We start from the raw sequence: 56,252 nt of genomic DNA on the forward strand, positions 1-56,252 counted from the left end.
AGGGCGGCGGCCAGCTGGGAGCGGGCCGAGTTGTGGGTGCAGACGAACACCACCCGTTCGGCGCCGTCCAGGCGCGGGGCGGTCAGTATCGACAACACGCCGGGCGCCAGGTGCAGGTAGGTGCGACGGCGGTCGCCTTCGGAGCGGGTCCGGGCGATCAGACCCGCCTCCCGCAGCACCTTCACGTGATGGGCGACCAGGTTGGTCGGCATACCGAGCTCGGCGGCGATCTCGCCGGGGGAGGCGTCGCCGAGCGTGAGGGCGTCGACGATCGCCAGCCGGGCCGGGTCGCCGAGCGCGGCATGCACCCGGGCCCGCGCCTGCAACGACGAAGATTCAGCATTCATTGACTCAATAATGACTGAGCCAATTTGTCGAAGGCAAGTGAACGCCGGGTGAACGTCTGCGTGCTGATCGGGGTGGTGGCGATCAAGCTGACCCCCGTTGCCGGCCGCCGGTCTCCGGCGTTCTCGATCGGGTGCAGCAAGGGTGAATCGGTCAGCATGCGGGGACGCTGGGGGCCTCGTTGTCACCGATGAAAGTGATCGGCTGCTCGAGTGGAAGATCACGGGTAGTGGCGATGCCCAGCCAGCTGATCCTGAACCGGAGGAATTCAATGGTGAAGCTGTTGCCATCCATGGGCGGCTGGCACGTCATGGTCAGCGACCAGTGGACGGTCGCCTCCTCTTCGGGGGCGAGCGTCACCTGCTTCTGTGCGGTCGCCGACCCGTTGAAGCCGGGGATGCCCGGCTCGAAGGTGACCTGCTGATGTGAGAGCCATTCGAACGTGTCGACGTCGAGGCCGTGCAGGGTGAAGGGCAGGTGACCGTCGTTGCGGACGCTGAAGGTGGCGGTCACCGTCGCGGCGTGCCTGCCACGTACCACCATCCGGGTGTTCGTCACGCCGTCGTTGGCCCACGACATGCCCTCGCCAGGACCGATCAAGCCGCCCTCGCCCATCCGAGGGTTGCCCCACCATACGAAGGAGGTGGCGGCGGCTGCGACAACGAGCACGACAGCGGCGATCACCAACCGGCGGCGCCGCTTTGGCCGCGGGCGTGGATCGGTCACCGTGGTCGTGCTGCCTTCAGTCGTATCCATCCTGATCTTCCTGTGCCGGTGGGCTCCGCCGTAGAAGATCGTGTCACGCAGTGTCGAGCCGGTTCGGGGATCTGTCCCCGGTTCGCGAAGGGCCCTGCCTGGTATTAGAGATGCTTCCCAGGCCACCGTGACCGGCGTTGCGGCAGAGCCTGGGTCAGTCAGGCGGCCTGTTTCGTCGGAGCGTCGATCGGATGCGGCTGCGCGGGTCAGGTGAGCAGAGTTGCCAGGCGGCGGAGCATGTCCTGCCGTGGCCGGTAGTAGACCCAGCTCGCCCGGCGTTCGGCGTCGACCAGACCCGCCTCACGCAGGGTTTTCAGGTGGTGCGAGATGGTCGAGCCGGACACGTCGAAGGCCGGGGTGAGGTCGCAGACGCAGATCTCCCCGTCCGGGGCCGAGGCGATCATCGACATCAGCTGCAGCCGGACCGGATCGCCGAGAGCTTTGAAGGCCGCCGACAGGTTCACGGCGGTGGCCGAGTCGATGCGCTGCTGGGCCATCGGAGGGCAGCACGGCACCTCCGCTTCCGGGTTCGAGGAGACGGGGGCAGGAGAGGCCGGTTTCGACATGAGTCGAGTTTGACAAGCGTCGAATCCGTATGCAAGTCTTGATTTCGAGAGTCATCGAATCCAGCGGTTATCGAAACCGCTTCGGTGCCCGCGTTCCTCGAGTCAAGGAGACCCGCGATGAGTGACACCACCACCACCACCACCACCACCACCACCGGCGGCTTCACCGGTGACCCGGCCGCCGCCCTGACCGTGACCGGCGCGAGCGGCTGCTGCGGTACCACCCCCTCGGCAGCCGTCACCGAGCCGACGGCGACGAGTTCGGCCCCGTGTTGCGGCACCGCAGCCGAGGCGACCGCCGAGGGTTCCTGCTGCGGTAGTGCCGCCAAGACCGAGGCGGCCGCCGCAGGGCACGGCTGCTGCGAATGAACACGCCCACCATCGGGCCCGGCGGTCTGGACCGGTTGCTGGCCGGGATCGACGCCGACCGGATGACCGCCACGGTCGCCACGCTCGCCGGACCCGCGTTCACCGGGCGGCGTGCCGGCAGCCCCGGCGGCCTGGCCGCCCGGACCTGGCTCGACCGGCAGATGGCCGTCCTGGGCGCACAGGTGACGACCGCGCCGTTCGAGGTCCGGGCCGTCCCGCAGATCCACGCCGCGCCGGAGGCCACCTGGCACGACGGCAACGGTTCGCACTCGCTGGTGTTCGGCCGTGCCGTGATGCCGCATCCGGCCTCGGCCGACCTGCCGGTCGTCCGCCGTGGCGGGCTCGCGGTCGCAGGCTCGGGCGATCCGGTCGGGCGATGGCTGCTGGTCCCGGCCGGGATGTCGCTGTTCGACGCGTACGGCCATGCCGACGGCGCGGCCGGCCTGCTGATCGCCCGCGACACCGACCCGGACGGCTGGCACTACACGGTGCTGGCCGGCTCTGATCCCGGCCCGCTGCCGATCCTGACCCTCGACCGCGCGACCCACACCACGATGACCACGGCTGCTGGCACCGGCGTCGGGTGGCTCGCGGCGACCACCCCGATCCGCCGTGTCGACGTGACCGCCGCGAACCTGCACGCCACCTGGCCGCAGACGAGCGGTGCAGGCGTTCAGGTGCTGCTCACCGCGCACTTCGACGGCGTCGGTGACCATCCCGGCCTGCGTCAGCCCGCGGCGTCGGACAACGCCACCGGCGTTGCCGTCGTCCTGGAAGCCGCCCGGATCCTCGTTCCGGCGCTACCGGAGGGGATCGGGCTCGCTGTCGCGCTCCTGGACGCGGAGGAGGTCGGCGCCCTCGGCTCCGCCCACCACGCCGGACAGCTCCGCAGGGCCGGCGCGACCCCGCTGGTGATCAACGTCGACGGCGCCGGACATCTGGGGGCGGCGGCAGCTGTGGAGGCCGGCGGGCCCGTGCATCGGCTGCTGGCGCTGCTCGACCAGGCCGGACGGCACACCGGGTTGTCGCTGACGGCCGGGCCGGTCGCCTCCGACAACCGCCGCTACGCCGCCGCCGGCCTCGCCGCGGTCGGGATCGGCGCCGGGATGGGCGGCTACCACAGCCCCGCCGACACCCCTGAGCGCGTCGACCCGGCCACGCCGGCCGCGGTGTGCCGCCTGGTCGTGGCAACCGTGTGGCTGACCGCCACCAGCACATCTACACTTTCATCGTTGATCGGCGATTGACGATGATGTGGGTGAGGGTGAATGGCCGAGCTGTTGGCGCGCGAGACCGCGCAGATGTACGCGTCGTGGTTCCGGGCGCTCGCGGACCCGTCCCGGGTGCAACTGGTGGAGTTGCTGGCCCGGGAGAACCGGCCGATGCCGGTCGGGGAGATCGTCACCGCGATGGGGCTGGCCCAGTCCACCGTCTCCCAGCATTTGAAGATCCTCGCCGAGGCGCGGTTCGTACTGGCCGAACCGGTCGGCAACGCCCGCCACTACCGGATCAACACCCGCTGCATCGACTGCTTCCCGTCCGCCGCCGACGTCGTGATGGGCAAACCCGCCCCGGCCACCAACGGAGGCTGCGCATGACCGCGATCGTGCGGCCGATGACCGCCGCCGACGCAGCGCCGGTCCTGGCGATCTATCAGACCGGCCTCGACAGCGGTGACGCCAGCTTCGAACACACCGCCCCGACCTGGGCAGCCTTCGACAACACCCGGCTGCCCGAACACCGCCACGTCGCCATCGGAGCCGACCACACTGTCCTCGGCTGGGTCGCCGTCTGCGCGGTCTCCGCCCGCTCCGTCTACGCCGGCGTCGTCGAGCACTCCATCTACGTACACCCGCAAGCTCGCGGCCGCGGCATCGGCCGAGCCCTGCTCGACGCCCTGATCCGATCCACCGAGACGGCCGGGATCTGGACCATCCAATCCGGAATCTTCCCGGAGAACACCGCCAGCCTCGCCCTGCACCACGCCTGCGGATTCCGCACCGTCGGCGTCCGCGAACGCGTCGGCCGCCACGCCGCTCGCGGCAACCAGTGGCGCGACGTCGTCTTCATCGAACGCCGCAGCCCGCACATCAACTGACCCGCAGCACACCCTTCCCAGACAGGAGCCTTCTCGTGTCCAGCCAGCTCTCCGCCCTTCCCGTCGTGGTCATCGGCGCCGGCCCGGTCGGCCTCGCCGCCGCCGCCCACCTCACCGAACGCGACCTGCCGTTCCTCGTCCTCGAAGCCGGCGACACCCCGGCCGCCGCCGTCCGGCAATGGGGTCACGTGCGCTTGTTCTCGCCCTGGCGATACAACATCGACCAGGCCGCCGCCCGCCTGCTGAACGAGGCCGGCTGGGTACGCCCCGACGACGACAAACTGCCCACCGGCGCCCAACTCGCCGCCGACTACCTGCAACCGCTCGCCGACCTGCCCGCGCTCAAGCCACACATCCGCTACGGGGCCAGGGTCGCCGCGGTCACCCGCCTGGGCCTCGACCGGGTCCGTAGCCTCGGCCGGGAGAACACCCCCTTCCTCGTACGGCTCGCTGACGGCACCGACCTCCACGCCCAAGCGGTCATCGACGCCTCCGGCACCTGGAGCACCCCGAACGTGCTCGGCGCCTTCGGTATCCCCGCGCACGGCGAGACCAGCGCGACGGCGTACGTCGACAGCGCCCTGCCGGACGTCTTGGACCGCGACCGCGACCGATACGCGGGCAAGCGGATCCTGGTGGTCGGTGCCGGGCACTCCGCCGCCAACACCATCCTGGCCCTGGCCGCCCTTGCCGAGCAGGCACCCGGCACCGAAGTGACCTGGGCAGTGCGCTCCAGCGCCCCGACCCGCACCTACGGCGGTGAGAGCGCCGACGCCCTCCCGGCTCGGGGAGCCCTCGGCACCCGGCTGCGTGAGCTCGTCGAAACCGGCGCCATCACCCTGCTCACCCGCTTCCTGGTGCAGCGCGTCACCACCGACGGCCACACCGTGCGGGTATCCGACGGCGACCGCACCATCACCGCCGACCGGATCGTCTCAGCGACCGGCTTCCGCCCCGACCACACCATCACCGGCGAACTGCGCCTCGACCTCGACCCGATCCTCGGCTCCACCCGCACCCTCGCACCCCTGATCGACCCGAACGAACACTCCTGCGGCACCGTCCCACCGCACGGCGCCGACGAACTCACCCACCCCGAGCCGGGCTACTTCGCCATCGGCGTCAAGAGCTACGGCCGCGCCCCGACGTTCCTGCTCGCCACCGGCTACGAACAGGCCCGCTCCGTGACCGCGGCCCTGGCCGGAGACTGGGAAGCCGCCCGTGATGTGCAGCTCGACCTGCCCGAAACCGGCGTCTGCAACAGCAACCCGGTCGAGGCCGAGGACACCATCGGCGCGGGCGGCTGCTGCGGCGAATCCGCCTCGGCGGTCGAGCCCGCGGGGCGGGGGCTGGCGACCGGTATCGCCGGCGGGCTGCTCACCGTCCCGGTACAGCTGATCACCCTCGACGAAAAGCCGGCCGGGGACCAGGCCGGCACCTGCTGCTGAACCCGGTGGGCCGCACGAACCCGCCGGCCACCGGTGGCCGGCGGGTGTTTCACGGCCGGCGGATCGTCGCCACCTTCGCGATCACCCAGACCATCGGCTACGGCGCCCTCTACTACGCCTTCGCCGTGCTGCTGCATCCCGTCGCGGCCGACCTGCACACCAGACCTGCCGCGGTCACCGGAGCCTTGACCACGGCGATCCTGGTGCAGGCGGCCATGGCAGTGCCGGTCGGCAGATGGCTGGACCGCCACGGCGGCCGCGCCCTGATGACCGCCGGCAGCATCATCGGCGCGAGCATGCTCGTCGCCTGGTCGCAGGTCACCGCGGTGTGGCAGCTGTATCCGGTGTTCGCCGGCCTCGGCACCGCCATGGCCATGGCCCTCTACGAGCCGGCCACCGCAGTCCTCGTCTCCTGGTTCGACACCACCGGCCGGCCCCGCGCGATCCTCGCGATGATCGTCGTGGCCGGATTCGCCAGCACCATCTTCATGCCCCTCACCGGCTGGCTCAACGCCCAACAGGGCTGGCGCACCACGCTGCTCATCCTGGCCGCCCTGTACGCGACCGTCGCCGTACCCCTGCACTGGCTCGCGGTCCGCCGGCCCCCGGCGGACCCACATTCCTCTCACCGGGGCGAACCGGCGGATCGTCGCACTCTCATCCGCTCCGCTGTCCATGACGGGCGCTTCTGGTGTCTCGCCGTGGCGTTCGTCGCGCATGCCGCCGCGATGAGCAGCATGACCGTGCACCTGGTCGGCTTCCTGGCCGGCCGCGGCCACCCGGCGACCTTCGCCGCCACCATCGCCGGGCTGCTCGGCGTCCTGTCGGTCACCGGTCGCTTGCTGCTCACCGTCGCAGGCCATCGCCGACGGCTGTATCGGATCGTCGCCGCGATCTTCGCTCTACAAGCCACCGCCGCATTTCTTCTGCCCGCTGTGGTGGGAAGCCGCCTTGGAGCGATCACCGCGGTCGTGGCGTTCGGGCTCGGGTTCGGCATCTCCAGCCTCGCCACCCCACAGTTGCTCGCCGAGCGCTACGACACCACCGCCTACGCCAGCATCGCCGGCGCTCTCGCGGGACCGGTCACCCTCGCCAAAGCCGGTGCGCCACTGCTGGCCGCCAGCCTCCTCGCCACGACAGGCAGCTACCTGAGCGTCATGCTGGCCATCGGCACATTCAGCCTGATCGCCGCCGCCGGCATCTTGACCCGAGCCGACACCCCGCCGCCGGCCATCACCGCAACCCTGCCCGCCGATGCCGCCAGGCATACCTGAGCTCGCGCCTCACCGCGCCAACGCGACCGTGCTCACCGCCCCCGCCGCGTACCGGCCAGCATCCGTCGGAGCACGAAAGCAGCGGCCCGGTCCACCCCGCGCAGCGTGACGGAGGCGAAACTGCGCTGCCGCTCCAAGCCGACGAACCCGAGCCCCGCGATCAGGGTCGACAGCCCGCCTGGATGCCGTGGCAGACCCGGCTCGTTCGAGAGCACCTCCTGGGTGAGTGAAATCGCCAGCGTCTTTGCTCAGAACCGTTGGTCCGCGACCGATCGGTGGCCAGGAGAATGCTGACTGGCGCAGGGTGTGATGATCTGTGGTGAGCGACGCGAGCGCGGCTGTGGCTTCCGTCGCCGTGGCGGGAGATGCCTGGTTCCAGGCCCTGGTGGATTTGTGTCCCGACACCATTTTTGTGATCTGCGACGGGTATCACGTATACGCGAATGCCCGAGGGCTCAGGCTGCTGGGCGCCCGCACCATCGCCGACCTGCAGGATCGACCGGCGATCGAGTTCCTGCATCCGGATTACCGGGACCCCGGCGCCGCGCGGATGCGCTCGCTGACCGCGGACGGTGAGGCGATGCAGTACGTCGAGGAGAAGCTGATCCGTCTCGACGGACGGGTGGTCGACACCGAGGCCGCCGGTACATTGTGGGAGTTCGAAGGACGCCCGGCGGCGCTTATCGTCACCCGTGAGATCACCGAACGCAAGCAGGCGGAGGCCGAACTCGCCGCCGCCCAGCAGCGCTTCCGCGCCGCGTTCCGCAACGCGCCCGCCGGAATGGCGATCCTCGATGCAAACGGATCGGTGACAGAGGCGAACCCGGCGCTGGAGGCGCTGCTCGCCGAGCCCGCCGACAGCATCTTGGGCCGGCCCTACTGGCAATGGATCGACGAAACCGACCGGCAAGCCGCACGATCCGCCTTCCGCGCCCTAGCCGACGAAACGATCGACTCCATCCGCGGGGATCTGCGAGTCCGCCGGTCCGACGGCACGGAGGCCTGGATCCACGCTTGCGTCGCGGCGCTCGCCGACAACGGCTCGTTCGTGGCGCACCTGAGCGACGTGACCGTCGCCAGGAACCAGGCGGCCCAGCTCAAGGACCTGGCCATGACGGACGCCCTGACCGGCATGGCCAACCGGCGGCGGCTCGAGGAGGAACTGCAGACCGCTTTGAACGCCGGCCCGGCACAGGTCGCCCTGCTGGACCTCGACGACTTCAAGGGCGTCAACGATCGGCTCGGGCACGGCGTCGGCGATCAGCTCCTCTCCGTTCTCGCCGGCCGCCTGAGCTGCGCCTTGGGCCAGGAGGCGCTCGCCGCCCGGATGGGCGGCGACGAGTTCGCCGTCATGATGCCGGGAGCCTGCGACGCGGCGGCCGACCTCACCGTCTCCCGGCTGGCCGAGACCCTGCGCACACCGGTCCGGGTGGGTGAGTACGAACTCCTGGTCAACGCCAGCATCGGCGTCGCCGACAGCACCGGCACCATGGATCCGTACGAGGTGCTACGCCGCGCCGACGTGGCGATGTACGTGGCCAAGGAGTCCGGCGACCGGTATCTCCGCTACCGCGAGGAATACGACTCGGCGTCCGACGAGCAGGCCCGGCTCGGCGCGGAGCTGCGGACCGCGCTGGACGCCGGCCAGTTCCGCGTCTACTACCAGCCCGTCGTCGAGCTGCCGAACGGGCGTTTCCGGGCGGTGGAGGCCCTGGTCCGCTGGGAGCACCCGACCCGCGGGCTCGTCGCGCCGGACCAGTTCATCCCTACCGCCGAACGCAACGGCCTCATCGTCGAACTCGGCACGTGGGTGCTGCGGACCGCATGCGCCCAGGCCGCACGGTGGATCGCCGAGCTCGGCGACCTGGCGCCGGACCGGGTCAGCGTCAACGTCTCGGCACGCCAGCTCAATCAGCCCGGCTTCGCCCATGTCGTCACGGCGGCGCTCACCGAGACTGGCCTGTCCGCGGAGCGACTCATTGTCGAGGTGACCGAGACAGCGGTCTTCAACGGTCGCCGTGCCGTGCAAACCCTCGATGAGCTTCGCACGCTCGGTGTACGGATCGCGCTCGACGACTTCGGCACCGGCCACTCCTCACTCGGGTTGCTGCAGACCGTTCCCGTTGACATCCTCAAGGTCGACAAATCGTTCGTCAGCAACATCACCATGGCCGGCCGGCACGCCGTCATCGCCACCGCCCTCATCCAGGTCGCTGACGGGCTGGGGCTGACCGCGGTCGCCGAAGGCGTGGAGACGGCCGAGCAGGCCGCCGAGCTGCACCGTCTCGGCTACCGCCTCGCACAGGGCTACCACTTCGGCAGACCCGGGCCGAACCTCGCCCTCGACCTTGCCGGGCCTCATTAGATCGCCATCTGTCGATGGATCTTCTTGTGGAGGCGAGCGAATAGAAGATCCGCAAGTCGCTCGACTTCATGTGAGGGGGCGAAGTGGGCGTGGCCCGAAGCGGTCGAGCCCTACCATTCTCAGCCCTGGGAGCGGAGCCGGTACTGCGACGGGCGAACGCCGAACTCACGGAGGAAAGCCGTGGACAGGTGGGAAGGGCTGGAGAAGCCGCACCGCGCGGCGACTGCGGTGACCGTACGGCCGGCGTCAAGGAGCCGGGCGGCTTCGCGTACGCGCAATCGCGTGAGATGACGACCTGGCGTTTCCCCCGTGGCCCGCTTGAAGACACGCAGGAAGTGGTACGGACTGAGATTGGCCGCCGTGGCAAGGTCCGCGAGGGTCAGCGGGTCGCCGAGGCGTTCCCGCATCAGGGCAACCGCATCGCGTACGCGCCCATCCTCACGACCCGCCGGTGCGTCCAGCCGCCGCCCGCCGTAGTGCGTAACGAGGTGTGCGGCGAGGAACTCGGCGGCGATGTCGCCGTACATGGGGTCGGCCCGCTGCCCGGCGGCGGCCGCGAGCGAGTTCAGCAGGGGCGCGAGCAACGTGTCACCGGGCCCGTCCCGCCGGCCCGGCTTGGTCTGGGCGCTGACTCGGTCGACGATGTCGGCGGGCACGTGGACGTGCACGCTGCTCATCGCGGCGGACGTGGTGTAGCGCACCTCGGTGGGAACCCCTGGGGTGGCCCGGCCCACCAGGCCCGGGACGATCGCAGACTTCTGCCAGCCGTCGGCGGAGCGCACCTGCATCGTTCCAGCGCCCCGCGTGATCGCCCAGAAGTGGTGATCGGACGACGCGGGCAGATTGATCACATCGGTGGCGGGCCGGTGGTCGAAGCGTTGCACGAACAGAGATCGCCAGCCTGCCTCGTCCCAGCTCGACAGCCGCCGGGTGACGTGCGGCTCCATGTCGAAGCCGGTATAGCCGCCCTGGTCGAACCGCTCCCCACGATGCACTCGGCAAGCCTACGCAGCCCGGGCGAGTCCCTCCACCATCCGGCGCATCGTCCGGTTCATCAGCGGCCGCATGAACAGATGCACCCCGAACGCCACTTCGTACGTCCCGCGCCAGCGGATCGAAGTGCCGCCGGCCGCGGCCGGACTGAGCCGAATCTCCGCCCGATAGTCACGTAGGTACGGGTTTTCGGCGTCCACGTACGCGAAAAGCCGGCACGGTTCCAACTCCACGATCCGCTCGCTGGTGACGACCCGGCCGGTGCGAAACGCCCGCACAGCGCCTACTCCGTCATGTCCGTCGTCGGCGAGGTTCGCGGACCTCTCGGCCATGAGTTCGTCCACAGTGCCCCATTTCGGCCAGCTGCTCGCATCGACAAGCAACGCCCAGATCCGCTCGGGAGCAGCCGGTGATTGCGCCTCGACGTCGTAAGAACCCATCATGATCAATACGTTAGCGGCGTGCCATCGGCACACGCGACCACGTCATTGCTCTTCGCATGCACAATATTGCGCTGCTGCCGAGACGGTGCGGAGCCCGGGCCCTTGCCGGCCTCGGGAGCGCTGAGACAGCTGTTCCCGCAGCTCAGACCCACCGCTCCGCTGGCCGTTGGTGCCCGTTCGCCATCCTCGGTCGCCGGATGGAGTGGCCATCGTCCTGCTTTCCGGTGGTGTGTGGGATCCATGTCAGCGGTGACGGTGGCCGAAGATATGAGTGGCGACCTGGCTGCAACCTTCGGGCACCGTGCCTGCGCCGGAGGACCTCCAACCTTGGAGGTTGCTGCCCGCAAGGGGGCGGCTGGGACGGGGGCATATACGTGGGTCACGCGGGAGCGCAGCAGTCAGCGGCAGCGGTGCCGGCCGCTGCCGGCGGGGTGTCGGTGTATCGCGGTGCGGAGCGTTTCCGGGCGATCGCGACGTCGCTGGTGCGGACGGCCGGATTCGCCGCGGTGTACGCGGCGGCGATCATGGTGGGCCGTTTGACCGTGGTGGCTGACACCCGGCTGGCGCTGGTCTGGCCCGCGTCGGGTGTGGCGGCAGCCTGGTTGTGCAGCCGGCGTCGCTCCCGGGCGTGGTGGGTCGATGCAGCCGCGCTGACCGCGATCGCGTGGGCCGGTAACGCGGTCACGGGCGCGGGCCTGGCCCTGAGCGGGGTGCTGGCGGTAGCGAACCTGGCAATGGCTGTGATGTTCATGTGGCTCCTGGGTCGCTTGCGTCCCACGCTGTGGGGTGGTGGCGGCAGCCGGCGGCTGTCGAGCGGGTGGGAGTTGGGCAGCCTGCTGGGCGTCGCGATCGTTGCCGCGGCCGTGGGCGCGGTGATCGGTTTGACCGGCCTGTGGCTGATCACCGGCCATGGGTCGTCGATCATGCTCGCGGACTGGATGGCCCGCCACGTCACCGGCATGTTCGTGATCGGTTCGGCCGGGCTGTGGTTCGGCCGGGTCTTCGCCGGCATGGCGGCTCGGAGCACCTCACCGCGCTGGTGGTGGCGCACCCTTGATGGAGCGGTGCGTGCGATGCCGGGCCGGCGGGTCGGTGAGTACCTGGCCGTGGTCGTGGGCTCGGTGCTCGCGTACCTGGTCGGGTTCGTCTACGACGGGGGCCTGCCTCTGGCGTTCCCGCTGATCGCGGTGACCGTGTGGGCGGCGCTGCGGTTGTGCACGAACTTCGTCGTGCTCCACAATCTGGCTCTGGGTGGCGTGGCAGTGCTGTGCACGTGGTGCGGAATGGGTCCGCTCGCCGCTGTCGGTGATCCCTACGTGCGTGCGCTGGTGGCGCAGTTGTTCGTTCTTCTCATCACCACGGTTGGCCTCATTCTCGCGCTGGGGCGTGACGAGCGGGCGGAACTGCTGGCCGCGTTGACCGCGCAGAAGGAGCAGGCGGCCCGGCACGGCGCACTGATGGACGCCATCATCGACTCGATGGCGGACGGACTGTCCCTCGTCGACGCGGAGGGCCGAGTCGTGCTGCGTAACCCAGCCGGTAAGCGCCTGTTCGGGGCCGCCGCGACGGTCGGCGAGGCCGGCCGCAGGATGCGGCACCTGGACGGCAGCCCGGTCACCGCGGACGCGTTGCCTACGGCCCGGGCACTTGCCGGGGAGAAGACCGGTCCGGTCGACCTGCTGGTGATGGATCCGGACAGCCAGGACACCCGGGTCGTCCGGGTCTGCGCGACCCCGCTGCCGGACGGGGAGGGCGCTCGCCGTGCGGTCGTGCTCTACCAGGACGTCACCGCCGAACGCCGCCACCGCGACCAGCTCGCCGGCTTCGCGGGCTCGGTCGCCCACGACTTGCAGAATCCGTTGACCACCGTCGAGGGCTGGACCGAGGTCGCCACCGATGCTCTCGACACCGCCGGGGCCGGGCCCGGCCTCGACCGTGCGCGCGACAGCCTCGGCCGGGTCACCCGCGCCGCGGCCCGGATGCGCGGGCTGATCACCGACCTGCTCGTCTACACCGCCGCTCGCGACGAGGACCTGACACCGGCCCGGGTCGACCTGACCGATCTCGTCGACGACATCGCCGCCGCGCGCACGGACGCCGCGATCGCGTCCGGTGAACCGGCGCCGCGGGTCACTGTGGGCGAGCTCGACCCGGTGCACGCCGACGCCGCCGCGGTCCGGCAGCTGCTGGACAACCTGGTCGGCAACGCCATCAAATACACCGGGGCCGGGGTTACGCCGCAGGTGAGCGTCACCAGCATCGGTCTCGGCGACATGGTCCAGGTCACCGTCGCCGACAACGGCATCGGCATCCCCGCCGGGCAGCACGAGGCCATCTTCGACGACTTCCACCGTGCCCACCCGGGCACCGGATACACCGGTACCGGGCTCGGTCTGGCCATCTGCCACCGCATCGCCACCCGCCACGGCGGTGGCATCACCGCCCATGACAACCCCGGTGGCGGTTCCCGGTTCATCTTCACCCTGCCTGCCACCGACCGCCTCGGCGCACTGGCCGAGGTTGCCGCACCGCTGATCCTGCCGACCGCGCCCGCCGGTGCCTCGCGCCCTGCCCCGACCATCGCCACGCTGGCCCACGCCGCCTGACAGGCGGCAGCCTGGCGACAGCCCGCGACCACCGCGGCGCGAGGCGAACAACCGCCCCGTGGAGATCGGCACCGTCGCCGCGGCAGCGGCCTCGAGGCCGCTGCCGTCGCTGGACGGTCGGACCTTACCCAGAAGTCGCCTGCCCGGTGCCATCCGGGACACCAGGCAAGGCCCCGGCGACGGAGGTGGCGGGGCGATGCGCCGGCCGGCGCGTGGAGCGCCGCGGTGGCGGGGTTCGAGGGCGGTCAGCCCTCGTGCCGGTACGCGGGATAGGTGAGGTATCCCTGGTCACCACCCACGTACCAGGTCGCCTGGTCGTCCTCCGCGATCGGGAGATTCTGCCGCAGCCGTTCCACGAGGTCGGGGTTGGCGATGAAGGCGCGACCGAAGCTGATCAGGTCGGCGCCCAGTCCGAGCCACCGCTGGGCGGCCGTCCCGTCCGCCTTCTTCGGGCCCATCGGGAACGCCGGGTTGACGATGAGGGTGCCGGGCCAGGCACGGCGTAGCCCGACCAGCACCTCCTCGGCGGTGGTGAGCTCCAGGTGGACGTAGGCCAGTCCGAGCGGTGCCAGTTCGGCGAGCAGCGCCGCGTACATCTCGGGCACCTCGGTCTCGGTGGCGCCCCAGATACCGGCGCCCGGCGAGAGCCGGATCCCGGTTCGGTGGCCGCCCACCGCCTCGACCGTCGCGGTCACCGCTTCGACGGCGAACCGGATCCGATTGGTGACGGATCCGCCGTAGCGGTCGGTGCGCAGGTTGGCCGTGCTGGAGAGGAACTGGGAGATCAGGTAGCCGTTCGCGCCGTGCAGTTCCACGCCGTCGAAGCCGGCGTCGACCGCGTATCGGGCCGCCCTGGCGTAGGAGTGTGCGTGCTCGGGCACCTCGGCGGTGTCCAGCGCCCGCGGCACCGGCGCGGGCTTGCGGCCGGTCGGCGTGAAGAGATCGCCGACCGCCGGGACGGCGGACGGGCCTACCGGCTGCATTCCGATCGTCTCCGGATGCGACACCCGCCCGCCGTGCATGAGCTGGGCGAAGACGCGCCCGCCGTTGGTGTGCACCGCGTCGGTGACCTGCTGCCAGGACTTGGCCTGCTCATCGGTGTGCAGGCCGGGCGTCCCGGGGTTCGACTGTCCCACCACGCTGGGCTGCACGCCCTCGGTCACGATGAGCCCCGCGGTGGCCCGCTGGGCGTAGTAGGTCGCCATCGACGGAGTCGCCAGACCGCCCGCGGCGGCCCGGACCCGGGTCAGCGGGGCCATCACCACGCGGTTCGGCAGAACCATTTCGCCGAGCTGGTACCGGTCGAACAGGGTCGTCATCACGAACTGCCTTCCAGGAGCGTCGCGCCCGCCCGCCGGACGCGCCGCTACGCTAAAACCTGACACTGACGTCAGATGCAAGCTTTGCGAAGCGGATCACAGCTAGGAGGCCACGATGCGGATCGGTGATCTCGCGGCGCGGACCGGGGTGAGCGTGCGTTCCCTGCGCTACTACGAGGAGCAGGGGCTGCTCGTCAGCACCCGCAGCCCGAGCGGCCAGCGCCGGTATACCGACAAGGAGATCGACCGGGTGCGGTTCATCCAGCGGCTGTACGCCGCCGGGCTCACCAGCCGTACGATCGCCGAACTGCTGCCGTGCGTCGACTCGCCGACCGCCCAGAACGCCGACGCCGCCTGGGAGCAGTTGCACCAGGAGCGGGACCGCATCACGCAACACATCGAGGAACTCGCCCGGGCCCGCGACGCGCTCGACCAGCTGATCGCCATCAACCGGGAGCACCGGTCCCGGCTCGCCGCCGGATGAGGACCGGTGTCAAAGGTGGCGGGGACCGACAAGGCCGTTCTCGTAGGCGGCTATGACGAGTTGGGCGCGGTCTCGGGCGTGGAGTTTGGCCAGCAGGTTGCCGATGTGGGTCTTTACGGTCTTGATGGAGATGGCGAGGGCGGCGACGATCTCCTGGTTGGAGAGACCTCGGGCGATCAGGAGTAGTACCTCCGTCTCGCGGTCGGTGAGGATGCGCAGGTCAGGGTTGGGGTTTGCGGCCGGGCGGCGGACGTAGTGGTCGACCAGGCGGGTCAGGATGGCGGGGGCGAAGAGGGATTCGCCGGCGTGGGTACGGCGTACGGCGTCCAGCAATTCGCCGGGGTGGGCGTCCTTCAGGAGGAAACCGCTGGCACCGGCCCGCAGCGCGCCGTATACGTACTCGTCCAGTTCGTACATGCTCAGTACCAGGACGCGGCTGGCGGCCAGCCGGGGGTCGGCGGTGATCTCGCGGGTGGCCTCGATGCCGTCACCGCCGGGCATCCGGAGGTCCATGAGGATCACGTCGGGGCTGAACTGCCGGGCCAGGCGTACGGCCTCGGTGCCGGTGGCGGCCTGCGCCACGGTGGTGAGGGCCGGATCGCCGTCAACCAGGATGGCCAGGCTGTGGCGCAGGAGCGGCTGGTCGTCGGCGATGAGCACGCGGATCTCGGCGGTCACGGGCTCTCCCGGTCGGGTATGCGGGCGGTCACGCGGAAGTGGCCCTGCTCCGGACCGGCGTGCAGCGTCCCGCCCAGTGCGGTCACGCGTTCGCGCAGGCCGGCGAGTCCGTGGCCGGAGCCGGGTTGCGGGCGCCAGCCAGCGCTCGGCCCGGAGTCCTCGACGTCCACGACGATCGATTCAGCGTCCCGGTGGACGCTGATCCGCGAGCGGCCGGGGCCGGCGTGCCGGACGGTGTTGTTCAGGGCCTCACGGACCACGGCACAGACGGTGAGCTGAGTGCCGGGGGACACGTCGCCGACCTCGTGGAGGCGCAGGGACGTGGTCAGGCCGGCGGCGTTGGCGGCGTCCACGATCGTGGGGAGGTCCGTCAGGGTCTCGGCCGGGCGTAGCGGTGCCGCGCCCGGAGCCCGCAGAACCCCGAGCATCCGGCGCAGTTCGATGGTGGTCTCACGGCTCGCGCGTTCGATGTCCGCCAGGGCGCTCGTGCGCTCGGCATCGCCTTCCGGGCCGCGCACGCTGCGGGCGGCGGCAGCCCGGACGGTGATCAGCCCGAGCCCGTGCGAGACCAGGTCGTGCAGGTCGGCAGCGATCCGGAGCCGTTCGGTCTGCGCCGCCCGTTCCGCCGCCCAGGCCGCGAGTTCCTCCTCGTACCGATGGCGTTGCGCCCGCGTCCGTGCGAAGGCCCAGCCCAGCACCGAGACGGTGAGCGCGAGAGCAACCGCGGGCACCACCCGGCCCGCGCCCGGTCCATCGATCCCGGTCGCGACCAGGAACAGCGCGAACACGCCCAGCAACGGGAGCGCGACGGCCCACACGCGCGAGCGCCACGACGGCCGGCCGGGATCCATCGTCGGATTCTAGGTTCGGCCTCGCCCACGGGGCATCGGTCCACGGTCTGAGAGACCTGGGCCCGATGCTCAGCGGGGCGTTCACCACTGGAATGGCGGCATGATCTCGATCGACGGTCTCACCAAGAGGCACGGAGGGCGCACCGTGCTCTCAAATGTCACCTTCCGCGCCGAGCCGGGGCGGGTGACCGCCTTCCTCGGCCCGAACGCGGCGGGCAAGTCGTCCACCCTGCGCATCCTGCTCGGCCTGGACCGGCCCACCGCCGGCACCGCACTGGTCGGCGGACGCCCCTACCGGAGTTTTCGCGAACCGCTGCGTACGGTCGGGTCAATGCTGGGCGGTTCCGGCGCGCACCGGTCGCACACTGCCCGTGGGCACCTGCGCTGGGTGGCCCGCTCCAACGGCATCCCCGACCGTCGCGTGTCCGAGGTGCTCGAGCGGGTCGGGCTCGCGGACACCGGGCGTACCCGGATCGGTCGTTTCTCGCTCGGTATGCAGCAGCGGCTCGGACTGGCCACGGCGCTGCTCGGCGAACCGGCCGTCCTGGTGCTCGACGAGCCCGCGAACGGTCTGGACCCGGAGGGTGTCCGCTGGATGCGCGGCCTGGTACGCGACCACGCCGCCGCTGGTGGCACGGTCCTGCTGTCCAGTCATCTGATGAGCGAGGTCGCCGAGGTGGCCGACGATCTGGTCGTCATCGCCGCGGGCCGGGTCGTGGCCGGCGGCCCGCTGACCCGGATCACCGCCGGGTACGCGACGCTCGAGGACGCGTTCTTCGCCCTGACCGGAACCGGAGGCGTGCGATGATCCTGCCACGTGTCGTCTCGGCCGAATGGCGCAAGACCGTGACCCTGCCGGCGTCGTGGACCGGCGCCGCCGTCGCGCTGCTCGGATCGCTGCTGATCACCATGCTCAATGCGTACGCCGTGCACGCCGACCCGGGCGGCCGGGCCTTCGTCGCACCGCTCGAGATCGCGTTCACCGCGATGCCGTTGGGTACGGTCGGGGCCACGGTCATCGGGGTGAGCGTGTTCAGCAGTGAGTACACCAACGACCGGCGGATCACGACCAGTCTCGCCGCGGTGCCGGGCCGCGTGCTGACCCTGGCGGCGAAGGCGATCGTCGTCGTCCTGTTCATCGCCGTGGTCGCCGCGGTCACGATGCCCCTGACGATCGGCGCCGCCCGCCTGGTGATCGGCGAGACCGTCAGCGTCCCCGAGGCGGTGGCGCGCTGTCTCGGTGCCACCCTCTTCTGGATTCTCAGCGGCCTCATCGCGCTCGCGATCACGGTTTTCACCCGCAGCGGCGTCGTCCCGCTGGTGGTGCTGATCGTGAACAGTTCCCTGGTCTCGTTCTCCCTGCTACTGAGCAAGATCAGTTCGCTCGGCTTCTGGCTCCCGGATATGGCTGGGCGCCGGCTGTTCGGTGGTGTCCAGGCCACCGAGGGCGGTCTCGGCACCGTGCCGGGAGCTCTGGTCATGGCGGCTTGGACCGTGCTCCTGCTGGCCGCGGCCACCGCTGTCTTCAACCGCCGTGATGCCTGAGCCGCAAACTTCGCCGGTACTCGCACGGTTCAAACATTTAATAACGTTAAGTATTGGCATGATAGCAGAAAGTGATCAATGTCTTAATCGTCATGCGTCCGTTTCTTAGACCTATTGGGATAGATCAACTTGTACGGACGGCCCTGCACCGCCGGAACCTTTCGGTCCAAAGTGATGGCCGTGAATTCCACGGGTATGGCAGGTTCGTTCAACCGATCGGCCCCGTCGGCCTCAGCATCCGCCTGGTTCGGGACGTGGGGCGTCATAGCGATCGTCGGTTTTCTTCTGCTTCCCTACGCCGGGCTCGGCGGCGACGGGCAGAACCTCTACTACATGGGAATCAGCGCTGCCACCACCTGGGCGGTCATCGCCGGAGCACAGCGTGTGCGCCGTTCACGGCGGTTGCCATGGCTGCTGCTCGCCGCGGGACAATTCTTCTACACCGTCGGCGACGTCGCCTACTACGTCGCCCACGCGGTCTTCGACAGTGACGCTTTCCCGTCCGTGGCCGACCTGTTCTATCTGCTGCAGTACCCGCTCGTGGGTGCGGCGCTGGTTCTGCTGGTACGCCGGCGGACGCCGGCCTGGGACATGGCGACCCTGCTGGACGCGGCGATCCTGGCGCTCGGTCTCGGAATGCTCTGGTGGGTCTATCTGATCGGACCGCTCGCCACCGACTTCGACGCGTCCGAGTCGCTGGCGAGCGTTCTGGTCTCCATCGCCTATCCGGTCATGGACCTGATCGTGCTGGCCACCGCCATCCGGCTCGCCGTGGGTGCCGGCTCCCGCTCGACGGCGTTCCGCCTGTTGATGGCCAGCCTCCTGGCCATGCTCGCGGCCGACATGCTCTACGGGCTGCAGACCGCCAGCGACACCTACCGGGACGGTGGAGCGCCGGACGTGCTGTGGCTCAGCGAGTACGTGCTTCTCGGCGCGGCCGCTCTGCATCCGAGCATGCGGACCTTGGACCGGCGGGCCAAGGTGGCGCTGCCCAACGTCACGGCCGGCCGCGTGATCCTGCTGTCGCTCGCGGCCCTGCTCCCGATGGTGGTGCTCTACGCGCGGTACGTCACCGAACAACACGCCGGCGCACCGATCGTCCTGCTGTGCGGTGTCAGCCTTTTCGCCCTCGTGATCACCAGGATGTGGATGGTTGTCGGCATCCAGCGGCGGCTCGCGATCGTCGACGATCTGACCGGCCTTAATGCCCGGGGCGTGCTGTTGTCCCACCTCGACCTGGAGGTCGATCGGGGGCGGGAACATCGGCAGGGGGTGGGCATCATTCTGCTCGACGTCGACCAGTTCAAACTCATCGAGCAGATCCACGGACAGCCCGGTGGGCACGAGGTACTCGCCGATCTGGCGCACCGGCTGGTCCGCCTCTGCGGGACCGCCGCGATCCTGGGACGGATGGGCGACAACATGTTCGCCGCCGTTCTGCCCGGCTACAACGGCGCCTACCTCAAGAGTGCCGCGATCCGCGTCCGAGAGGTGGTCGAGAGGGAGAAGTTCGCCGTCGGCGACCAGGAGGATGTCCGGGTCACCGTGTCGATCGGACTCGCCAGTCTGCACGACGACGGCACCAGTTCCAGCGAACTGCTCGAGCACGCCGAGCTGGCGCTGCGACGGGCCAAGTCGGCCGGCCGTAACCGCGTCTTCAGCACCGCCGGAGCCGTCGAACTGCGCCGGTAACGGCGCCACGAATTCAGAACGTCGACGCACCGGGACCCCGGCCGGCGGCGGCCGCCCGACAGGCGCCCGAGCGGGCAGGCAGCTCCCGGCGGACCCTGCTCCGGACATCGGCGGCGTCCGTTGCGGCGCTGGGGCTACCTCAACGGTGCGGTCGAGGCCGGCCAACGAGCAGCACAGGAGATCTCGCCGACCTCGGCTGAACCACAGGTGAGCCGGCGCCGCCCGCGAGGCCGGCGGCTCGATGAGCCGCCGGCCACGACCATACCGGCGTCAGGAGACCGGGACGGGCCTCTGACTGACGACCGTGTCGGTGTCCGGGCAGTCCTCGGGGGCGATTGTGCTGCCGGCCGTGGGCTGCGCGCACGCCGGCTCGGATTCGCTGGACGACGGGCACCCGGCCAGTGACAGCACCGCGGTGGCCGCGATCAGGATCCGTCGCAGTGAGTGATACAGGGTCAGCTCCCGCTCATCGCGGCGACCGGGGCGCCGTGCCGGCCGCGTGCCGAGACCGGGTCCGGCAGGAGCAGTTCCACATTGCGGTCCGTGAGATCGCCGCGGCGCGCGTCTGTCCGGTCCGATACGTCGTTGGCGGCCAGTTCGCGGGAGAGCGAAGCCAGCGGCGCGGTCCCGGTCAGCCGACTGCCCGGGGAGATCGGGCCGCTGTGGTCGACGATCGTGCAGAAGATCGACAGGGTGTCGTCCAGATTGTCGACGACTTCGACGATCCTCGACTGCTGCGGCCAGTCGATGTGCGCCGCCGTGTTGATCTCCCAGAAGCCGCCGCCGACGGCCGCCCCGGACGGGCGGGCATGGGGCAGCACCTGGTTGCGGTGTGTGTGCCCGTTGACCCAGGCGATCACGTTGGGATAGCGCAGCAGCAGATCCCGCACCTGTGCGCCGCCGATCCGGTCGCTGCCGGCGGGCACGTTGGTCATCGTCTCGATGGTGTGGTGACTGAAAATGATCACGTACTGGTCGGCGCCGCCCCGGTGGCGCGTCACCTCGCCCGCCGGGGTCAGCCACTGGCGACTCGCCGCCTGCAACTGCGCCTCCAGCCAGGCGAACTGCGCCGGGTCCAGCGATCCGTCGGAGCCGCCGCCGCTGTTGACCGTGTCCAGCACGATGCCACGCACCCGGCCTCGGTGGAACGTGTAGTGGGCGGTCCCGGCAGCCAGGTTCGCAGCCGTGAAGCCGTGCCCGACCGGGCCTCCGGTGGTCCGGAAATGCTCGCTGATGGTGGTGGCGCGGTCCACGATCCGGCGCTGGGCATCGGGCGTGACGATGCGCCGGCCGCCCTCCGCCAACTGCTTCGCCACCGCGGCCGGATCCTGCCGCAGCAGCCCGACGATGAACTGCACCTGCGTGGACAGCGGCGCCTCCAGGATCGAGGGCGGCAGACTGGTCAGCTTCACCGGGCCGGTCGCGATCTGTTGCAACAGGTCGTTGCCGGGCAGGTTGCCCTGCACCAGACCGTCGTGGTTGCCGTAGACGGCGTACCACGGCAGGCCCAGACCGGCCGCCCGGAACGGCGCCCGGGCGGCATCGAGCAGGCCCGGAACCCGCGGGAATCCGTACGCCGCGGTGGGCTGGCCGTACCCGCTCTCCGGATGCCAGTAGTACGGGTCCGGTGCCACGTCGTCCTGCACGCCCTCGTACCGTCCGGGGTCACCGGAGTCGGGCCGTACCGTGCGGCCGTCGAGCAGGTCGATGTACCAGCGCAGCTCGTTGAACTGGCAGTTGTCCGTGTTGTCCCCGGTGGCCACGGCGAACCCGACCGGTGCGCCGGTCGCCGGACCGCGGCGCACCCGGCGCAACTGGGCCGCCATCGCGTCCGCCACCTGCGCGCTCAGCAACTCCTGGGAACGGTGGGCGCTGGAGAAGTCCGACAGGCCCGGAACGGCGCTGTACCGATCGAGGAATTCGAACCGGGCCGGCGACTGCACGTCCATCACGTGCACATCGGAGAGCTGAGCGAAGCAGGTCAGGACACGCCGACGGCGGCAGGCGTGGCGGGACACGCCGGCCAGGTCGCCACGGAACAGGAACGGTTCGCCGGGGGCGGCGGTCAGGCGTGCGTAACCACCGGCGCCGGCCGGGCCTCGGACGACAGTGCGCGCGAGGGTCGTCCCGGCGCCCGGGCCGGCATGGGCGGAGGCGGATCGCTGCGTGTACGGATCCAGCGCTCCGGCAACGGTCAGCCCGGCCGCGCCGAGTGTGCCATTGATGATTGTGCGCCTGGTAAGTCCCACGCCATGCCCCTTTCGAACCGCCTCGTTGCAGTCCCTCCACCATTTCGATCAGATTTCCGGGCCGCAATCAGCCGAAGGTACTGCCCCTCATCGATGGACCGAAAATCATTTACCCCATACCCCAATCATTCGGGTACGGGGTGAATAGGTCCTATTTCGAGCGACCGATACGCGGCTTTCTCGGTCGCGGGTGTGACCGAATTGGATCACTCACACCGTCTGCGATCCACCAACCGGGGCGTGACGGCGCCGTTGCTCACGTGCGATGCTACCCATCGGTAACTTCGGTGACGAAGGGTGAGTGCCATGACCGGTACGACAGATCCACGGCGCCTGGCGGAGCCGCGTTGGCAACAGGCGGCGGTGATCGATCGGGCCCTTGTGCGCCAGGCCTGGCGGGCGGCCGAGCCTGTGCACGGCATGATCTATTTCGTACCCGAGGCGGCTGAGCGGTACGCGGCGCTCGGGATCACGGGCCGGGCCGGCTACTTCGCCTCGCGGGCGGCCGCCCTGGGACCCGTCGGCGCCGAGCCGGTCACCGCGGCCTTCTTCAACTTCAACCCGCGCCTCGTCGCTGACGCGTTGCCCGCCGCGTGGGAACGAGCGACCCCGGCAGCGGTTCTGGCTGCCCGGTCGGAGGCCGCGGGCGCGGCCCTGACACGCGCCCTCGGCGACGCGGTGCGCGGCCCGGCGGTGGTCGAAGCCGCCGGCCTGGCCCGCCGCGCCGCCGAAGCCGCCGCCGCCCACCCGCAGGGCCGTCCGCTGTTCGCCGCCCACGCAGCCCTGCCGTGGCCGGAGCAGCCACATCTGGTCCTCTGGCAGGCCCAGACGGTCCTGCGGGAGTTCCGCGGGGACGGGCATGTCGCAGCCCTGCTGCTTGCCGGACTGACCGGCCTGGAGGCGCTGGTGCTGCACGCGGCGTCCGGTGAGGTGCCCGAGCGGTTCCTGCGCCGCAGCCGCGGCTGGAGCGATGAGCAGTGGGCCGGCGCTGTCGACGGCCTGCGCCGACGTGGGTTGATCGAGGGCGACGATCCGGCCCTGAGCGACGATGGGCGGGCTCAGCGCGACTGGATCGAAGCGGCCACCGACCGGCTCGCGACCCCCGCGTACGCGGTCCTCGGCGCCGAAGGTTGTAGCCGCCTTGCCGAACTCGCCCGGCCGCTGAGCCAGGCGATCGTCGCCGCGGGTTTGCTCAAAGTGGACAGCGTCGACCCGCCCAAGGCTTGACACGTCGAGCGTGAGTAGCGCCGGCACCCGGGATGGCGTCCGGCCAGCCGCAACGTTGAGAGGAACTGCGCAGTGCCTCTGGTCGGCAGTCACCTGATTGATCTACGTCCGTCGCGCAGCACGTTCACGCTGAGAGACGTCGACGCTGATGCCGGTGCCGGTGCGTCGAAGGTCATCGAGCGAGCCTGGAAGGAAGTGGCCGCCGGTACGGGCTATGAGATCTGGGTGGTTCGGGCGCAGGATCTTCTGCTGGTCGCCGTCGAAGTTCAAACCTGGGACAGCGTGCCGGACGAACCTCCACCCGGCACCGAGTGGCGCGGGCCGCTGGTTCTGCCGCTGTACTGCGCCACCGGCGATCTCATCCTGTCGGATGACGTGCGGTACCTGGACGGAATCGTCGCCCCTGCCGGACCGGGTGACTACACGGTGCAGATTTTCTACGCCGGGCGTGAGAAGGCTGTCGCGGCCTACCGGTCCATCGTCGACGTGATCATCGAACTGCCGGTCCCCGAGGCGATCGCATACCTCGACGAGCATGTCCGCGGGGTAGAACGCTACCTGCTGCGCCTTTGTCCAGGCCGCCCCGGACAAGCGCTGGGACCGTCAGCCACGCCGTCCCAGCAAGACGGCTAAAACAGCGCCGCCGCGGCTTGCGCCACGCTCGCCGCCTGGCGCCGTCCGGTTCGGGCCGAGGCCGCGCGGAACGCCGGATCCAGCACGTTGCGGCCCATCGCGGCGCGGGCCTCGGCGTCCGGGCTGAACACGGCCGAACGCACCCGCGGGCCGAGCGTCGCGAGCTGCCGCCCGATGCGCCCCGATACCCGGATCGAGGCGGTGGTCGGCGCCAGCACCAGGACCCGGGAGCACCCGCTCGCGTAGTCGACGTTGGCCGCCGATCGGACGCCACCGTCGACGTACCGCTTGCCGTCGATCGTCATCGGCGGCCAGACCAGCGGCACCGCACAGCTCGCCGCGACCGCGTCGACCAGCGGCACTCCGCTGTCCCGATCCCAGGTCACCGCCGCGCCGGTGGTGGCTTCGACGGCCGTCACCAGCAGGCGGGGGTGGGCCGGCCAGTCGTGGCTCGGCAACCGGCCCGCGATAACCGCGCGCCGATCCGCCTCCGGCACCGTCCGCGCCCGCAAGGCCTGGCGTCCCAGGCGGGCCCGGGCCTTGCGGTCGTCGCCGCCCACCGCACTCGCCGCGTACCGGGCCAGCACCCGAAGGCCGAGCTTGGCCGCGATCTCGCCGGTCACAGGTGCGAGCTGGCGCTGATAGAGCTCGTCGAGCGGGACCCCGCTGCACACCTGCGCGCCGACGACCGATCCGGCGGAGGTGCCGACGACCAGGTCGGCCCGGTCGATCGGGACGCCGGCCTCGGCCAGGCCGGCGAGCATGCCGACCTCCCAAGCCACCCCGGTGACACCTCCGCCGCCGAGTACCAGAGCCGTGGATTCTCCCGTCATGTCGGACAGCCTGATGGCGCTGTCCGCTCCTGGCAAGAGTGCGGGACCTAGTCGGTCCAACCTCTACGCGGGGTGGCGGACGGTGCCGTTCCATCCCTCGATTCCAGGTGCCTTGCCGCCTTGCTCAGCCGGTGCACGCCCTCGGACAGCTGGGCCAGGTCGGTCGTGGCCGCGAAGCCGAGGCGTAGATACGCTCCTGGCGGTTCGGCGGCGAAGTAGCCGGTGCCGGCGCTGACCGCGACGCCTTCTGCCAGGGCCGCGTCGGCGATCGTGGTAGCCGACCGGAGGGGGCCCGGTACGCGTACCCACAGATGCAGACCTCCCCGGGGCACGCCGGCGAGCGTCCATTCCGGAATCTCCGTGGCGAGCGCGGTGGCGAGGGCGGCGCAGCGCTCGCGTAGCGCGGTGGCCAGCCCGCGCAGGTGCCGATCCCACGACGGTGTGCTGAGCAGTTCGACGGCGGCTTCCTGCAGCGGCCGGGCGAGGAAGAAGTCGTCGACGAGTCTGGTCGCTCGCAGCCGGTGAGCCACGGGACCTCGGGCTATCAGCGCGCCGATGCGCAGGCTCGGTGACGCGGGCTTGGTCAGGGAGGTCAGGTAGACCACCGTGCCGTCGTCGTCGTCGGCCAGCAGAGGGCGGGGCGGCGCTTCGCCGTGGCCGAGCAGCCGCGCGAAGTCGTCTTCGAGAAGGAACGCCCCCACGGCGCGGGTGATGTCGAGGACCTGGCGGCGGCGCTCGGATGACAGAACCGCGCCGGTCGGGTTGTGGAAGGTCGGCTGGCAGTAGAGCAGCCGGGCACCGGTCGTCGCGAACGCGTCAGCGAGCAGGTCGGGGCGGATGCCGTCGGCGTCGATCGGGACGGGAACGGGGCGTAGTCCGGCGGCACGCGCAGCGGCCAGGGCACCCTGGTAGGTGGGCGACTCGACCAGGATCGGGCTGCCGGGCGCGGCGATGGATCGAAACGCCATGGACAGGGCGTCTTGCCCACCGCTGGTGATCAGTACGTCGTCGACGTCGACGTCGGCGCCGGTGAGCCGGGCGAACTGGGAGCGCAGTGTTTCCAGTCCGGCGGTTGGTGCGCGGTCCCAGGCGTCGGGTCGCCGGGCTGCCCGGCTCAGCGCCCCGCTCAACGCTTTGGTCGGTTGCAGGGAGCGGTTCAGGTAGCCGCCCGCCAGAGGGATCGTGCTCGTCGGTGGCGGGCTGAGCAGGTCGGTGACGGTGCGAGCGTCGACACTGCGGTCGCCGAGCGTCACCGTCTGCCACGACGTGTCGATCGCGGCGTGGGGCGGGCGCGCGCGGCGGCCCGCCACGAAGGTCCCGCTTCCGGGCCTGGTCACCACTATGCCTTCGGCGGCCAGCGCCGCGACTGCCCGCGCCACGGTCACCGGGCTCACGCTGTGACTACGTACCAGGTCCCGGTTGCTGGGCAGTCGGTCACCAGGCGCCAGCCGGGCGATCTCCGCCCGGAGCACGGAGACCAGAGCGGCAATAGTGCTACTCTCAAACATGAAAGAACACGATAGCGCTATCGCCGCTCCTGGAGAAACGCTGCTCGACCTCGCCGCCCTACGGGCCGACACCCCTGGCTGCAGGTCGGTGATCCACTTCAACAACGCCGGCTGCGGCCTGCTCGCCCGGCCGGTGCACCAGGCGATGGTCGAGCACCTGGACCTGGAGGCGCGCATCGGCGGCTACGAGGCCGCCGAGGCCCGCGCCGGCGAGATCAGCGATTTCTACGCCGCGACCGCGGAGCTGATCGGTAGCCGGCCCGGCGAGATCGCCTTCGCCGCCAGCGCCACCGACGCCTACACCCGGGCGCTGTCGTCCATCCCGTTCGAGCCCGGTGACGTCATCCTCACCACCCGCAACGACTTCATCTCCAACCAGATCGCCTTCCTGTCGCTACGCAAGCGGTTCGGCGTCGAGATCGTGCACGCGCCCGACGACCCTGACGGCGGCGTCGACGTCGCCGCGATGGCGCGGCTCATGCGAGGACGGCGCCCACGACTGGTCGCGGTCACCCACATCCCCACCAACTCCGGACTGGTCCAGCCCGTCGCGGAGATCGGCCGTCACTGCCGGGACCTGGACCTGGTGTACCTCGTCGATGCCTGCCAGTCGGTCGGCCAGCTCCCGATCGACGTCGACGAGATCGGCTGCGACTTCCTGACCGCCACCTGCCGCAAGTTCCTGCGTGGACCCCGCGGCACCGGCTTCCTCTACGTCGCCGACCGGATCCTGCGCGGCGGCTTCGAGCCGTTGTTCATCGACATGCATGGCGCGCGCTGGACCGGTCCCGACACCTATCGCCCGGTCGACACCGCGGCGCGGTTCGAGGACTGGGAGTTCCCCTACGCCGCCCTCATCGGCAGCGCCGCCGCCACCCGCTACGCGCTACGCGTGGGCGTCAGGTCGATCTCCCGGCGAACTCCCGCCCTGGCGGCCCGGCTACGCGACCGGCTCACCCGGATTCCCGGCGTACGCGTGCTCGATCGCGGCCCGAACCCGGCCGCGCTGGTCACCTTCGACGTCGCCGGCTGGGAACCGGCGCCGTTCAAGCAGGCCCTGGATACCCACCGGATCAGCTCAGCGCTCAGTTACCGGCACTTCGCCCAGTACGACTTCGCCGACAAGGACGTCGCCTGGGCGCTTCGGCTCTCGCCGCACTACTACAACACCGAGGACGAGGTCGACGCCGTCGCCGATGCCGTCACCCACCTCGCCGCCAGCCGACGTACCAAGGAAAGGTGTTGATCTCGACAGGGGCACCTCCCGGAGGCGATGGCGACCTTGTGCCGGGGAACTGAGGACGTCGCGTGTTCTCCGGTACTTCGGGGTCCTGAAGGCTGGTGGTCTTTGGCAGCGTGAGCGTGAAGACGCTGCCGGCCGGCCGGCCGGGCCGGTGGCCGACGGTGCCGTTGTTGGCCTCAGCCAGGGCTTTGACGATGTACAGGCCCAGGCCGTGGCCTTTGACCTTGGCGGTGCCGGCGGCCCGGGTGTAGCGGTCGAACAACTCCGGACGCAGGTGCTCGGGGACGCCGGGACCCTCGTCGTGGACGCCGATGACGACGGTGTCGTCGTGCTGCTCGACGGTGACCGCGGTGACTCCGCCGGCGTACTTGCCGGCGTTGGTGCAGAAGTTCGTGACGATCTGCTGCAGGTGGCTGGGGTGTACCAGCACCTTCAGCAGAGCCGGGCACTCGACGGGAACAGCGAGGTCGAGGCCGCCGAGAACCTCGGCCAGCGCCGGGGCGAGCGCGACGGGCTCCGGGGTGGCTTGCAGCCGGCCCGCGTCGAGTGTGCACATGGTCAGGATCTCGCCACGCAGCAGATCAAGGCGTCGTGCGCCGCGGGCAATCGCGTCGACGGCCTTGCGCTGCATCCGATCCAGGCTGTCCCGGGTGTCGGTCAGCACTTCGGCGTAGCCGGCGATCGCGGTCAGCGGGGTGCCGATCTCGTGCGAGAGCATGCCCATCAGGTCGAGCTTGAGCACGTTGGCCGCGGCGAGCTGGGCGTTGCTGTCCTGCAGCTCGGCGTTCCGGTCGACCAGTTCGGCGGCGGCGGCATCCCGGTCGCGTTCGGCGGCCAGCCGGGCGGTGATGTCCTGCACGACGGCGACGAAGTTGACCGGGCGCCCGTCGGCGTCGCGGACCAGCGACATACCGATCTGCGCGTCGACGATGCCCCCATCGACGTGCAGGAGCCGCTGGTGGCGGTCGTCGGCGCCCTCCTCGGCGAACAGCCGCGCGGCGATGCGGCGGCTTTCGGCACGGTCGTCGGGGTGGGTGAGCTCGTCGAGACGGTGGCCTTGCACCGCGGCGACCGGGCGGCCGAGCATCCGTGCGAGAGCGGGGTTGACCTCGAGGAACGTGCCGTCGAGGGTGAGGGTGGCCTGGCCGATGGTGGCGAGCGCGAACTGGCTGCGCAGCCGTTGCTCGCTGTCGGCCAGGCGGCGCTCGGCGAGCTTGCGGCCGGTGACATCGACGTTGACCTCGAGGATCGCGGCGGGGCGGCCTTCGTCGTCGTACTGCATCGCCTGCCGGCTGAGCACGGTGATGCGGGTGCCGTCGCTACGCAGGTGATCCAGTTCGCCTTCCCACTGGCCGGCATCGACCAGCGCGGCATCGACGGCGACGCGGCCGTCCGGGAAGCGGGTGCCGAGCAGCCGGTGCGTGATCCGGCCGTGCGCGGCGTCGCTGTCCCAGCCGTAGGTGGTCTCGGCGCCGCGGTTCCAGTAGGTGACCCGGCTGTCCAGGTCACGGACGATGACCGCGACGGGCGCGAGGTCGAGTAGTTCGGCCTGCTGCCGCAGCCGGGTCTGGGCGTGGTGGCGTTCGGTGACATCGGTGCACACGCCGTCGACGAACAGCTCGCCGTCGTCGTGACGTGGGGTCGCCCGGCTCCACACCCAGCGCACCAGCCCGTCAGCGCCGACCAGCCGGCACTCCACCTCGGCCGGCTGCTGCGCGCAGAGCCGGACGTGGAAGGCGTCGAAGAGATGACGGTCGTCGGGGTGCACCATGTCGGCCCCGACCAGGGCGAGGTTCCCGTCGGCCGGGGGCGGCCCGCCGAAGATGTCCGAACCGTTCGGGCTGGCGTACACCAGGCTCATCTCGCCGTCCGGGGTGATCCGCACGGTCCACAGGTAGTCGCGCACGCCCGCCACGACCCGGTCGAAGTCGCGGCGGGCCCGGGCCAGTTCGAGTTCGAGCTCCTCGGCACGGCGCCGATGCACGTACTGGCCGATGTGCGCCGCGATCGTGTCCAGCGCGGCCGTCAGCTCGTCGTCGGCCTCGCCGCTGTGCCGGTCGAACGCGGTCAGCACCCCGACCACGTCCGTGCCGTTGCGCACCGGCACAGCCACCTCGCTGCGCAGGCCCGCGGCGCCGGCGGCCGCCGCTCGGGGCAGCGCGGATCCGGGCAGGTCGCTGATCCACCGCGCCGTGCCCTGCGCCCAGACCTGACCGACCAGCCCCTCGCCGCGGGCGAACGCGTCGACGGCCCGCATCGGGGCTGTCCGGTCGGTCTCCTGCGACCAGGAGGCCAGCCGCACCAGCCGCGTGCCGGCGTTGTCCAGGTGCCAATACTCGACATACGGCCAGGCCAGGCGTTCGCCGACGCGGGCGACGACCGCCCCGGCGGCCTGCGCCGCGCTCCGCGTACCCGCGAGGGCGTCGGCGACGTCGTACTCCAGCTGCCGCAGCATCTCGCTGCGCCGCACGGAGGTCATGTCGCGGATGAAGGCGTGGAAAACCGGGCCGCCGGTCGGCTGCGGCAGGACCGACAGGGCCAGTTCGATCGGGAACTCGCGGCCACCGCGGTGCACCGCCTGCACCGCGACCCGCTGCCCGGCCAGCGTCGACTCGCCGCCGCCGGCCACCCGCGCCAGCCCGGCGGCGTGCGCGTGCCGGAACCGCTCGGGAATGATCAGCTCGCTGATCGGGCGGCCGAGCGCCTCCGGCTCGCTCCATCCGAACATCCGCTCGGCGGCGACATTCCAGCCGGTGACCACGCCGGTGCCGTCGACCGCCACGAACGCGTCCAGCGCACTGTCGATGATCATCTGGGTACGGGTCGCGGCCGCGACGGCGTCGTGCTCGCTGATCCGGGCGGCGATCTCCGCGGCAGCGGCAGCCGCGAGATCCTGCAGTACCGCCACGTCCGCGTCCGTCCACTGCCGCACCGTCGTGTCGACCGCGCACAACGTGCCGAGCACCAACCCGGCCGGCGAACGCAACGGCACCCCGAGGTAGGCGATCGCGTCATACTCCACGATCGCCGGGTTGTCCCGCAGCAGAGGATGCTCACGAGCGTCGGCGACCACGAGCGGCTCGCCGGATTCGACGACGTACCGGCAATAGGAGTGCGACATCGGGGTCTCGCGCGTCGTCAGTCGCGGCTCCTCGAGGCCGACGTGACTGACCAGGCACTGCCGTTCCGCCTCGACCAGAGACACCAGCGTCACCGGCGCACCCAGCAGTCGCGCCGCCAGCCCGCTGATGCGATCCAGCACCGGCGAATCGTTGTGACCGGGCAGGCCCGTCGCCGCCACCGCGGCAAGCCGCACCGGATTGGCAACGGCGCCGACGGCCGCGCTGGTCTCAACGCCTGAAAGCTTCATCACCACCGGACATCGGCCACCGCGCCCGGGGCACTGAGCGCCACCGACGACTTTCTTGACGAGGAAAGCACTCCTGCGCGTGTGACAACCAATCGGCTACCGCCGGCGGCTCCTGAAGAAGTTCATCCGCGTCGTGTCGGCCACGCCCAGGCGACCCGGGTGATGACCAGCAGGAGCGCTGTCTCGATCAGGGTTCCGACGATGTAGTAGACCCAGCTCTCACCGATGAGCGAGGCGCCCGCGGTCACCACGTAGAGCAGGCTGACCACGATGTTGGCGATCCGGTTGATCCGCGCCCGGGCGAGCAGCGAGACGACCACCATCATCGCCGCACCCGCGATGTACAGCGTCGTGAGCACGAGGAACGTCTGGTCGATCGCGAACCCGGTGCCGGACACCTTGCCGGCGAGCACTCCGTTGATCACATCAGCGCGGTAGAAGCCGAAGATGTCGACGTAGGCGAACACGAACAGCGTGGTGACCCATAAGCCGCAGAGCACGATCTTGACGTCGATCCTGGTGTCCAGGAGTTCGTTCGGCTGATTTCCGTTCACGGGTCGTCTCCTTCCGGCAGCCGTAGCGGTGGCCGGTCCCCAGCCTCAGCCGCACGGGCGGTGGGACGCCCGAGTCCTGTGGCCGGTGCTTCCCTGGCTCATCGGCCAGGTAGGCGGCTGGTCGCTCGGCGGGTACGCAAGGTACGCCCGATCGCTACTGTGGCAGTCGTGTGGAACCCCGCGACGACGTTGTGGGCCGCCGCGCGGCGCCCGTCGCCGTACACCCGGCGCGACCGGGCCCTCGCCGCGCTGGTGTTGATCGTGCTCGTGTTCGAAGCGGTTTTCCGGGACCTGGCCTGGCGGCCGGTAGCCGTCGTGTTCGGATGTGGCCTGGCGCTCGCGGTCCTCGTCCGGCGGACCTATCCACTCCCCGCGGTGGTGTTCGCCTTCGGAGGTTTCGCGGTCCTCGACGTCGCCGCCTTCGTGGCGGGCGCCGAACCCGTGGTCCTGCACAGCGGATGGGCGGTGTTCGTGCTGGTCTACTCGCTTCTGCGGTGGCGCGCCGGCCGCGAGGTGGCCATCGGGATGGCGGTCGTCGCGGTGGCGCTGGCAGCCATTGTCGGCGTCGACTTCCCCGGGTTCGCCGAGACGACCGCCGGGATCGCCATGGTGCTGTTGGCCGCTGCTCTCGGGGCCTCGGTGCGCTACCGGACCATCGCCCGCGGACAGTTGATCGTGCAGGCCAAACTTCAGGAACGCGAACAGCTGGCTCGAGAGTTGCACGACACCGTGGCTCACCACGTCTCCGCGATCGCGATCCAGGCCCAGGCCGGCCTGTTTCTCGCCCGGTCATCGTCGCTGAGCGGAGCGACGGAAGCCCTCGAAACCATCAACCGCGAGGCGGCCCGGGCGCTCGCGGAGATGCGCATGATGGTCAGCGCTCTACGCGACCGTCAGCAGCAGCCGTCTCTGGTTCCCCAGCGCCGGATCGCCGACATCAGAGACATCGCCGCTGACGGCACCGAGACGCTGCGCATCGACGTCGAGCTGCACGGTGACCTGACGAACCTCCCGCCCGCCGTCGAGGGTGCCCTCTACCGCGTGACGCAGGAATCGATCACCAACGCCCAGCGCCACGCCCAGCAGGCGACCCGGGTCAGGGTCGAGGTGACCGGCAGCGCTACCGAGGTCCAGCTGACGGTCTGCGACGACGGGGCCCGCATCGCCCCCGCGGCCGCCGGTCCGTCCGGATTCGGGCTGGTCGGCATGACCGAACGCGTCACGCTCCTGGGCGGCACGCTCACCGCCGGACCGAATCCGGATCACGGCTGGATCGTCCGGGCCGTCCTTCCCCGCGCAGGCGCCGCGACATGAACATCCGCGTCCTCATCGCCGACGACCAGGGCATCGTCCGGGCGGGACTGTCGACGATCCTCAACGGCCAGCCCGGCATCGAGGTGGTCGGGCAGGCGGCCGACGGGCGTGCGGCCGTCGCGCTCGCCCGCCGCCTGCGGCCGGATGTGTGCCTGTTCGACATCCGGATGCCCGTCCTGGACGGCATCGAGGCCACCCGTCTGCTCGCCGGACCGGAGATCTCCGATCCGATCGCCGTCGTCGTGATCACCACGTTCGACACCGACGAGTACATCTACGGAGCTCTCCAGGCGGGCGCCCGCGGCTTCCTGCTCAAGGGCGCCGAACCGGACCAGCTGGTCCAGGCGATCCACGCCGCCGTGCAGGGTGACGCGCTCATCGACCCGGCCGTCACCGGCAGGCTGCTCGCCACGTTCGCCACCGGCGGCCCCACCACCACCCCGGCTCAGCCGGTCCAGGCCCTGACCGACCGGGAGGAAGACGTGCTGGACAGGGTCGCGCGGGGTAGGACGAACGCCGAGATCGCCGGGGACCTGCACATCAGCATGAGCACGGTCAAGTTCCATCTCACCGGGCTCATGACCAAGCTCGGGGCCCGGAACCGCGTCGAACTCGCCATGTGGGCCTACCAGACCAACCGTGTCACGTGACGCCCGGGTCGGACGAGGGCTGACTCATGTCGTCCGGGTTGGTTCTGCCGCCCGCTGACCCAGTGGCCCGAGCTGGCTCGCACGGAAGTAGGCGGCGGTATGTGCGGCGAGGCTTGCCGCGTCGCGAACGATCGGTACGGGAGGTTCGTCCGGCTGCGGCGGGTGGCGGACGGGCAGGGGTACTCGCTGGGGTAGGCCGGCCGTGGTCAGGACCGGTGGGACGGCAGTGTGATCGGATGGAGGGCGACCGCTGTCCTCCGCGTTGGCGCGGTCCTCGCGGCCCCGCTGGCATCCGTGGAAGTAGGCGGCGGTGCGTGCGGCGACGCTTGCCGGCTCGCGGCCGACCTGGTCGTCCAGCCGCGGCGGCTGGTGGACCGCCCTGAAGAGCAGGGGAGGCACAACGCCGGCTTGCTCGGCGCCGTCCTCGGGCGAGGGCGACTCGCAGGCCCGGACGGCGAGGATCCACAGGGCCCTGATCGAGGCCAGCTTGTCCGGGTCGAGGTGTCCGACGACGGCCTCGACGATCCTCAACGTCGTGGGCGGTCGCCGGCCCGTGAAGACCCTGTGGACGGTCGCGTGTGCCGCCTTACCGTCCATCTCCTTCGCGATGTCGCGGGTGCTCTTCCTCCCGCTCGCCAGGTGCAGCTCGAGCATCGCGTCGAAGAACGCGGTCACTTCCGGGGGCTCACCGCTGACGCGCTTACGTTGCAGTCTGCCCATGCCCGACTATTCGTCTCGCGCTGTAACACTGCGTCTCATCGTGTCAGCGTGGCATCCGGAGCGGGCGTGACACAACGCCCTCTTCGGGGGAGGCTTTTCGACCCACGGGATCCGGTCGAATCTGGTCAGTTCAACTACGTAGAGTTATGCATCATTTTGTCTCAACTCGTCTCAAGGACTCGTTTACGCAGCTCAGGAGGCTAATTCTGGATGCGATCAAAGCACCTCACCCGGGCCTCGATTCTTTACGCAGAGAATCGGCAGGCGTTCGAAAGGACCGTCCACCATGACCGACGCAACCTCCCAGGAGTCCTCAGAGCGCTCCTCAGCGAGCCGGAAGGCGACGCCGCCCACCGATCACCGGCTCTTGTGGATCGCTGTCATGGCGCTGTTCGCCCTCATCGCGGGCACCCTGGCGGGTCTGCTCGCGTTTGCGGGGGATGCGAAACTGCCCGCGGCCGTCCTCACCGCCGGCACGGCCTTCGCGGGGACCGTGCTCCTGCTCCTGACGGTCGCTCATTACCTCGATCGCGAGTGAGGTTCGCCGGCGAAGCCGAAACACTGCGGGCAACAACCTGCTGCTCTTCTCCCCGCCAAGTCGTGACCGTGTCCGACCACGCGTCAGCCGCCCGCCGGCGGACCGGAAGCGGGTCAGCACCGCCTCGGGTCAGCGAAGCCGTCATTGACCGTTCCCGGCCGCGAAGGCCCGGTCGACCGCGTCGGCGAACGCGCCCAGGGAGGGGAACTCGGCCTGATAGCTCCACGCCTGGTCGGGCTCCGGGGTCGCGCCCCAGCCGGGTTTGTCGTGCCGTCGGTTGATCCATACCGACGGCAGACCCTCGCGCTTGGCGGGGACGTGGTCGTGGAACAGGCTCTGCGCCGCGTGCAGCAGGTGCTCGCGCTTCACGCCGAGCCGCGGCAGGGTCTCGTCGAGCGCCCGGAAGTGCTTGTCGCCCGGCTTGTAACCGTGCACGTCCTCAGCCGTGATGATCGCCGCGAAGTCACCCCGCAGCCGCTGATTGCTGCCGGCGAAGCCGGCCCGGTGCACATTGGACAGGATGATCAGCTGGTAGTGCCGAGCGAGCCGGGCCAGGGCGTCGGAAGAATCCGGAAAAGCAGGCCATTCCGGTACGGAGTCACCGAGGCGCTGTGCCCACTCGTCGCTGACCGCGCGACCAAGCTGGGCTCCCGTGCGCCGGAACGCCTCGGCGATCACCAGTGGATACAGCGCCGTGGGCTGCTCCAGTTCGACCGCGGCCTCGTGGTCGGCGTACGCCAGCAGCAACGCCTCGCCACCGAGTCCGAGCCCCTGCTCGGCGGCCCACGGCGCCAGCACGGCCGCGATGCCGGTCTCCCAGTCGATGAGCGTGCCGTAGCAGTCGAAGCTGACGGCCTTGAACGCGGTGAAGTCCAGGTCTGTGGTCATCCGAGGGTCCCTTCCGGCGGAATGTGCCTGCGCAAATGTACTTACCGAACCTCGTATGATCCATCTTTTGAGGTGGTCCGCGAAAGCGTGAATTCTCGCCCTTTCGCGGTCAGGCCGATTCGATGTCCGCGGTGATACCTTACCGTGGTTTTTACGGTTGACCGCGGGCCGGACAGGAGCGGACATGACGATGCGTGTGTCAGTCTGGAAGGCGATTGCGTTCATAACGGCGGTGGTCGTCGCCGCGACCACCCTGACCGGTGTCAAAGCCGCGCACGCGATCTGCCTGGCGTTGCCCCGGGATTCCGGATTCGAGCAACAGCGGTCCGGATCGGTGCGGTCGCCCTGGATCGGCGAGGGGCGAGTGGGAATTGATCGAGGAAAAGGCTACAGCCTGTCCGGATCAAACAATGCCTGGGCGCGGAACGTCAGCGGATGGAACGCGATCCGGCAATCCGTTTATCTGTACAAGGGCGAGCTGCATACGTTGACCGTCGCTATTCGGAGTTCGGGGAACGTGCGGGACGGTTACACCGGATTCCGGAACGAGGCCCAGCGTCCGGTCGCGGAGGTGAAATTCGGCCCGCTCACTCGGTATCGGACCTTGAGGGTCCAGTTCCGTCCGGCCGTCACCGGCAGGTACAACCTCTTCGCGGGCTTCTGGGCGCTGGGTCAGGACGCGTGGATCCAGATCGACGAAGTCCATCTCGAGCGCCCGTGCTGGGACTAGCCGTGGTCCTGTCCTGGGTTCCGGCCGAGGCGGTGGAGAAGAGCGCGGTGCCGCTGCCGGTTGGGTTGTGGCTGTGCACCAAGGCAACGAGCGGTCAGCCGACGGCGGCCCGGGTCGGCGGATGGCCCGGGTCCGGCACGGGGCCGAGCGGCGTTGCCGACGGGGACGGGGCGCAGATCATCGTGTTGCGGCCGGCGGCCTTCGCCGAGTAAAGCGCCGCGTCGGCTCGCCCGGTCAGCTCCTGAACGGTTTCCCTGCCGTCCCAGGTGGCTACCCCGACGGAGACCGTCTGCCCATCCGGGGTGACCTGTCGCAGGTATTCCACCAGCAGCGCGGCGTTGTCGGGGTCGGTGCCGCTCAGGATCAGGCCGAACTCCTCGCCGCCGTAACGGGCCAGCAGGTCGTCCGGACGCAGGGCCGCCTGCCACGCCGACGCGGCCGCCTGCAGCAGCGCGTCTCCGGCCGGGTGCCCGTGGGCGTCGTTGTACCGCTTGAAGTGGTCGAGGTCGAGCAGAGCGACGGTCACCGGCTGGCCGGTGCGTCGCGCCGTCGCCAGGCGGTCGGGCAGGCTGACGTCCCAGCGACGCCGGTTCGCGATGCCGGTCAGGGCGTCACGGTTGGCCAGCGTCGCCAGCTGGTCGGCCTGTGTCAGGGTCTGCCGGATCAAAAGGCCCATACGCATTATGACCAGGAGAAACAGTAGGACCGCGCCGATCGTGATGGGCGCCCAGTCGATGCTGGTGGGGTCGCTGGCGCCCTGCTGCGCCAGCACACCCGGGGCCAGCAGTGAGGCGGTGCCGAGCACGGCCAGCCGGCGCCGGCTCAGACTGGCGGTGGGCGCCGGTTGCGGCTCCGACAGCTGAGCCATGTCCGGGTGCAGGGCGGCCGCCGACCAGAGCAGGTACGTCAGCAGCCAGAAGAGATCCGCGACCAGGCTGAGTTGCTGGCTGCCGACGCTGACCAGGCCGGTGAAGACGGTATCGGCGGCGAGGACGCAGACGAGCGCGCTGGTGATCAGCCAGTAGCTGCCGGTGCGTGTCCCGGGCATGATCAACAGCCGGATCGCGATGCAGAGCAGCAGCAGGTCGCCGGCGGGGTACGCCATCGAAACGATCGACTCGCCCAGGCTCAGCGAGGTGTCCTGGGCCAGTGGCCCGATCACGTAGACCCAGCTGAGCAGCGTGACACCGGTGGACACGATGCTCGCGTCGATGAGACTGCTCCGGTCGCTGCCGCGCGCACGCCCGCGGACCAGCAGCACGGAAGCGGCGATCAACAGCGGAAAGCCGGCGCAGAAGGCGATGTCGGCGGGGGAGGGGTAGAGCTCCTCCCCCGCATAGAAGTAGGAGGTGAACATCAGCTCGCCGATCGCCCACAGGCTCAGACCGGCGGCGAACAGCAACCAGGGCAGTTTGTGAGCCGGCCGCCGGCGGCGCACACCGGTTAGGAGCACGACCACGCTGGTGACGCAGAAGGCGTCGTAGATCAACCAGCTGAGCCAGTGGTCCACCGGCACGAACGAGTAGGCGCCGATGACCACGGTTCCGACGATCAGCCACGCCACCCATGACCGAGGTCCTTTTAGCCGATGCACGGCTGGTTCCATCGGTCACTTCGGCGACGAGTTGAGCCCGCCGGCCGAGCCCGTCGCGGTGTCAGTGCGGGCTGCGCTCGATACGGTACTGCTCGGCGACGGTGTCGAACATTTCCCCGGCACCTGGCGCCACGCTGACCGTCAGCCGCGGGCCGACATGCGCCTGGATCCTTCCGGCGGCCTCCGCGGCGGTGTCCCCGGTCGTCCAGAGGAGCAGCAGCAGGACGATCCGGCCCGACTTGTCGTCAGTCACGCTGAAGTCCCAGGGCACCGGGCAGGGCGGCGGATGGGACTCGTCGGGGCAGAGCAGCCGGGCCAGCGGCTGCTGGAGACTCAGCGCGGCGTCCGTGTCCGCGCAGCCGACGATACGGATCTGGTGTCCATGGGCGTTGTCGTCTGGCACCAGGACGACGTTAGTCACGCGCCAGCGTCGCCACATCCGGGAGCGCCCGTACGGGCAGGGCAGGCGCCACGGGCACAAGGCGGCTCGGCGACCAGGCCCGCCGCGGCGGGTCCCGGCCACGAACGTTTCTCGGCAGCCCGATCGCGCCGTTCTTGTTCTCTTGCTGATTCGAGCGGCCGTGCTTCCCCGGTACCGGCTGACACCCGGACACGTCGGCATGATTGAGATGATCGCGTCTGTACTCGTGCTCATCACCGCCGTGGCCGCCCGCTGACGGCCTGACCTTCGATGAGGAAACTTGGTGACACCAGCAGCATCCTCGAGACCGCGTGTACTGATGGTCGGGCTCGGCGGCACCATCGCGATGACCGCCAATGCGAGCGGCGCCGTGGAGCCGAGACTGTCCGCGCAGGATCTCATCGACGCCGTACCCGGCCTCCTCGGTCTCGACGTCGAGCTCGAGGCACGTACCGTCCGGAACCGGCCGGGGGCGTCCTTGACCTTCGGCGACCTTCACGAACTGGCCGAGGTGCTTGCCGAGGAGTTCGCCGCCGGCGCTACCGGGGCGGTCGTCACGCAAGGCACCGACACGATCGAGGAGACCTCGTACCTCCTCGGGCTGTTGCACGCCGGCGAGCAGCCCGTCGTTGTCACGGGTGCCATGCGCAACCCGACCCTGGCCGGTGCGGACGGGCCCGCCAACCTGCTCGCGGCCGTCACCGTGGCCGCGAGCCCGGACGCCCGTGGCCTCGGCTGCGTCGTGGTCTTCAGCGACGAGATCCATGCCGCCGCCCGTGTCCGCAAGAGCCACACCATGAGCACCGGCACCTTCGTGTCTCCCGACGGCGGGCCGCTGGGATACCTCGTCGAGGGGCGGGCGCGGATCATCAACCGGCCTGCCCGCGGGTTTACGCTCCCGGCCGGGAGCCGAACCGGTGCCGAGGCCCGGGTAGCGCTGTACACCGCGACGCTGGGCGACGACGGTGGCCTCCTGCCGTCGATCATCGACCAGGTCGACGGTCTGGTCATCGCCGGCTTCGGTGTCGGTCACGTCCCCGAATCGTGGGTCGGCCACCTCGAGACGGCCGCACGACGAATTCCCGTTGTCCTGACCTCCCGTACCGGCGCGGGCTCGGTGGCGACCCGGACCTACGGCTTCCCGGGCTCCGAACAGGATCTTCTCTCCCGTGGCCTGATTCCCGCCGGCTTCCTCAGCCCCTACAAGGCCCGGGTGCTTCTCCGGCTGCTGCTCAGCACGGGGCTCGGCCAGGACGAGTTGCGCGCTGCGTTCGTCACCGCCGGCGCACTCGGAATATACCCCATGGGGGTATGTTGAAGTGGTTCAGGAGGTGCCCATGAACCACGACCATCACCACGGTACGAACTCCGTAGCGGCGGGCAGGACGACCTGGGGGGCCGCTGCGGCGGCGACCCTGCACTGCCTGACGGGATGCGCCATCGGCGAGATCCTGGGCATGGTGATCGGCACGGCGGCCGGACTGCACAACGCGGCCACCGTGACACTTTCGATCACCTTGGCGTTCGTGTTCGGCTACGCGCTGACCATGCGCGGGGTGCTGCGCGCCGGGGTGGGCTTCCGGACCGCCCTGAAGGTCGCGCTGGCGTCCGACACCGTCTCCATCGCGGTGATGGAACTCCTCGACAACACGGTCGTGATCGCCGTGCCGGGGGCGATGGACGCCGGACTGACCAGCGTGCTCTTCTGGGGGTCGTTGACCTTCTCCCTGGTCGTCGCGTTCGTGCTGACCGTCCCGGTCAACCGGTGGATGATCTCGCGCGGCAGAGGCCACGCGGTGGTCCACCACTACCATCGCGCCCACTGACCGTGCGCCTACGGCCAGCCGAGCAGACGGGCACCGAGAACGGCGGCGTGCAGGGTGAATCGTTGGGTGGGTTCGCCCGGGTGGTAGCCGGTCAGGTCGCGGATGCGGTCGAGGCGGTAGGTGACGGCCCGGACCGACAGGTGCATGTGGCGGGCGGTGGCGGTGTAGTTGCCCTGGTTGTCGAAGAGCACATTGAGCACTTCCAGATACGGTCCTGGACCGCCGCGGGCGGTGGCCAGCGGGCCGAGCACGGTGGTGACCAGGTCGGTGATCGCTTCCCGGTCGCGTAGCAGCACCGGGAAGACGAGCAGGTCGGCGGCGTTGAGCAGGGGAGTGGTGAAGTTGAGCTTCGCCGCGTGGTCGAGCGCGTTGTGCGCCTCCTCCAGCGACGCGGCCAGACCGGCCAGGCCGGGATGGGCGCGGCCGACGGCGACCTGCCAGCGTCCGGCGCCGAGTTCGCCGCGAAGCAGGTGGGCGAGTTCGGCGTCGACGCCGCGCAGGCCACCCGCGCTGATGCAGATCAGTTCCCCGTCGCGCAGGGCGGTCAGGACGTTGCCGGCGCCGAACCGGGCGACAAGCGCGGTGTCGATCCGTTGTGTGATCTGCGGGGTGATGTCGTGGCCGCGGCCGACCATGACGGCATGGGTGGCGGACAGCCGGATGCCGTAGCGGTTGGCGCGTTCGGCCAGCCGGCCGGGGTCGACCCGGCCGGTGAACAGGTCGTTGATGAAGGAGACGCGCTCGCTGCCGTGCCGGTCGAGTTCGGCCCGGGCCTGACCCGCGTATCCGTCGAGCAGACCGCCGAGAATCTGCCGAACGGAATCGAGCAGTGCCGGGCCGTCCGTCGCGGTGCCGGCGTCACCCCAGTGGGCGGTGGCGGCCCGCAGCATGGTGTCGACGAGGTCGCGAAGTTCCAGGCCGGCGTCCGCTGCCCGGGCGCCCACCCGGGCAGCCGCCTGCAGCCGATCGCCGGCCCGGGCGTGCAGCAGCGCCGTGCACTCGGCCAGCGGCCGGTCGGCCGGTGACGCCGGCGGGGCGGGCTCCCGGTCAGACACCGACGTCGCGACGGTCGAAGAGGATCACTCCGGCGATCGTGGTCCCAACCCCGACCGCGACCAGGGCCGACAGGTGCGCGGGGTGCCAGCCGGTGTGCAGCGGATCGGTGCCGATGAAGTAGTGGAACGGTGAGATCCAGCGCAGCCAGTGCCATCCACCGGCCATCCCGCTGATCACGTGCGCCATGTAGGTGGCGGCGGCGAGGGCTCCGGTGACTGCCAGGACCGTGGCACGCCGGCCGCTGACGGCGCCGACGAGAAACGCGATGCCGCCGAAGCACCAGGTCAGGGCGACCAGCCCGGCCGATGCCGCGGTCACGTACGACATGGCGATGTCCATGCCGGTGACCGGCACGACAATCAGCAGGACGATGCCGGGAAGGGCGGAGACGCCGGTGGCGACCGCGCCGGCCGCGGCCAGGCGCTGCCAGGCGAATCGGGTTCGGGAGAGCGGCACGGTCAGCAGCAGTTCCATGCCGCCGTCCTCCTCCGGCCGGGGGATCGTACGTGCCATCAGCGTGATCGCGCAGAACAGGGTGAGCAGCGGTCCGAGCAGACTGAAGATGCTGGCCTGCAGATAGCCCGCCGGGGAGACCAGGTCGGTCACGCCGAAGAAGTCGAGCATGCCCTTCGACAGGGCCTGCTGCTTGAGCTCCGCGGCCCCTTTGAACTGACTGTAGAAGCCGCCGTAGATCAGCGTGAACAGGGTGACCCCGGCGGCCCAGCCGAGGATCGCCCGGCGGTCGTCGCGCCAGCTCTTATGCACCAGCGGGGGCAGCAGCATCGCCGGCTCCTTCCGCGTGGTAGTAGAACGACAGGAACGTCTCTTCCAGGTCCGGCTCGGTCGACAGCAGGTCGATGACCTCGTGCCGGGCGGCGGCCTTGATCAGCGGGTCCAGGCGGCCGTCCATGGTGCACTTGAGCACCGGCCCGGAGACGGTCACGTCCTTCACCCCGGGCAGTGCGGCGAACTCCTGCGGGCCCACCGGGTCGGCGAAGTGGATCTCGACAGTGCGTACGGCACGCCGGCCCAGCGACTCGACCCGTTCCACCGCGGCCAGCCGTCCGTCGCGCACGATGGCGACCCGGTCGGCGACCTCCTGAACCTCGGCGAGCACATGGGAGGACATGAAGACGGTCTGCCCGGCGGCGCGGGCCTCGCGGACCATGGCCAGGAACTCCTGCTGCATCAGCGGGTCCAGGCCGCTGGTGGGCTCGTCGAGCACGAGCAGCGCCGGCTGGTGCATGAACGCCTGCACCAGTCCGACCTTCTGCTTGTTGCCTTTGCTCATGGCGTGGACCGGCCGGGACAGGTCCAGGTTGAGGCGGGCGGCCAGGTCGGTGACGTGCGACCAGGACACGCCGCCACGGGCGTCGCCGAAGAAGCGCAGCAGGTCGGCGGCCCGTTCACGGCCGGGGAAGGTGAGCTCGCCGGGGAGGTAGCCGATCCGGCGATGCAGCAGGGCCTTGTCGCGGCGTGGGTCGAGGCCGAGGACGGTGGCGTGGCCGCGGGTCGGGCGCAGGAAGTCCAGCAGCAGCCGGATCGTGGTGGTCTTCCCGGCGCCGTTGGGGCCGAGGAAACCCATGATCTCCCCGGTGGTGACCTCGAGGTGCAGGCCTTCGATGCCGCGATGGGCGCCGTAGAACTTCGTGAGGTCCTCGGCGAGTACGGCGAGGTCGGTGGTCATGCCCCTATCCTGCTCACCGTCCCGGGCACGGTTCCAGGTCGGAGTCCGGACGACATCGGACGGCGAACCTTGCCGGGATCCGGAAGAGCGTCAAGCGCTTCCGGGTACGGCAGGACCGACGCCCGCCGCGAACCGTCGAACTCAGCCCAGCGCCGCGCCCACCTGGTCGGCGAGGGTCAGGGCGACCCGGCGTTCGCTGAGGGACACGGCCGTGTGCGGCGCCGCGCGCAGCAGGTACCTGCCGTGCAATCGCCCGCCGTGCTCGACGAGCAGCTCGATGTCGGTGTCGGTCGGCAGGCCGTCATGGTCGACGTCCCATCTGACGTCTTTCCACATGATCTGGCCGTCACGTTGCAGCCGTGCGGGGTCGCCGAGGCCCGCCACGCCGGATTGGTACCGGGCGGTCTGCAGATGCAGGGCCTCGACCAGATCCGAGGCGACCTGTCTGATCAGTTCCTGCCGGGAGCCACCGCCGGTCGCGCCGCTGGCCGCGGCGGCGTGGATCCCGGCGAGATAGCCGGCCTCGCGGCTGGCGACGTCCTGCTGGCGACGGCCCCAGACCGCCAACTCGGTCACCGCAGCGCCGACGATCATGAGCAGCACGAAACCCTGGGCCCCGGATCGGTCGGCGATCAGGAACTGCTCATACGGCGCGATGAAGAAGTAGTTGAACCAGGCGCCGGCCGACAGCGCTGCCAGGTATCCGGCCAGCCGGCTACCCAGCGCCGCGACGGCGACCACGACCACCACGAGCAGCAGCGCGACGTCGACTATCTCGATGCGGGCGCGCACGGGCGCCAAGGTCGCCGCGACGGCGAACGGCGCGACGACCGCGAGCCCGACGCGGACGCGATTGCGGTTGATCCAGCTGGCCACCCCTCGACTGTACGACCGCAGGCGTGCCGGGAAGGGGCTAAATGTCCAGATTTGAAGCTACTCGGTCTCTCGCTGAGCGAGACGGGCGGACGGCGGGTGGCGACGTACTCCGAAGGCCCGCTTTTCGCCGGGCGGTGACCTCAGATCGGGCCGCCGGCCAGGACGATGACGATCCCGGCGGCGGCCGCCGCGGACAGGGTCAGGACGGGGCCCCGGCGCAGCCCGAGGGTGAGCCCGGTGGCGACGGCGAGGACCGCGTACTGCCAGGCCTGGTCGAGGGCCAGCGCGAGCGGTACGGCGGAGCCGAGGATGGCGCCGATGGCGGCCGGGCCGGCGCCGTCGAGGAACGCCCGGACATGTCGGTTGCCGCGGAGCCGGTCGAAGCGGTCCGCACCGAGCAGGATGAAGGCGAACGAGGGGCTGAACGCGACCGCGGCGGCCCACAGCCCGCCGCCGAGACCGGCGGCGGCGTAGCCGACGACGGCGACGGTGTGTACGACCGGGCCGGGGGTGATCTGGCCGAGGGCGACGGCGTTGAGGAACTGGGCGCCGGTCATCCAGTGGTGCTGGTCGACCGCGTCGGCGCGCATGAGCGGGATGATGACGAAACCGCCGCCGTACGACAGTGCTCCGACCTTGATCGCGGTCCAGGTCAGCGCCAGCAGGGCACCGCCACCGGCCCCGCCCGCGGCCAGCACCGGCAGCGTCGGCTTCGTCCGGCGTGCAGCGGTGGGCACTCGCTGCGCCAGGACTTCGGCGAGACCACAGGCGACCAGCAGCAGTACCAGCCACGGGCCGACCGTGGCGGCGGCCAGCGCACCGGTTAGCAGGTAGAGCGTCCAGCGCGTGCGGCTGCTGTGCTGCGGCGCTCGGTGCCAGCCGGGCGGCATCAGACCGGTTCCGGCCTGCAGGGCGACCGCGGCGACGGCCGCGCCCGCCCCGGCGCCGGCCGCCTTCACCCAGATCGGCGGGTCACCCAGGAACAGCGCGGCGAGCGCGAGGATGACGATCAGGCCGGGCAGGATGAACGCGGCTCCGCCGACGAGCGCGCCGGCACGGCCCCGCACCCGCCACGCGCAGAAGATCGCCAGCTGGGTGGAGGACGGACCGGGAAGCAGGTTGCAGGCGGCCACCGCGTCCTCGAACTCCCGTGGGTCGAGCCACCGGCGATCCTCGACGCACAGCCGGCGCAGCAGGGCGATGTGTGCGGGCGGCCCGCCGAAGCCGACACACCCGATGCGCCCCCACCGCAGCAACACCGTCGTCAGGTCGGCCCGGAACCGGGTGTCGCGCATTCAGCGCACCTCTGCCGCCATGCCCCGCAGATTACATCAGCGGATCTGATGCGGAGGGCCCGTGCGAGCGGCGGATCCGATCGCTCACCGGAAGCTGTCGAACTTGGCCTCCAACTCGGGGCCGAACATGTCCTGCCCGGCCTGGGACCTGCCCGCCGACGCGCCCCGACTCGGGTAGTTCCCACCGTCGGCCGCGTTCAGGGCGCCGTACCCGCGGTACTGCCCGCCCGACCGGCCGTTGCCGATGTTGAAGAACTCCATCATCGTCTGCAGCTGCGCGGTCTGAGCGGACAGCTCCTCGGCGGTGGCCGCCAGTTGCTCGCTGGATGAGGCGGCCTGCTCGGTGACCCTGCCGATCTGCCCCATCGCGAGACTGACCTGGTGTACGCCGGTGGACTGCTCCGAGCTGGCCGCCGCGATCTCCTGCACCAGGTCGGAGGTCTGGATGATGCTCGGGATGATCGTGTTGAGCAGGTCGCCGGCGCGTTCCGCGGTCTGCACGCTGCCCGAGGCGAGCTCGCTGATCTCCTGGGCCGCGATCTGGCTGCGTTCGGCGAGCTTGCCGACCTCGGTGGCGACGACGGCGAAGCCCTTGCCGTGTTCGCCGGCCCGGGCCGCCTCGATGGTGGCGTTGAGGGCCAGCATGTTGGTCTGGAACGCGATGTCGTCGATGATGCCGATCTTGCTGGTGATCTGCTTCATCGCGTCGACGGTGAGCTGGACGGCCTCGCCACCCTCCAGCGCCTCGGCCTTCGCCTTGGCCGCGATCTCCTCGGTGGCGGTGGCGTTGTCGCTGTTCTGTGAGATGCCGGCGCTCATCTGTTCGAGGCTCGAGGTGGTCTGCTCGACGCTGGACGCCTGCTCGGTCGCCGCCTGGGAGAGGGCCTGCGACGCGCCGCTGATCTGATTGGCCGCGTTGTTGATGTGCGCGGACGAGTCGACCACCGTGCCGACCGTGTCGGAGAGGCGATCCATCGCGGCGTTGAGCGCCACCGCCATCTGACCGACCTCGTCCCGGCTGTCGACCTTGAGGCGCTGGTCGAGGCGCCCGGCGGCGAGTCCGGCGAGCACGTCGACAGTGCGCTGCAGCGGGCCGGCGATGGATCTGGTGATCAGCGCGACCATGCCGAAGGTGAAGACCAGCGCGACCAGCAGCAGCAGGATCATCACGAGCCGGGACGAGCCGTACGCGCTGACCGAGTTGTCGATCGAGGTCTGGGCGGCGCCGCGTTCGGCGTCGAGCAGCCGGCCGAGGGCGGTTTCGATCGCGTCCATGAGTGGGCCCAGCTCGCTGGCGGCGGTCTGGTTGAACGCCTTGATGTTGTGCGAGGTGGCGTAGGGGATCAGCTTGCTCTGCGCGATCGACGTGTACGAGGCGACGGCTCGGGTGATCGTGTCCCAATCGCCGTCGCTGCCCGACAGGTCCAACCTGGCGACGGCTTCCATGTCGCTGTTGAAGGTATTCAGGGTGCTCTGCACTCGATTGGTCGCTGTCGCGGCCTCCGCGCCGTTCTGCGCCATGGCCAGACTGCGGACCGCGAGGCGTATGTCCCGGTAGGAGATGGCGAACTTGTCGAGGGCGGTGATGTTGCCCAGGTTGGTCCGGTACATGTCCCGCAGCCGGTCCTGCGCCTTGTGGAGCTCGTAGACCGCGAGCCCGCCCATGGCCAGCAGCAGCACGCAGGTGACGATGGCCGTACAGCGAAGCTTCCAGGCGACCGACAGGTTCCGGAGCCCGAGGCCGGACTTCTCCGCCACGTGTGACGCCATGTGACGCTCCTAGGTTGGGCAGGCTTCGCCACTCAGCCTAGGTACGTTTGGTGGGATATAAGTGACAAAAATTCATATCCCGATCCGGGCTCTCGAATTAATGGTCGGATTATGCGCACGCACCCCCGACCGAGAGGACCTACGGTGACCGACACGTCGGCCCGCGTGGGCTCGGGCCGCTTCCTGACCTTCACGCTGAACGGCGAGGCGTACGCGGTCGACATCTTCCACGTGCTGGAGATCCTGGAGTACCGGAACCTGACCGTGGTGCCGATGATGCCCGCGTTCATCCGGGGCGTCATCAACCTGCGCGGCCGGGCGGTGCCCGTGATCGACCTGGCCATCCGGTTCGACCGGGGCGCCACCACGATCCGGCACCGGACCACCATCATCATCGTGCACCTCGACGACATCGGGCTCGAGGACGGCGACGGCGGCAGCCAGGACATCGGGATCCTGGTCGACTCGGTGAACAAGGTCGTCGAACTGACCGAGGACGACATCGAGCCGGCCCCGTCCTTCGGCTCCGGCATCCGCGCCGACTACATCAGCGGCATGGCCCGGCGCGACGGCGATTTCCTGATTCTGCTTGACGTGGGACAGGTTCTGTCGATCAGCGAGATGGTCAGCCTCAGCAACGCAGCCCGAGCCGGTGGCCAGACCGTGGAACCGACCGAGTCGCCAGAAGGACCTTGATGCAGCATCCGCTGAACCTGCGAGAGATCGGATCGGCCGAGTTCGCCTACATCACCGGCGTACTCCACCAGGAGACCGGGATCCGTCTCCAGCCCGGCAAGGAAGCGCTGGTCGCCGGGCGGCTCGACAAGCGCCTGCGCTCGCTGGGCCTGGCCGGCTACCCGGAGTACGTCCGATACCTGCGGACCCAGCCGGAGAGCGGGCCCGAGATGATCCAGCTGATCAACCTGCTCACCACGAACGAGACGTTCTTCTTCCGCGAGCGGCAGCACTTCGACTTCCTGCGCGACGTGGTCGTTCCGGCGCGGGACCGGGGGCGGCCGTTGCGGCTGTGGAGCGCGGCCAGTTCGAGCGGTGAGGAGGCGTACACGGCGGCAATGGTCTTGTCGGAGACGCTCCTCGACCACTCGTGGGAGATCGTGGGAACGGACATCTCGCGCCGGGTCGTGGAGAACGCCCGCCGCGGCATCTACCCGCTCGCCGCGGCCGACCGGATCCCTCGGCAGCTGCTGCGCAAGTATTGGCTGCGCGGCCGGGAGGAGTACGACGGCTCGATGGCGGTGAACCGGCGGCTACGCGAGCGGGTTCGCTTCCACCACGACAACCTCATGGGCCGCCTGAGCCACCACGGCAGGTTCGACGTCATCCTGCTGCGCAACGTGATGATCTACTTCGATCTGGAGACCAAGCGCGAGCTGGTGCTGCGACTGCAGGAGATGCTGCAGCCCGGCGGTTACCTGATCGTCGGCCGGTCGGAGTCGCTCAACAGCATCCCGTCCCGGCTGCAGATGATCGAACCGTCGATTTACCGCGCTCCTGGACAGTCGCGTGGCTAGTGTCAGAAAAGTGGTGCTGAACCCCGGAGACTTCTACTTCGGTGGCACCGACACCCACATCCATACGCTGCTGGGGTCGTGTGTCTCGGTCACCCTCTGGCATCCCCTGCTGCGGGTGGGCGGCATGTGCCACTACATGCTTCCGCACCGCCGCATCCCGGCCGCCCAGCACGGCCTCGACGGCCGCTACGCGGATCATGCGATCCGGATGTTCCTCGACGCCATCGAGCGGGTCGGCACGAAACCGCGGGAGTACGTGGCGCAACTGTACGGCGGCGGCAACCAGTTCCCGCATCTGCAGCGTGGTCGCGCCCCCAACGTGGCCAAGGACAACATCACGGCCGGCCTGAGCCTGCTCGACCGGTTCGGGTTCCGCCTGGCGCACACCGACCTCGGCGGGACCGGCCCGCGCCGGCTCAGCTTCACGGTCGCCACCGGCGAGGTGACGCTGACCTCGGCCGCCGGGCGCCGCAGCAACGCCGGGAGCCCGTGGTGAGCGCCCCGGCGATCGGCGTGCTGATCGTCGACGACTCGGCCGTCGTACGGCAGCATCTCGGTGCCCGGCTGCGACAGAGCGGCATCGACGTGATCGGCGCGGTCGCGGGCCCGGCCTTCGCGATGCAACACATGAACCGGGTGTGGCCGGACGTGTTGGTGATCGATCCGGGCCTGGACGGGGCGGATTTCCTGCACCAGGTCATGGCCGTACGCGCCACGCCGGTGGTCCTGTGCACCGACTCGTCCGCCGACGTCGCGCGGCTGATCACCGCCGGGGTGTCCGCGGTGATCACCAAGCCGCGCACCGGGCTGAAGGCGTTCGTCGAGGAGCATTCGGCCGAGATCGTCCGGGCGGTGCGGGCAGCCGCCACCAGCGCCCGTCGGATCCCGCGCCCGGCCGGACACGGACCCGTGCCCACCACCGACCGCGTCGTCGTGCTCGGCACCTCGACGGGCGGCACCAAGGCCCTCGAGATGGTGCTCCCGGTGCTGCCCCCGAGCACCCCCGGGATGGTGATCGTGCAGCACATGCCGGAGAACTTCACCGCCGCGTTCGCCCAGCGCCTGGACGCGATGTGCCGGGTGCAGGTGGCCGAGGCGGTGGACGGAGCCGAGGTGCGGCCCGGCCGGGTGCTGATAGCGCCCGGCGGTCGGCACACGGAACTCGTCCGGCACGGCACCGGTTACCGGGTCCGGGTCTTCGACGGCCCCCCGGTCAACCGGCACCGGCCGTCGGTCGACGTGCTCTTCCGGTCGGCGGCCCGAGCGGCCGGAGCGAGCGCGACCGGGATAATCATGACGGGCATGGGCGGCGACGGTGCCCGTGGGCTGCTGGAGATGCGCCAGGCCGGCGCGTTCACCGTGGCCCAGGACGCCGCGAGCTGCGTGGTCCACGGCATGCCCCACGAAGCGGTCCAGCTCGGCGCGGTCCTGCGGGAGGTGCCGCTGACAAACATCGCGGAGATGATCCGTCGCTATGGCTGAGCTGCTCTGGATGCTGGTAATTCTCGCCGTCGGCCTCGGCGCCGGCTTCGCGGCCGGTCGCAAGCGCCCCGGCGTCGCCCCGGCCGAGGAACGGGTGGCCGACACCCACATCACCGGCGTCGAGCGGCTGGCCGAGTCGCTCGCGCCCATCTGGTCGGCCCAGATCGACTCCAGCCGCAGCCAGATGGAGACGGCGATCAGCCAGCTCACCGAGCAGTTCGCCGGGATCGTGGAGAACCTCGACGCGGTACTCGCCTCATCGGCCGGCGCGCTCGAGGAGGGGCAGGGCGGCACCTTCGACCGCAGCCGCTCCCGGCTCGGCGAGGTGGTCGGCACCCTCGACGACGCCCTGGCGACCAAGCGGCAGACCGTGAGCGAGCTGCGGAACCTGCAGAGCCTCAACAGCGAGCTGCGTCAGATGTCCGGTGAGGTCAGCGCGATCGCCGCGCAGACCAACCTGCTCGCCCTCAACGCCTCGATCGAGGCGGCCCGGATCGGTGAGGCCGGCGCGGCGTTCGGCGTCGTCGCCGACGAGGTCCGAGCACTCGCCGAGCACTCGCTGAGCACCAGCGAGCGGATGGCCGACAAGGTGGGCCGGGCCGCCAGCACGATCGGCACGATCCTCGGCAACGCCGAGGAGACCGCCGCGCGCGAGGACCGCGCGGTGGCCGGCGCCAACGCCGAGGTGCAGGCGGTGCTCGACGACCTGCAGCAGCTGGTCTACGGCTTCCGTGACTCCTCCAGCGACCTGGAGCGGGCCGCCGCCGGAATCCGCTCCGAGGTCAGCCAGTCCCTGACCAACCTGCAGTTCCAGGACCGTATCTGTCAGGTGCTCGAACACCTGCGGGCCAGCATGAACCGCTTCGCCGAGACGGTCGCCGAGGCTGGGGACCGGGCCCGTACCGACGGGCCGCCGATCGACCCGGACGAGGCGCTGAAAGCCATCTCGGCCAGCTACACCATGGACGAGGAGCGCCAGGCGCACGCCTCCGGCCGTGCCGCCGGCGTCCGCGAATCGGAGATCACCTTCTTCTGACCACGGGGGCAAGCATGGGGAAGACCATCCTGGTCGTCGACGACTCGGCGTCGGTACGCCAGGTCGTCAGCATCGCGCTCAAGGGCGCCGGGTACGACGTCCTTCAGGGCTCGGACGGTGTGGACGCCCTGAAACAGCTCGACGGCCGCCGCATCCACCTGATCATCTCGGACGTGAACATGCCGAACATGGACGGCATCACGTTCGTCGCGGAGGCGAAGAAGCTCCCCGCGTACAAGTTCACGCCGATCATCATGCTGACCACCGAGTCACAGGAGGACCGCAAGCGGCAGGCGCAGGTGGCCGGGGCGAAGGCCTGGGTGACCAAGCCGTTCCAGCCCGAACAGATGCTCGCCGCGGTCTCCAAACTGATCGCGCCGTGAACCACGACACCCGGGCCGTCGAACTCCGCGACGAGCTCACCATCCAGACCGCCGCCGTCGAGTTTCCGCGGCTGCTCGCGGCGTTGGACAAGAACGCCACGGTCCGGGTCGGGCTGGCCGGGGTCACCGAGATGGACACCGCCGGCCTCCAACTGCTGCTCGCCGTGCGGCGGGAGGCCAGGAGACTCGGCGGTGACGCCGAGTTCCACGACGCGAGCGACGCGGTCCGGGCGGCGCTGGCGATCGTGCACCTGGACGACAAGCTGCGGCCGGCCGGGGGAGCCGGCTGATGGCGTTCGACGACGACGAGGCCCTCGACACCTTCATCACCGAGGCCCGCGAGCTGCTGGAGAGCCTCGAAGGCGGGTTGCTGCAGCTGGAGGCCGACCCGGACGACGTCGAGACGATCAACGCGATCTTCCGGTCGGCGCACACCCTCAAGGGCTCCTCCGGTCTGTTCGGCCTGGACCACCTGGTTGGTTTCGCGCACGTGATGGAGACCCTGCTCGGCCACGTCCGGGAGGGCACGGTACGGGTCACTCCCGAGCTGATCAGCATCCTGCTGCCCTGCGCCGACCACATCCACCGGTACGTCGAGGGGGTCGCCGAGGGCCGGATCGAGCCCAGTGCGGCCGAGGTGGCAGAGTCGGAGGCGCTGCTGGCCCGGCTCGCTCCGTTCGATTCCGTCGCCGAGGTCCCGGCCGAGACCGCCGCCGCGCCGTCCGACGAGACACCCGAGGCCGCCGTCCCGCGCGCCTGGAATTTGCGGCTGCGGTTCGGCCCGGACTGCCTGCGCAACGGCATGGACCCGCTCGCGCTGCTGCGCTACCTCGGCTCGCTCGGCACCATCGAACGGATCACCGTCGACGATTCGGCGCTGCCCGGGGCCTCCGACATGGATCCGGAGACGAGTTACCTCGCGTTCGAGGCGGAGCTGTCCACCGAGGCGCCGAAATCCGAGATCGAGTCGGTCTTCGACTTCGTCCGCGAGGACAGCGACATCCGGATCGTGCCCCGGGACCAGGACGAGTTCATCGGCCGGATCGCGTCGATGCCGGACCGCGACCGGCTCGGCGACGTGCTCCAGGAGAGCGGCGCGGTCACCCCCGGCGAGATCGACGAGGCGCTGCGCATCCAGCGCGAACGTACCCGTGCCGGGGGCACGGTCCCGATCGGGCAGGTGCTGATCGAGCAGGGCATCGCGCCGCCGGCCGTGGTCGAGGCGGCGCTGCGCCGGCAGCTGCGTACCGCGGACAGCCGGTCCTCCGACACCCAGACCATCCGGATCGACGCAGGCCGTCTGGATCGGCTCATCGACCTGGTCGGCGAGCTCGTCATCGCGCAGGCCGGAGTCGGCGTCCACGACCGCCTGTCCGAGGCGCAGAGCCAGGTCACCCGGCTCATCGACGAAGTGCGGCACAGCGCGCTCGCGCTGCGCATGGTGCCGATCGGGCTGACCCTCCGCCGGTTCGAACGGGTGGTCCGGGACGTCTGCGTGGACCTCGGCAAGGAGGTGCACCTGACCATCACCGGCGGGGACGCCGAGATGGACAAGGCGCTGGTCGAGCGGATCAGCGACCCGCTGACGCACCTCGTGCGCAACTCGCTGGACCACGGCATCGAGTCGCCCGACGACCGGCGGAGAATGGGCAAGCCGGCGCGGGGACAGCTACGGCTGAACGCGTACCACGACGCCGGGAGCATCGTCATCGAGGTCTCCGACGACGGGCGCGGTCTGGACCGCGACCGCATCCTGGCCAAGGCGGTCGACCGCGGGCTGGTGCCGGCCGGCGCCATGCTCACCGACCACGAGGTCTTCGACCTCGTCTTCGAGCCCGGCTTCTCCACCGCGGAGACGGTCTCCAGCCTCTCCGGGCGGGGCGTCGGCATGGACGTGGTACGCCGCAACGTCGCGGCCCTGCGGGGCAACATCGAGGTCGATTCCGTACGCGGCCAGGGCGCCACGATCCGCATCCGGCTCCCGCTCACCCTCGCGATCATCGACGGCTTCCTGGTCGAGGTCGGCAGCTCCTCGTTCATCGTCCCGCTGGACCGGGTCACCGAGTGCGTCGAGTTCCCCGCCGACGACCGGGATCACGACCACATGAACCTGCGCGGCGAGGTGCTCCCGTTCATCCGGCTCCACCAGCTGTTCGGCCTCGACGGCGAGGACGCGCGCCGGCAGAGCGTGGTCGTGGTCGAGCAGTCCGGCCAGCGTACCGGCCTGGTGGTCGATGCCCTGCTCGGCGAGTTCCAGACGGTGATCAAGCCGCTCGGCCCGCTGTTCAGCGAGCTCAAGTGCGTGAGTGGCTCGACCATCCTCGGCAACGGCGATGTGGCCCTGATCCTCGACGTCGGCCCGCTGATCACCGAGTACGCCGACCTGGAACGCACCCGCTACGCCACCAGCGGCTACCCCGGCCGGAGGATGGCGGCTACGCGCTGTTGAGCCGGTGATGCGTGCCGCACCGTGCGGGCGATTCCTCAGACGATCACCGACGCGACCGATCCGGTCTCGGTGAGCACCGGCCCGGAACCCTCTCTGCTGCGGCGGCGCCGTGCCGTCGAGGCGGCGACCTTCGTCTCGCGCGGCAGCGGCCTGCTCGCCACGGTCCTGTACCTCGCCGGGTGGCTCGGTGCCTTCGACTCCCGCCCGCAGCAGCCGCAACTCGTCGCGGGCTGCCTGGTCTGCATCGCCGTGATGGCCGCCGGGAACGTTCTCGCACTGATCAATTTCCGCCGGCCGGGTGGTCCGCGCTACGCGGCCCTGAGCGCCTGCCAGGTGGCCGGGGACCTCGTCGTCATGAGCGCCATCGTGGCCTGGTTCCAGGTCTACAGCGAGATGACCACCTGGCCGGGCCTGATCATCCCGATCGTCGGCGGCGCGCTGCGACACCGGCTGCCCGGTGCCCTGCTCGCCTGGGCGGCCACCTCCACCGTGTTCGCGGTCATGGTGATCACTTCAGGCGATCATGTCGTACGCGTCGATCTGCCGTTCGCGATCGCCGTCCACCTGTTCGTCGCACTGCTCAGCGGAACCCAGTCGAGCGCGTTCGACCGCCAGGTCAAGGAGTTGGACGCCACGCGGCTGGCGCTGCAGTACCAGGCCTCGCACGACGCGCTCACCGGCCTGCCGAACCGGGCCCGGATCGCCGAGTACGCCGACCGGCACGCCGGCCGGGAGATGACCGTGCTGCTGCTCGACCTGAACGGCTTCAAGAAGGTCAACGACACCCTGGGGCACGCCGTCGGCGACAGCCTGCGGCGCGAGGTCGGCCACCGGCTGAGCACCGGGATCCGGGCCGGCGACATGGCCGGACGCCTGGGCGGCGACGAGTTCGTCGTGCTCCTGCCGGACACCGACCCGGTCGCGGCCGCCGAGCTCAGCGCCCGGCTGCGCACCGAGATCGGCCGGCCCATGACCATCGACGGACACGAGGTCTCCGTACGGGTCAGCATCGGCGCCGCCTACCGCTTCGCCGCGGAACCGACCAGCCTGGCGGCCTTGACCGCCGAGGCGGACGCCGCCATGTACCGGGACAAGACCTCTCGGATCCCCGAATCCGCGGCGCACCGGACGACCTTGCCGTCGACGGCCTGAGGCAGCGATCAGGCCCCGGGGCCGTCAGCGCCCGCCGGTCGGGTCGAGCAGGGGTGCGAGCAGTCCGAGGAGTTGTTCCCGCTGCTCGGACTGCAGCCGGTCCAGCTGGGGCACGAGGGCGCGCCGAATCTCTACGTCCAGTCGTTGAGTCAGTTCCTGGCCGGCCGGGGTCAGGAAGACGTCGACGGCCCGGCCGTCGTGCGGGTTCCTGTCCCGGGCCAGCAGCCCCCGGCGTTCGGCCCGGTCGATCAGCCCGGACATCGTCGACTTGTCGAGGCCCAGGTACGCGGCCAGATCGGTCACCCTGGGTCGCCGGTCGCGCAGGATGCCCAGCACCCGCAGCTGCGTGAGGGACAGGTCGTTCTCGCCGCCGATGCGGGTGAGCACGCCCGTCACCTGGAACGTGCAGCGGACGAGCGCGTCGATGAGCGCGTCCAGCGAGTCCTCGGCAGTCATGTCGCAATGCTAGTTGACATAGTTGGGATTCCAAACCATTCTGGAGATAGTTGGTAATCCAAACCATCTCCAGGAGGTTCCCATGCGTGCCGCAGTCCTCTCCGCGTTCGACACCCCGCCGACCTACCGCGACCACCCGGAGCCGGTCGCGACCGGCGACAACGAGATGGTCGTGGACGTGCTCGCGGCCGGCCTGCACCACCTGACCCGGGCGAAGGCCAACGGCTCGCACTACAGCAGCACCGGCACGCTCCCGCTCGTGCCCGGCGCCGACGCCGTCGTGCGCGACCCGTCCGGCCGACTGCGCTACGCGGCGCTCGACGACACCACGTTCGGGACGTTCGCCGAGCGCACCGTCATCGACATCCGCCGCAGCGTCGTGCTGCCCGACGGCGTCGACCCGGTCCGGATCGCCGCGGCGATGAACCCGGGGATGTCCTCCTGGGTCGCGCTGCGCCGCCGCGTCGAGTTCACCGCGGGGCAGCGTGTCCTGGTCATCGGCGCCACCGGCAACGCCGGCCGGATGGCGGTGCAGGTCGCGAAGCTGTTCGGCGCCGCCCACGTGATCGCCGCCGGGCGCGACACCGCCCGCCTCGCTCCGCTGTCCGCCCTGGGCGCCGACGAGACGTGCACGTTCGACCGGATCCAGGTCGCGGCGGACGTCGACGTCGTCCTCGACTACGTCTGGGGCGAGCCCGCCGCCACCGCCATGATCCCGATGCTCACCGCCCGCGCCGACCGCACCGCGCCGCTGACCTGGGTCCAGATCGGATCCATGGCCGGCTCGACCGCACCGATTCCGTCGGTCGCGCTGCGCTCGGCCCGCCTGCACATCGTCGGCAGCGGCATCGGCTCCGTACCCGCCCGCGACATCATCGCCGAGCTACCACCGCTCGCCGCGGCGGTGACCGACGGATCGATCGACGTCCGGGCCCGCGCCGTACCGCT

Annotated in this window: 57 protein-coding genes (2 of these 57 cut by a window edge); 31 read left to right on the forward strand and 26 right to left on the reverse strand. The window is 70.3% G+C overall.

Features of this window, described 5'->3' with window-relative positions; all coding sequences use genetic code 11:
* From CHC09_RS16350 to CHC09_RS16360, 4 genes are all read right to left on the reverse strand, one after another.
* Nucleotides 1-347, reverse strand: partial view of an arsenate reductase/protein-tyrosine-phosphatase family protein gene (locus CHC09_RS16350; protein ID WP_089293952.1) — the 5' portion only. 331 nt of this gene lie to the left of the window's left edge; the window shows 347 of its 678 coding nt (coding positions 1-347); the start codon lies at nt 345-347; the stop codon falls past the left edge of the window.
* Nucleotides 344-505, reverse strand: coding sequence for a hypothetical protein (locus CHC09_RS46320; RefSeq protein ID WP_179277131.1), 162 nt, complete (start codon nt 503-505; stop codon nt 344-346). The genes CHC09_RS16350 and CHC09_RS46320 overlap by 4 nt, the downstream gene beginning before the upstream one ends.
* Nucleotides 499-1,029, reverse strand: a complete 531-nt coding sequence (locus CHC09_RS16355; RefSeq protein WP_179277132.1) for a hypothetical protein — start codon at nt 1,027-1,029, stop codon at nt 499-501. The genes CHC09_RS46320 and CHC09_RS16355 overlap by 7 nt, the downstream gene beginning before the upstream one ends.
* Before the next feature lie 278 nt (nt 1,030-1,307).
* A complete protein-coding gene (locus CHC09_RS16360) occupies nt 1,308-1,667 on the reverse strand; it encodes an ArsR/SmtB family transcription factor (RefSeq protein WP_089293954.1) in 360 nt (119 codons plus the stop codon).
* Between the two features lie 117 nt (nt 1,668-1,784).
* Between CHC09_RS16360 and CHC09_RS16365 the strand changes: the two genes are divergently transcribed.
* The 6 genes from CHC09_RS16365 to CHC09_RS16390 are packed head-to-tail and all read left to right on the forward strand — an operon-like array spanning nt 1,785 to nt 6,856.
* Nucleotides 1,785-2,036, forward strand: a complete 252-nt coding sequence (locus tag CHC09_RS16365; RefSeq protein WP_089293955.1) for a hypothetical protein — start codon at nt 1,785-1,787, stop codon at nt 2,034-2,036.
* On the forward strand, nt 2,033-3,283 hold the full coding sequence (locus tag CHC09_RS47105; protein WP_203833087.1) for a M28 family metallopeptidase: 1,251 nt from the start codon (nt 2,033-2,035) through the stop codon (nt 3,281-3,283). Before CHC09_RS16365 ends, CHC09_RS47105 begins: the two co-directional genes overlap by 4 nt.
* 21 nt (nt 3,284-3,304) lie before the next feature.
* Nucleotides 3,305-3,634: an ArsR/SmtB family transcription factor gene (locus tag CHC09_RS16375; RefSeq protein ID WP_089293956.1), complete on the forward strand. Its 330-nt coding sequence runs from the start codon at nt 3,305-3,307 to the stop codon at nt 3,632-3,634.
* Nucleotides 3,631-4,134 (forward strand): GNAT family N-acetyltransferase, encoded by a 504-nt coding sequence (locus CHC09_RS16380; RefSeq protein WP_089293957.1) that lies wholly within the window; start codon nt 3,631-3,633, stop codon nt 4,132-4,134. The genes CHC09_RS16375 and CHC09_RS16380 overlap by 4 nt, the downstream gene beginning before the upstream one ends.
* Before the next feature lie 35 nt (nt 4,135-4,169).
* On the forward strand, nt 4,170-5,582 hold the full coding sequence (locus tag CHC09_RS16385; RefSeq protein WP_089293958.1) for an FAD-dependent oxidoreductase: 1,413 nt from the start codon (nt 4,170-4,172) through the stop codon (nt 5,580-5,582).
* A gap of 5 nt (nt 5,583-5,587) precedes the next feature.
* A complete protein-coding gene (locus CHC09_RS16390) occupies nt 5,588-6,856 on the forward strand; it encodes an MFS transporter (protein WP_089293959.1) in 1,269 nt (422 codons plus the stop codon).
* Between the two features lie 32 nt (nt 6,857-6,888).
* On the opposite strand, the gene CHC09_RS16395 is transcribed toward CHC09_RS16390, so the two are convergent.
* Nucleotides 6,889-7,071 (reverse strand): hypothetical protein, encoded by a 183-nt coding sequence (locus tag CHC09_RS16395; protein ID WP_089293960.1) that lies wholly within the window; start codon nt 7,069-7,071, stop codon nt 6,889-6,891.
* 104 nt (nt 7,072-7,175) lie between these two features.
* Between CHC09_RS16395 and CHC09_RS16400 the strand changes: the two genes are divergently transcribed.
* Complete coding sequence (locus tag CHC09_RS16400; RefSeq protein ID WP_179277133.1) at nt 7,176-9,221, forward strand: putative bifunctional diguanylate cyclase/phosphodiesterase; 2,046 nt, start codon at nt 7,176-7,178, stop codon at nt 9,219-9,221.
* 119 nt (nt 9,222-9,340) lie between these two features.
* Here CHC09_RS16400 and CHC09_RS16405 read toward each other — a convergent pair whose 3' ends face one another.
* Both CHC09_RS16405 and CHC09_RS16410 read right to left on the reverse strand, forming a co-directional pair.
* Entirely contained in the window at nt 9,341-10,216 is an 876-nt protein-coding gene (locus CHC09_RS16405; protein WP_089293962.1) for an AraC family transcriptional regulator, read from the reverse strand.
* A gap of 9 nt (nt 10,217-10,225) precedes the next feature.
* The gene (locus tag CHC09_RS16410; protein WP_203833088.1) at nt 10,226-10,657 is read right to left on the reverse strand and encodes an SRPBCC family protein; all 432 of its coding nucleotides are present in this window, start codon (nt 10,655-10,657) and stop codon (nt 10,226-10,228) included.
* Nucleotides 10,658-11,067: 410 nt separating this feature from the next.
* Here CHC09_RS16410 and CHC09_RS16415 point away from each other — a divergent pair, with 410 nt between their 5' ends.
* On the forward strand, nt 11,068-13,263 hold the full coding sequence (locus CHC09_RS16415) for an ATP-binding protein (RefSeq protein ID WP_244911603.1): 2,196 nt from the start codon (nt 11,068-11,070) through the stop codon (nt 13,261-13,263).
* A gap of 245 nt (nt 13,264-13,508) precedes the next feature.
* Here CHC09_RS16415 and CHC09_RS16420 read toward each other — a convergent pair whose 3' ends face one another.
* Nucleotides 13,509-14,582 (reverse strand): alkene reductase, encoded by a 1,074-nt coding sequence (locus tag CHC09_RS16420; RefSeq protein WP_089293965.1) that lies wholly within the window; start codon nt 14,580-14,582, stop codon nt 13,509-13,511.
* A 115-nt stretch (nt 14,583-14,697) separates the two neighbouring features.
* Between CHC09_RS16420 and CHC09_RS16425 the strand changes: the two genes are divergently transcribed.
* Nucleotides 14,698-15,066, forward strand: a complete 369-nt coding sequence (locus tag CHC09_RS16425) for a MerR family transcriptional regulator (protein ID WP_089293966.1) — start codon at nt 14,698-14,700, stop codon at nt 15,064-15,066.
* A gap of 9 nt (nt 15,067-15,075) precedes the next feature.
* Here CHC09_RS16425 and CHC09_RS16430 read toward each other — a convergent pair whose 3' ends face one another.
* Complete coding sequence (locus CHC09_RS16430; protein ID WP_089293967.1) at nt 15,076-15,744, reverse strand: response regulator; 669 nt, start codon at nt 15,742-15,744, stop codon at nt 15,076-15,078.
* Complete coding sequence (locus CHC09_RS16435; protein ID WP_089293968.1) at nt 15,741-16,595, reverse strand: sensor histidine kinase; 855 nt, start codon at nt 16,593-16,595, stop codon at nt 15,741-15,743. The genes CHC09_RS16430 and CHC09_RS16435 overlap by 4 nt, the downstream gene beginning before the upstream one ends.
* A gap of 100 nt (nt 16,596-16,695) precedes the next feature.
* On the opposite strand from CHC09_RS16435, the gene CHC09_RS16440 reads away from it, so the two are divergent.
* From CHC09_RS16440 to CHC09_RS16450, 3 genes are all read left to right on the forward strand, one after another.
* Nucleotides 16,696-17,403: an ABC transporter ATP-binding protein gene (locus CHC09_RS16440; protein WP_089293969.1), complete on the forward strand. Its 708-nt coding sequence runs from the start codon at nt 16,696-16,698 to the stop codon at nt 17,401-17,403.
* The gene (locus CHC09_RS16445) at nt 17,400-18,140 is read left to right on the forward strand and encodes an ABC transporter permease (protein WP_089293970.1); all 741 of its coding nucleotides are present in this window, start codon (nt 17,400-17,402) and stop codon (nt 18,138-18,140) included. The genes CHC09_RS16440 and CHC09_RS16445 overlap by 4 nt, the downstream gene beginning before the upstream one ends.
* A 333-nt stretch (nt 18,141-18,473) precedes the next feature.
* A complete protein-coding gene (locus tag CHC09_RS16450; protein ID WP_179277134.1) occupies nt 18,474-19,832 on the forward strand; it encodes a GGDEF domain-containing protein in 1,359 nt (452 codons plus the stop codon).
* Nucleotides 19,833-20,287: 455 nt separating this feature from the next.
* On the opposite strand, the gene CHC09_RS16455 is transcribed toward CHC09_RS16450, so the two are convergent.
* On the reverse strand, nt 20,288-22,081 hold the full coding sequence (locus tag CHC09_RS16455) for a TIGR03767 family metallophosphoesterase (protein ID WP_089293972.1): 1,794 nt from the start codon (nt 22,079-22,081) through the stop codon (nt 20,288-20,290).
* Between the two features lie 306 nt (nt 22,082-22,387).
* Here CHC09_RS16455 and CHC09_RS16460 point away from each other — a divergent pair, with 306 nt between their 5' ends.
* Both CHC09_RS16460 and CHC09_RS16465 read left to right on the forward strand, forming a co-directional pair.
* On the forward strand, nt 22,388-23,308 hold the full coding sequence (locus tag CHC09_RS16460; RefSeq protein ID WP_239138244.1) for an SCO6745 family protein: 921 nt from the start codon (nt 22,388-22,390) through the stop codon (nt 23,306-23,308).
* A 72-nt stretch (nt 23,309-23,380) separates the two neighbouring features.
* Entirely contained in the window at nt 23,381-23,941 is a 561-nt protein-coding gene (locus CHC09_RS16465) for a hypothetical protein (protein WP_089293973.1), read from the forward strand.
* On the opposite strand, the gene CHC09_RS16470 is transcribed toward CHC09_RS16465, so the two are convergent.
* A complete protein-coding gene (locus tag CHC09_RS16470; protein ID WP_089293974.1) occupies nt 23,938-24,774 on the reverse strand; it encodes a patatin-like phospholipase family protein in 837 nt (278 codons plus the stop codon). The genes CHC09_RS16465 and CHC09_RS16470 overlap by 4 nt on opposite strands.
* Before the next feature lie 47 nt (nt 24,775-24,821).
* Nucleotides 24,822-26,282 carry an aminotransferase-like domain-containing protein gene (locus CHC09_RS16475; protein ID WP_089293975.1) on the reverse strand — a complete coding sequence of 487 codons (1,461 nt, stop codon included), beginning with the start codon at nt 26,280-26,282 and terminating at the stop codon, nt 24,822-24,824.
* On the opposite strand from CHC09_RS16475, the gene CHC09_RS16480 reads away from it, so the two are divergent.
* Nucleotides 26,281-27,528: an aminotransferase class V-fold PLP-dependent enzyme gene (locus CHC09_RS16480; protein ID WP_089293976.1), complete on the forward strand. Its 1,248-nt coding sequence runs from the start codon at nt 26,281-26,283 to the stop codon at nt 27,526-27,528. The two genes, CHC09_RS16475 and CHC09_RS16480, sit on opposite strands and share 2 nt — an antisense overlap.
* On the opposite strand, the gene CHC09_RS16485 is transcribed toward CHC09_RS16480, so the two are convergent.
* Complete coding sequence (locus tag CHC09_RS16485; protein ID WP_239138269.1) at nt 27,485-30,895, reverse strand: PAS domain S-box protein; 3,411 nt, start codon at nt 30,893-30,895, stop codon at nt 27,485-27,487. The genes CHC09_RS16480 and CHC09_RS16485 overlap by 44 nt on opposite strands.
* A 122-nt stretch (nt 30,896-31,017) precedes the next feature.
* The gene (locus CHC09_RS16490; protein WP_089293978.1) at nt 31,018-31,449 is read right to left on the reverse strand and encodes a DUF6326 family protein; all 432 of its coding nucleotides are present in this window, start codon (nt 31,447-31,449) and stop codon (nt 31,018-31,020) included.
* 168 nt (nt 31,450-31,617) lie between these two features.
* On the opposite strand from CHC09_RS16490, the gene CHC09_RS16495 reads away from it, so the two are divergent.
* Nucleotides 31,618-32,763 carry a sensor histidine kinase gene (locus CHC09_RS16495; RefSeq protein WP_203833089.1) on the forward strand — a complete coding sequence of 382 codons (1,146 nt, stop codon included), beginning with the start codon at nt 31,618-31,620 and terminating at the stop codon, nt 32,761-32,763.
* Nucleotides 32,760-33,413, forward strand: coding sequence for a response regulator (locus tag CHC09_RS16500; protein ID WP_089293979.1), 654 nt, complete (start codon nt 32,760-32,762; stop codon nt 33,411-33,413). The genes CHC09_RS16495 and CHC09_RS16500 overlap by 4 nt, the downstream gene beginning before the upstream one ends.
* 24 nt (nt 33,414-33,437) lie before the next feature.
* Here CHC09_RS16500 and CHC09_RS16505 read toward each other — a convergent pair whose 3' ends face one another.
* Entirely contained in the window at nt 33,438-34,133 is a 696-nt protein-coding gene (locus CHC09_RS16505; protein ID WP_089293980.1) for a hypothetical protein, read from the reverse strand.
* A gap of 286 nt (nt 34,134-34,419) precedes the next feature.
* Here CHC09_RS16505 and CHC09_RS16510 point away from each other — a divergent pair, with 286 nt between their 5' ends.
* On the forward strand, nt 34,420-34,671 hold the full coding sequence (locus CHC09_RS16510) for a hypothetical protein (protein WP_089293981.1): 252 nt from the start codon (nt 34,420-34,422) through the stop codon (nt 34,669-34,671).
* 141 nt (nt 34,672-34,812) lie between these two features.
* On the opposite strand, the gene CHC09_RS16515 is transcribed toward CHC09_RS16510, so the two are convergent.
* Complete coding sequence (locus CHC09_RS16515; RefSeq protein WP_203833090.1) at nt 34,813-35,559, reverse strand: HAD family hydrolase; 747 nt, start codon at nt 35,557-35,559, stop codon at nt 34,813-34,815.
* Between the two features lie 184 nt (nt 35,560-35,743).
* On the opposite strand from CHC09_RS16515, the gene CHC09_RS16520 reads away from it, so the two are divergent.
* Complete coding sequence (locus CHC09_RS16520) at nt 35,744-36,289, forward strand: hypothetical protein (RefSeq protein ID WP_143232374.1); 546 nt, start codon at nt 35,744-35,746, stop codon at nt 36,287-36,289.
* Nucleotides 36,290-36,383: 94 nt separating this feature from the next.
* On the opposite strand, the gene CHC09_RS16525 is transcribed toward CHC09_RS16520, so the two are convergent.
* Complete coding sequence (locus tag CHC09_RS16525) at nt 36,384-37,853, reverse strand: GGDEF domain-containing protein (RefSeq protein ID WP_179277135.1); 1,470 nt, start codon at nt 37,851-37,853, stop codon at nt 36,384-36,386.
* A gap of 91 nt (nt 37,854-37,944) precedes the next feature.
* Complete coding sequence (locus CHC09_RS16530; protein ID WP_143232375.1) at nt 37,945-38,286, reverse strand: hypothetical protein; 342 nt, start codon at nt 38,284-38,286, stop codon at nt 37,945-37,947.
* A gap of 337 nt (nt 38,287-38,623) precedes the next feature.
* Here CHC09_RS16530 and CHC09_RS16535 point away from each other — a divergent pair, with 337 nt between their 5' ends.
* Both CHC09_RS16535 and CHC09_RS16540 read left to right on the forward strand, forming a co-directional pair.
* Nucleotides 38,624-39,622 carry an asparaginase gene (locus CHC09_RS16535; RefSeq protein WP_089293985.1) on the forward strand — a complete coding sequence of 333 codons (999 nt, stop codon included), beginning with the start codon at nt 38,624-38,626 and terminating at the stop codon, nt 39,620-39,622.
* 19 nt (nt 39,623-39,641) lie between these two features.
* Nucleotides 39,642-40,130 carry a DUF4396 domain-containing protein gene (locus CHC09_RS16540; RefSeq protein WP_089294201.1) on the forward strand — a complete coding sequence of 163 codons (489 nt, stop codon included), beginning with the start codon at nt 39,642-39,644 and terminating at the stop codon, nt 40,128-40,130.
* Nucleotides 40,131-40,138: 8 nt separating this feature from the next.
* On the opposite strand, the gene CHC09_RS16545 is transcribed toward CHC09_RS16540, so the two are convergent.
* The 6 genes from CHC09_RS16545 to CHC09_RS16570 form a co-directional block, all read right to left on the reverse strand.
* Nucleotides 40,139-41,185, reverse strand: a complete 1,047-nt coding sequence (locus tag CHC09_RS16545) for a PucR family transcriptional regulator (RefSeq protein ID WP_089293986.1) — start codon at nt 41,183-41,185, stop codon at nt 40,139-40,141.
* A complete protein-coding gene (locus CHC09_RS16550) occupies nt 41,178-41,969 on the reverse strand; it encodes an ABC transporter permease subunit (protein ID WP_239138245.1) in 792 nt (263 codons plus the stop codon). Before CHC09_RS16550 ends, CHC09_RS16545 begins: the two co-directional genes overlap by 8 nt.
* Nucleotides 41,944-42,873: an ABC transporter ATP-binding protein gene (locus CHC09_RS16555; RefSeq protein ID WP_089293987.1), complete on the reverse strand. Its 930-nt coding sequence runs from the start codon at nt 42,871-42,873 to the stop codon at nt 41,944-41,946. The genes CHC09_RS16550 and CHC09_RS16555 overlap by 26 nt, the downstream gene beginning before the upstream one ends.
* 141 nt (nt 42,874-43,014) lie before the next feature.
* Nucleotides 43,015-43,749: a DUF4118 domain-containing protein gene (locus tag CHC09_RS16560; RefSeq protein WP_179277136.1), complete on the reverse strand. Its 735-nt coding sequence runs from the start codon at nt 43,747-43,749 to the stop codon at nt 43,015-43,017.
* Nucleotides 43,750-43,889: 140 nt separating this feature from the next.
* Entirely contained in the window at nt 43,890-45,044 is a 1,155-nt protein-coding gene (gene chrA, locus CHC09_RS16565; RefSeq protein ID WP_089293989.1) for a chromate efflux transporter, read from the reverse strand.
* Between the two features lie 84 nt (nt 45,045-45,128).
* Nucleotides 45,129-46,814: a methyl-accepting chemotaxis protein gene (locus CHC09_RS16570; protein WP_089293990.1), complete on the reverse strand. Its 1,686-nt coding sequence runs from the start codon at nt 46,812-46,814 to the stop codon at nt 45,129-45,131.
* A gap of 144 nt (nt 46,815-46,958) precedes the next feature.
* Here CHC09_RS16570 and CHC09_RS16575 point away from each other — a divergent pair, with 144 nt between their 5' ends.
* The 9 genes from CHC09_RS16575 to CHC09_RS16615 are packed head-to-tail and all read left to right on the forward strand — an operon-like array spanning nt 46,959 to nt 54,848.
* Nucleotides 46,959-47,510 carry a chemotaxis protein CheW gene (locus CHC09_RS16575; RefSeq protein WP_089293991.1) on the forward strand — a complete coding sequence of 184 codons (552 nt, stop codon included), beginning with the start codon at nt 46,959-46,961 and terminating at the stop codon, nt 47,508-47,510.
* The gene (locus CHC09_RS16580; protein WP_089293992.1) at nt 47,510-48,346 is read left to right on the forward strand and encodes a CheR family methyltransferase; all 837 of its coding nucleotides are present in this window, start codon (nt 47,510-47,512) and stop codon (nt 48,344-48,346) included. The genes CHC09_RS16575 and CHC09_RS16580 overlap by 1 nt, the downstream gene beginning before the upstream one ends.
* Before the next feature lie 10 nt (nt 48,347-48,356).
* Entirely contained in the window at nt 48,357-48,842 is a 486-nt protein-coding gene (locus CHC09_RS16585) for a chemotaxis protein CheD (RefSeq protein ID WP_143232376.1), read from the forward strand.
* The gene (gene cheB / locus CHC09_RS16590; protein ID WP_203833091.1) at nt 48,839-49,828 is read left to right on the forward strand and encodes a chemotaxis-specific protein-glutamate methyltransferase CheB; all 990 of its coding nucleotides are present in this window, start codon (nt 48,839-48,841) and stop codon (nt 49,826-49,828) included. Before CHC09_RS16585 ends, cheB begins: the two co-directional genes overlap by 4 nt.
* Entirely contained in the window at nt 49,821-50,864 is a 1,044-nt protein-coding gene (locus CHC09_RS16595) for a methyl-accepting chemotaxis protein (protein ID WP_089293995.1), read from the forward strand. The genes cheB and CHC09_RS16595 overlap by 8 nt, the downstream gene beginning before the upstream one ends.
* Before the next feature lie 14 nt (nt 50,865-50,878).
* Nucleotides 50,879-51,247, forward strand: coding sequence for a response regulator (locus CHC09_RS16600; RefSeq protein ID WP_089293996.1), 369 nt, complete (start codon nt 50,879-50,881; stop codon nt 51,245-51,247).
* Nucleotides 51,244-51,537 (forward strand): STAS domain-containing protein, encoded by a 294-nt coding sequence (locus CHC09_RS16605; RefSeq protein WP_089293997.1) that lies wholly within the window; start codon nt 51,244-51,246, stop codon nt 51,535-51,537. The genes CHC09_RS16600 and CHC09_RS16605 overlap by 4 nt, the downstream gene beginning before the upstream one ends.
* Complete coding sequence (locus tag CHC09_RS16610) at nt 51,537-53,696, forward strand: chemotaxis protein CheA (RefSeq protein ID WP_089293998.1); 2,160 nt, start codon at nt 51,537-51,539, stop codon at nt 53,694-53,696. Before CHC09_RS16605 ends, CHC09_RS16610 begins: the two co-directional genes overlap by 1 nt.
* Nucleotides 53,697-53,717: 21 nt before the next feature.
* Nucleotides 53,718-54,848 carry a GGDEF domain-containing protein gene (locus CHC09_RS16615; protein WP_089293999.1) on the forward strand — a complete coding sequence of 377 codons (1,131 nt, stop codon included), beginning with the start codon at nt 53,718-53,720 and terminating at the stop codon, nt 54,846-54,848.
* Between the two features lie 24 nt (nt 54,849-54,872).
* Here the strand turns inward: CHC09_RS16615 and CHC09_RS16620 are convergent, their stop codons facing one another.
* On the reverse strand, nt 54,873-55,304 hold the full coding sequence (locus CHC09_RS16620) for a MarR family winged helix-turn-helix transcriptional regulator (protein WP_089294000.1): 432 nt from the start codon (nt 55,302-55,304) through the stop codon (nt 54,873-54,875).
* An 82-nt stretch (nt 55,305-55,386) separates the two neighbouring features.
* Here CHC09_RS16620 and CHC09_RS16625 point away from each other — a divergent pair, with 82 nt between their 5' ends.
* Nucleotides 55,387-56,252, forward strand: the 5' portion of a protein-coding gene (locus CHC09_RS16625; protein ID WP_089294001.1) for a quinone oxidoreductase family protein. 61 nt of this gene lie beyond the right edge of the window; the window shows 866 of its 927 coding nt (coding positions 1-866); its start codon is at nt 55,387-55,389; its stop codon lies off the right edge, out of view.

This window comes from Actinoplanes regularis (assembly GCF_900188005.1).
Taxonomy (GTDB): domain Bacteria; phylum Actinomycetota; class Actinomycetes; order Mycobacteriales; family Micromonosporaceae; genus Actinoplanes; species Actinoplanes regularis.

Coding starts and splice junctions, on each gene's coding strand:
- CHC09_RS46320 (WP_179277131.1), bottom strand. CDS start 505: ATGCTGACCGATTCACCCTTGCTGCACCCGATCGAGAACGCCGGAGAC.
- CHC09_RS16360 (WP_089293954.1), bottom strand. CDS start 1,667: ATGTCGAAACCGGCCTCTCCTGCCCCCGTCTCCTCGAACCCGGAAGCG.
- CHC09_RS16365 (WP_089293955.1), top strand. CDS start 1,785: ATGAGTGACACCACCACCACCACCACCACCACCACCACCGGCGGCTTC.
- CHC09_RS47105 (WP_203833087.1), top strand. CDS start 2,033: ATGAACACGCCCACCATCGGGCCCGGCGGTCTGGACCGGTTGCTGGCC.
- CHC09_RS16375 (WP_089293956.1), top strand. CDS start 3,305: ATGGCCGAGCTGTTGGCGCGCGAGACCGCGCAGATGTACGCGTCGTGG.
- CHC09_RS16380 (WP_089293957.1), top strand. CDS start 3,631: ATGACCGCGATCGTGCGGCCGATGACCGCCGCCGACGCAGCGCCGGTC.
- CHC09_RS16410 (WP_203833088.1), bottom strand. CDS start 10,657: ATGATGGGTTCTTACGACGTCGAGGCGCAATCACCGGCTGCTCCCGAG.
- CHC09_RS16420 (WP_089293965.1), bottom strand. CDS start 14,582: ATGACGACCCTGTTCGACCGGTACCAGCTCGGCGAAATGGTTCTGCCG.
- CHC09_RS16425 (WP_089293966.1), top strand. CDS start 14,698: ATGCGGATCGGTGATCTCGCGGCGCGGACCGGGGTGAGCGTGCGTTCC.
- CHC09_RS16435 (WP_089293968.1), bottom strand. CDS start 16,595: ATGGATCCCGGCCGGCCGTCGTGGCGCTCGCGCGTGTGGGCCGTCGCG.
- CHC09_RS16440 (WP_089293969.1), top strand. CDS start 16,696: ATGATCTCGATCGACGGTCTCACCAAGAGGCACGGAGGGCGCACCGTG.
- CHC09_RS16445 (WP_089293970.1), top strand. CDS start 17,400: ATGATCCTGCCACGTGTCGTCTCGGCCGAATGGCGCAAGACCGTGACC.
- CHC09_RS16450 (WP_179277134.1), top strand. CDS start 18,474: ATGGGAATCAGCGCTGCCACCACCTGGGCGGTCATCGCCGGAGCACAG.
- CHC09_RS16460 (WP_239138244.1), top strand. CDS start 22,388: ATGACCGGTACGACAGATCCACGGCGCCTGGCGGAGCCGCGTTGGCAA.
- CHC09_RS16470 (WP_089293974.1), bottom strand. CDS start 24,774: ATGACGGGAGAATCCACGGCTCTGGTACTCGGCGGCGGAGGTGTCACC.
- CHC09_RS16480 (WP_089293976.1), top strand. CDS start 26,281: ATGAAAGAACACGATAGCGCTATCGCCGCTCCTGGAGAAACGCTGCTC.
- CHC09_RS16475 (WP_089293975.1), bottom strand. CDS start 26,282: ATGTTTGAGAGTAGCACTATTGCCGCTCTGGTCTCCGTGCTCCGGGCG.
- CHC09_RS16485 (WP_239138269.1), bottom strand. CDS start 30,895: ATGAAGCTTTCAGGCGTTGAGACCAGCGCGGCCGTCGGCGCCGTTGCC.
- CHC09_RS16500 (WP_089293979.1), top strand. CDS start 32,760: ATGAACATCCGCGTCCTCATCGCCGACGACCAGGGCATCGTCCGGGCG.
- CHC09_RS16505 (WP_089293980.1), bottom strand. CDS start 34,133: ATGGGCAGACTGCAACGTAAGCGCGTCAGCGGTGAGCCCCCGGAAGTG.
- CHC09_RS16510 (WP_089293981.1), top strand. CDS start 34,420: ATGACCGACGCAACCTCCCAGGAGTCCTCAGAGCGCTCCTCAGCGAGC.
- CHC09_RS16515 (WP_203833090.1), bottom strand. CDS start 35,559: ATGACCACAGACCTGGACTTCACCGCGTTCAAGGCCGTCAGCTTCGAC.
- CHC09_RS16520 (WP_143232374.1), top strand. CDS start 35,744: ATGACGATGCGTGTGTCAGTCTGGAAGGCGATTGCGTTCATAACGGCG.
- CHC09_RS16535 (WP_089293985.1), top strand. CDS start 38,624: ATGGTCGGGCTCGGCGGCACCATCGCGATGACCGCCAATGCGAGCGGC.
- CHC09_RS16540 (WP_089294201.1), top strand. CDS start 39,642: ATGAACCACGACCATCACCACGGTACGAACTCCGTAGCGGCGGGCAGG.
- CHC09_RS16550 (WP_239138245.1), bottom strand. CDS start 41,969: ATGCTGCTGCCCCCGCTGGTGCATAAGAGCTGGCGCGACGACCGCCGG.
- CHC09_RS16555 (WP_089293987.1), bottom strand. CDS start 42,873: ATGACCACCGACCTCGCCGTACTCGCCGAGGACCTCACGAAGTTCTAC.
- chrA (WP_089293989.1), bottom strand. CDS start 45,044: ATGCGCGACACCCGGTTCCGGGCCGACCTGACGACGGTGTTGCTGCGG.
- CHC09_RS16570 (WP_089293990.1), bottom strand. CDS start 46,814: ATGGCGTCACACGTGGCGGAGAAGTCCGGCCTCGGGCTCCGGAACCTG.
- CHC09_RS16580 (WP_089293992.1), top strand. CDS start 47,510: ATGCAGCATCCGCTGAACCTGCGAGAGATCGGATCGGCCGAGTTCGCC.
- CHC09_RS16595 (WP_089293995.1), top strand. CDS start 49,821: ATGGCTGAGCTGCTCTGGATGCTGGTAATTCTCGCCGTCGGCCTCGGC.
- CHC09_RS16600 (WP_089293996.1), top strand. CDS start 50,879: ATGGGGAAGACCATCCTGGTCGTCGACGACTCGGCGTCGGTACGCCAG.
- CHC09_RS16610 (WP_089293998.1), top strand. CDS start 51,537: ATGGCGTTCGACGACGACGAGGCCCTCGACACCTTCATCACCGAGGCC.
- CHC09_RS16620 (WP_089294000.1), bottom strand. CDS start 55,304: ATGACTGCCGAGGACTCGCTGGACGCGCTCATCGACGCGCTCGTCCGC.